The sequence below is a fragment of the Salegentibacter flavus genome (genome assembly GCF_900115145.1).
GTDB lineage: Bacteria > Bacteroidota > Bacteroidia > Flavobacteriales > Flavobacteriaceae > Salegentibacter > Salegentibacter flavus.
Genome location: NZ_FOVL01000012.1, coordinates 57,672 through 115,342 on the forward strand (window position 1 = coordinate 57,672; position 57,671 = coordinate 115,342).

54 protein-coding genes and 1 tRNA gene (1 of these 55 only partly in view) are annotated in these 57,671 nt (G+C 40.3%); 29 read left to right on the forward strand and 26 right to left on the reverse strand.

The features are described from left to right. From BM266_RS10435 to BM266_RS17525, 6 genes are all read left to right on the forward strand, one after another. Positions 1-2,083, forward strand: partial view of an efflux RND transporter permease subunit gene (locus tag BM266_RS10435; protein WP_093409259.1) — the 3' portion only. 1,076 nt of this gene lie to the left of the window's left edge; 2,083 of the gene's 3,159 nt are visible here — the last part of the coding sequence; its start codon lies off the left edge, out of view; its stop codon occupies positions 2,081-2,083. Then, on the forward strand, positions 2,083-3,489 hold the full coding sequence (locus BM266_RS10440) for an efflux transporter outer membrane subunit (protein WP_093409262.1): 1,407 nt from the start codon (positions 2,083-2,085) through the stop codon (positions 3,487-3,489). Before BM266_RS10435 ends, BM266_RS10440 begins: the two co-directional genes overlap by 1 nt. 126 nt (positions 3,490-3,615) lie before the next feature. Further along, on the forward strand, positions 3,616-3,915 hold the full coding sequence (gene trxA, locus BM266_RS10445) for a thioredoxin (RefSeq protein WP_093409264.1): 300 nt from the start codon (positions 3,616-3,618) through the stop codon (positions 3,913-3,915). A 232-nt stretch (positions 3,916-4,147) separates the two neighbouring features. Beyond that, positions 4,148-5,275 (forward strand): adenylate/guanylate cyclase domain-containing protein, encoded by a 1,128-nt coding sequence (locus BM266_RS10450; RefSeq protein WP_093409267.1) that lies wholly within the window; start codon positions 4,148-4,150, stop codon positions 5,273-5,275. A gap of 14 nt (positions 5,276-5,289) precedes the next feature. Next, positions 5,290-6,147 carry a phosphatase PAP2 family protein gene (locus BM266_RS10455; RefSeq protein ID WP_245760423.1) on the forward strand — a complete coding sequence of 286 codons (858 nt, stop codon included), beginning with the start codon at positions 5,290-5,292 and terminating at the stop codon, positions 6,145-6,147. Positions 6,148-6,166: 19 nt separating this feature from the next. Next, complete coding sequence (locus BM266_RS17525; protein WP_175494790.1) at positions 6,167-6,382, forward strand: hypothetical protein; 216 nt, start codon at positions 6,167-6,169, stop codon at positions 6,380-6,382. 278 nt (positions 6,383-6,660) lie between these two features. Here BM266_RS17525 and BM266_RS10465 read toward each other — a convergent pair whose 3' ends face one another. After that, positions 6,661-7,128, reverse strand: coding sequence for a CYTH domain-containing protein (locus BM266_RS10465; RefSeq protein WP_093409269.1), 468 nt, complete (start codon positions 7,126-7,128; stop codon positions 6,661-6,663). Continuing rightward, positions 7,121-7,786 (reverse strand): NAD-dependent epimerase/dehydratase family protein, encoded by a 666-nt coding sequence (locus tag BM266_RS10470; protein WP_093409272.1) that lies wholly within the window; start codon positions 7,784-7,786, stop codon positions 7,121-7,123. Before BM266_RS10470 ends, BM266_RS10465 begins: the two co-directional genes overlap by 8 nt. Before the next feature lie 275 nt (positions 7,787-8,061). Here BM266_RS10470 and dinB point away from each other — a divergent pair, with 275 nt between their 5' ends. Beyond that, positions 8,062-9,150 carry a DNA polymerase IV gene (dinB, locus tag BM266_RS10475; RefSeq protein ID WP_093409274.1) on the forward strand — a complete coding sequence of 363 codons (1,089 nt, stop codon included), beginning with the start codon at positions 8,062-8,064 and terminating at the stop codon, positions 9,148-9,150. A 63-nt stretch (positions 9,151-9,213) separates the two neighbouring features. Here dinB and pyk read toward each other — a convergent pair whose 3' ends face one another. From pyk to BM266_RS10500, 5 genes are all read right to left on the reverse strand, one after another. Further along, complete coding sequence (gene pyk, locus BM266_RS10480; protein ID WP_093409277.1) at positions 9,214-10,644, reverse strand: pyruvate kinase; 1,431 nt, start codon at positions 10,642-10,644, stop codon at positions 9,214-9,216. Then, positions 10,644-11,132, reverse strand: a complete 489-nt coding sequence (locus BM266_RS10485) for an IPExxxVDY family protein (protein ID WP_093409279.1) — start codon at positions 11,130-11,132, stop codon at positions 10,644-10,646. The genes pyk and BM266_RS10485 overlap by 1 nt, the downstream gene beginning before the upstream one ends. Positions 11,133-11,247: 115 nt before the next feature. Next, positions 11,248-11,979 (reverse strand): ribonuclease III, encoded by a 732-nt coding sequence (gene rnc / locus BM266_RS10490; protein ID WP_093409283.1) that lies wholly within the window; start codon positions 11,977-11,979, stop codon positions 11,248-11,250. 11 nt (positions 11,980-11,990) lie between these two features. Next, positions 11,991-13,244, reverse strand: a complete 1,254-nt coding sequence (fabF, locus tag BM266_RS10495) for a beta-ketoacyl-ACP synthase II (protein ID WP_093409286.1) — start codon at positions 13,242-13,244, stop codon at positions 11,991-11,993. A gap of 13 nt (positions 13,245-13,257) precedes the next feature. Further along, complete coding sequence (locus BM266_RS10500) at positions 13,258-13,494, reverse strand: acyl carrier protein (protein WP_013069791.1); 237 nt, start codon at positions 13,492-13,494, stop codon at positions 13,258-13,260. 143 nt (positions 13,495-13,637) lie between these two features. On the opposite strand from BM266_RS10500, the gene purN reads away from it, so the two are divergent. The 4 genes from purN to BM266_RS10520 all read left to right on the forward strand — a co-directional run bounded on the left by purN (position 13,638) and on the right by BM266_RS10520 (position 17,680). Next, a complete protein-coding gene (gene purN, locus BM266_RS10505) occupies positions 13,638-14,240 on the forward strand; it encodes a phosphoribosylglycinamide formyltransferase (RefSeq protein ID WP_394333124.1) in 603 nt (200 codons plus the stop codon). Further along, positions 14,240-14,701 carry a ribonuclease HI gene (rnhA, locus tag BM266_RS10510; RefSeq protein WP_093409291.1) on the forward strand — a complete coding sequence of 154 codons (462 nt, stop codon included), beginning with the start codon at positions 14,240-14,242 and terminating at the stop codon, positions 14,699-14,701. Before purN ends, rnhA begins: the two co-directional genes overlap by 1 nt. A gap of 86 nt (positions 14,702-14,787) precedes the next feature. Further along, positions 14,788-15,711, forward strand: a complete 924-nt coding sequence (locus BM266_RS10515; RefSeq protein WP_093409293.1) for a PfkB family carbohydrate kinase — start codon at positions 14,788-14,790, stop codon at positions 15,709-15,711. Positions 15,712-15,781: 70 nt separating this feature from the next. Next, positions 15,782-17,680 (forward strand): amidophosphoribosyltransferase, encoded by a 1,899-nt coding sequence (locus BM266_RS10520; RefSeq protein WP_093409296.1) that lies wholly within the window; start codon positions 15,782-15,784, stop codon positions 17,678-17,680. A 443-nt stretch (positions 17,681-18,123) separates the two neighbouring features. Here BM266_RS10520 and BM266_RS10525 read toward each other — a convergent pair whose 3' ends face one another. Beyond that, positions 18,124-18,732: a superoxide dismutase gene (locus tag BM266_RS10525; protein WP_093409298.1), complete on the reverse strand. Its 609-nt coding sequence runs from the start codon at positions 18,730-18,732 to the stop codon at positions 18,124-18,126. A gap of 178 nt (positions 18,733-18,910) precedes the next feature. On the opposite strand from BM266_RS10525, the gene BM266_RS10530 reads away from it, so the two are divergent. The 5 genes from BM266_RS10530 to BM266_RS10550 all read left to right on the forward strand — a co-directional run bounded on the left by BM266_RS10530 (position 18,911) and on the right by BM266_RS10550 (position 28,571). After that, a complete protein-coding gene (locus BM266_RS10530; protein ID WP_093409301.1) occupies positions 18,911-22,039 on the forward strand; it encodes a UvrD-helicase domain-containing protein in 3,129 nt (1,042 codons plus the stop codon). A gap of 34 nt (positions 22,040-22,073) precedes the next feature. Further along, complete coding sequence (gene kbl, locus BM266_RS10535; protein WP_093409304.1) at positions 22,074-23,267, forward strand: glycine C-acetyltransferase; 1,194 nt, start codon at positions 22,074-22,076, stop codon at positions 23,265-23,267. Positions 23,268-23,448: 181 nt separating this feature from the next. After that, a complete protein-coding gene (locus BM266_RS10540) occupies positions 23,449-24,861 on the forward strand; it encodes an OmpA family protein (protein WP_093409307.1) in 1,413 nt (470 codons plus the stop codon). Between the two features lie 67 nt (positions 24,862-24,928). Continuing rightward, positions 24,929-27,685 carry a PD-(D/E)XK nuclease family protein gene (locus tag BM266_RS10545; protein WP_093409309.1) on the forward strand — a complete coding sequence of 919 codons (2,757 nt, stop codon included), beginning with the start codon at positions 24,929-24,931 and terminating at the stop codon, positions 27,683-27,685. After that, on the forward strand, positions 27,672-28,571 hold the full coding sequence (locus tag BM266_RS10550; RefSeq protein ID WP_093409312.1) for an alpha/beta hydrolase family protein: 900 nt from the start codon (positions 27,672-27,674) through the stop codon (positions 28,569-28,571). The genes BM266_RS10545 and BM266_RS10550 overlap by 14 nt, the downstream gene beginning before the upstream one ends. Before the next feature lie 109 nt (positions 28,572-28,680). On the opposite strand, the gene BM266_RS10555 is transcribed toward BM266_RS10550, so the two are convergent. Beyond that, positions 28,681-28,757 (reverse strand) — tRNA-Ala (locus BM266_RS10555). 74 nt (positions 28,758-28,831) lie between these two features. On the opposite strand from BM266_RS10555, the gene BM266_RS10560 reads away from it, so the two are divergent. After that, on the forward strand, positions 28,832-29,332 hold the full coding sequence (locus BM266_RS10560) for a GNAT family N-acetyltransferase (protein ID WP_093409315.1): 501 nt from the start codon (positions 28,832-28,834) through the stop codon (positions 29,330-29,332). A gap of 57 nt (positions 29,333-29,389) precedes the next feature. Here the strand turns inward: BM266_RS10560 and BM266_RS10565 are convergent, their stop codons facing one another. Beyond that, on the reverse strand, positions 29,390-31,129 hold the full coding sequence (locus BM266_RS10565; RefSeq protein WP_093409317.1) for a M14 family metallopeptidase: 1,740 nt from the start codon (positions 31,127-31,129) through the stop codon (positions 29,390-29,392). Positions 31,130-31,139: 10 nt separating this feature from the next. Beyond that, positions 31,140-32,783, reverse strand: coding sequence for a M14 family metallopeptidase (locus tag BM266_RS10570; RefSeq protein WP_093409320.1), 1,644 nt, complete (start codon positions 32,781-32,783; stop codon positions 31,140-31,142). Positions 32,784-32,917: 134 nt separating this feature from the next. Here BM266_RS10570 and BM266_RS10575 point away from each other — a divergent pair, with 134 nt between their 5' ends. From BM266_RS10575 to BM266_RS10585, 3 genes are all read left to right on the forward strand, one after another. Continuing rightward, positions 32,918-34,246 (forward strand): MATE family efflux transporter, encoded by a 1,329-nt coding sequence (locus BM266_RS10575; RefSeq protein WP_093409322.1) that lies wholly within the window; start codon positions 32,918-32,920, stop codon positions 34,244-34,246. Positions 34,247-34,531: 285 nt separating this feature from the next. Beyond that, positions 34,532-35,299 (forward strand): enoyl-CoA hydratase/isomerase family protein, encoded by a 768-nt coding sequence (locus tag BM266_RS10580; RefSeq protein WP_093409325.1) that lies wholly within the window; start codon positions 34,532-34,534, stop codon positions 35,297-35,299. Between the two features lie 46 nt (positions 35,300-35,345). Beyond that, positions 35,346-35,534: a hypothetical protein gene (locus BM266_RS10585; RefSeq protein WP_093409327.1), complete on the forward strand. Its 189-nt coding sequence runs from the start codon at positions 35,346-35,348 to the stop codon at positions 35,532-35,534. Positions 35,535-35,645: 111 nt separating this feature from the next. On the opposite strand, the gene BM266_RS10590 is transcribed toward BM266_RS10585, so the two are convergent. Continuing rightward, a complete protein-coding gene (locus tag BM266_RS10590; RefSeq protein WP_093409331.1) occupies positions 35,646-36,299 on the reverse strand; it encodes a 2OG-Fe(II) oxygenase in 654 nt (217 codons plus the stop codon). Positions 36,300-36,397: 98 nt separating this feature from the next. On the opposite strand from BM266_RS10590, the gene BM266_RS10595 reads away from it, so the two are divergent. Both BM266_RS10595 and BM266_RS10600 read left to right on the forward strand, forming a co-directional pair. Beyond that, complete coding sequence (locus BM266_RS10595; RefSeq protein WP_093409335.1) at positions 36,398-36,856, forward strand: 6-pyruvoyl trahydropterin synthase family protein; 459 nt, start codon at positions 36,398-36,400, stop codon at positions 36,854-36,856. 108 nt (positions 36,857-36,964) lie between these two features. Then, a complete protein-coding gene (locus tag BM266_RS10600; RefSeq protein ID WP_093409337.1) occupies positions 36,965-37,723 on the forward strand; it encodes a UDP-2,3-diacylglucosamine diphosphatase in 759 nt (252 codons plus the stop codon). Here the strand turns inward: BM266_RS10600 and recJ are convergent. From recJ to BM266_RS10615, 3 genes are all read right to left on the reverse strand, one after another. After that, complete coding sequence (recJ, locus tag BM266_RS10605) at positions 37,720-39,417, reverse strand: single-stranded-DNA-specific exonuclease RecJ (protein ID WP_093409340.1); 1,698 nt, start codon at positions 39,415-39,417, stop codon at positions 37,720-37,722. The two genes, BM266_RS10600 and recJ, sit on opposite strands and share 4 nt — an antisense overlap. 120 nt (positions 39,418-39,537) lie before the next feature. Then, complete coding sequence (gene rsmI / locus BM266_RS10610) at positions 39,538-40,209, reverse strand: 16S rRNA (cytidine(1402)-2'-O)-methyltransferase (protein ID WP_093409342.1); 672 nt, start codon at positions 40,207-40,209, stop codon at positions 39,538-39,540. Positions 40,210-40,224: 15 nt separating this feature from the next. Continuing rightward, positions 40,225-41,031 carry a hypothetical protein gene (locus BM266_RS10615; protein ID WP_093409419.1) on the reverse strand — a complete coding sequence of 269 codons (807 nt, stop codon included), beginning with the start codon at positions 41,029-41,031 and terminating at the stop codon, positions 40,225-40,227. Positions 41,032-41,222: 191 nt separating this feature from the next. Here BM266_RS10615 and BM266_RS10620 point away from each other — a divergent pair, with 191 nt between their 5' ends. The 6 genes from BM266_RS10620 to BM266_RS10645 all read left to right on the forward strand — a co-directional run bounded on the left by BM266_RS10620 (position 41,223) and on the right by BM266_RS10645 (position 48,299). Beyond that, positions 41,223-41,870, forward strand: coding sequence for a thymidine kinase (locus BM266_RS10620; protein ID WP_093409345.1), 648 nt, complete (start codon positions 41,223-41,225; stop codon positions 41,868-41,870). Continuing rightward, positions 41,863-42,969, forward strand: a complete 1,107-nt coding sequence (gene alr / locus BM266_RS10625; RefSeq protein WP_093409347.1) for an alanine racemase — start codon at positions 41,863-41,865, stop codon at positions 42,967-42,969. The genes BM266_RS10620 and alr overlap by 8 nt, the downstream gene beginning before the upstream one ends. Positions 42,970-43,038: 69 nt before the next feature. Continuing rightward, complete coding sequence (mscL, locus tag BM266_RS10630; protein ID WP_093409350.1) at positions 43,039-43,473, forward strand: large conductance mechanosensitive channel protein MscL; 435 nt, start codon at positions 43,039-43,041, stop codon at positions 43,471-43,473. 343 nt (positions 43,474-43,816) lie between these two features. Then, positions 43,817-44,806, forward strand: a complete 990-nt coding sequence (locus tag BM266_RS10635) for an aspartate-semialdehyde dehydrogenase (RefSeq protein ID WP_093409352.1) — start codon at positions 43,817-43,819, stop codon at positions 44,804-44,806. A 92-nt stretch (positions 44,807-44,898) separates the two neighbouring features. Further along, positions 44,899-47,052 carry a prolyl oligopeptidase family serine peptidase gene (locus BM266_RS10640; protein WP_093409355.1) on the forward strand — a complete coding sequence of 718 codons (2,154 nt, stop codon included), beginning with the start codon at positions 44,899-44,901 and terminating at the stop codon, positions 47,050-47,052. A 281-nt stretch (positions 47,053-47,333) separates the two neighbouring features. Continuing rightward, a complete protein-coding gene (locus BM266_RS10645) occupies positions 47,334-48,299 on the forward strand; it encodes an ABC transporter ATP-binding protein (protein ID WP_093409357.1) in 966 nt (321 codons plus the stop codon). On the opposite strand, the gene BM266_RS10650 is transcribed toward BM266_RS10645, so the two are convergent. The 9 genes from BM266_RS10650 to pdxA all read right to left on the reverse strand — a co-directional run bounded on the left by BM266_RS10650 (position 48,300) and on the right by pdxA (position 55,642). Continuing rightward, the gene (locus BM266_RS10650; RefSeq protein WP_245760424.1) at positions 48,300-48,749 is read right to left on the reverse strand and encodes a transcription elongation factor; all 450 of its coding nucleotides are present in this window, start codon (positions 48,747-48,749) and stop codon (positions 48,300-48,302) included. Beyond that, positions 48,746-49,429 carry a monofunctional biosynthetic peptidoglycan transglycosylase gene (gene mtgA / locus BM266_RS10655; RefSeq protein WP_093409360.1) on the reverse strand — a complete coding sequence of 228 codons (684 nt, stop codon included), beginning with the start codon at positions 49,427-49,429 and terminating at the stop codon, positions 48,746-48,748. The genes BM266_RS10650 and mtgA overlap by 4 nt, the downstream gene beginning before the upstream one ends. Next, positions 49,426-50,541, reverse strand: a complete 1,116-nt coding sequence (locus tag BM266_RS10660) for an NAD(P)/FAD-dependent oxidoreductase (RefSeq protein ID WP_093409362.1) — start codon at positions 50,539-50,541, stop codon at positions 49,426-49,428. Before BM266_RS10660 ends, mtgA begins: the two co-directional genes overlap by 4 nt. Before the next feature lie 107 nt (positions 50,542-50,648). After that, positions 50,649-52,004, reverse strand: coding sequence for an acetyl-CoA carboxylase biotin carboxylase subunit (accC, locus tag BM266_RS10665; RefSeq protein ID WP_093409365.1), 1,356 nt, complete (start codon positions 52,002-52,004; stop codon positions 50,649-50,651). A 54-nt stretch (positions 52,005-52,058) separates the two neighbouring features. Continuing rightward, complete coding sequence (accB, locus tag BM266_RS10670) at positions 52,059-52,565, reverse strand: acetyl-CoA carboxylase biotin carboxyl carrier protein (protein ID WP_093409367.1); 507 nt, start codon at positions 52,563-52,565, stop codon at positions 52,059-52,061. Between the two features lie 21 nt (positions 52,566-52,586). Beyond that, the gene (locus BM266_RS10675; RefSeq protein WP_093409424.1) at positions 52,587-53,582 is read right to left on the reverse strand and encodes a beta-ketoacyl-ACP synthase III; all 996 of its coding nucleotides are present in this window, start codon (positions 53,580-53,582) and stop codon (positions 52,587-52,589) included. 175 nt (positions 53,583-53,757) lie between these two features. Continuing rightward, positions 53,758-53,955 (reverse strand): 50S ribosomal protein L32, encoded by a 198-nt coding sequence (gene rpmF / locus BM266_RS10680; protein WP_093409370.1) that lies wholly within the window; start codon positions 53,953-53,955, stop codon positions 53,758-53,760. A 9-nt stretch (positions 53,956-53,964) separates the two neighbouring features. After that, positions 53,965-54,498 carry a YceD family protein gene (locus BM266_RS10685; protein ID WP_093409372.1) on the reverse strand — a complete coding sequence of 178 codons (534 nt, stop codon included), beginning with the start codon at positions 54,496-54,498 and terminating at the stop codon, positions 53,965-53,967. Between the two features lie 97 nt (positions 54,499-54,595). Next, a complete protein-coding gene (pdxA, locus tag BM266_RS10690) occupies positions 54,596-55,642 on the reverse strand; it encodes a 4-hydroxythreonine-4-phosphate dehydrogenase PdxA (RefSeq protein WP_093409375.1) in 1,047 nt (348 codons plus the stop codon). Between the two features lie 59 nt (positions 55,643-55,701). Between pdxA and BM266_RS10695 the strand changes: the two genes are divergently transcribed. Continuing rightward, positions 55,702-56,295 carry a riboflavin synthase gene (locus tag BM266_RS10695; protein ID WP_093409377.1) on the forward strand — a complete coding sequence of 198 codons (594 nt, stop codon included), beginning with the start codon at positions 55,702-55,704 and terminating at the stop codon, positions 56,293-56,295. On the opposite strand, the gene BM266_RS10700 is transcribed toward BM266_RS10695, so the two are convergent. Both BM266_RS10700 and BM266_RS10705 read right to left on the reverse strand, forming a co-directional pair. After that, entirely contained in the window at positions 56,273-56,560 is a 288-nt protein-coding gene (locus BM266_RS10700; RefSeq protein WP_093409380.1) for a hypothetical protein, read from the reverse strand. The genes BM266_RS10695 and BM266_RS10700 overlap by 23 nt on opposite strands. A 563-nt stretch (positions 56,561-57,123) precedes the next feature. Further along, positions 57,124-57,396: a DUF2971 domain-containing protein gene (locus BM266_RS10705; protein ID WP_093409381.1), complete on the reverse strand. Its 273-nt coding sequence runs from the start codon at positions 57,394-57,396 to the stop codon at positions 57,124-57,126. Positions 57,397-57,671: the final 275 nt, after the last annotated feature.

A 57,671-nucleotide genomic window follows, 5' to 3' on the forward strand; every position in this document is an offset into this window, starting at 1 on the left:
TTTCCGGTCTACCCTTATTCCTGCTATCGCCGTACCGGTTTCTATAATCGGAACTTTCTTTTTTCTCGGCTTATTTGGTTATTCCATCAACCTTCTTACCCTGTTTGCCCTGGTACTCGCAATTGGTATTGTGGTAGATGATGCTATTGTGGTGGTGGAAGCAGTTCATGCGAAACTGGAGGAAGGAGCGAAAAATGCAAAACAGGCAACCTATAAAGCAATGGATGAGATTGCCGGGGCGATTATTTCCATTACTCTGGTTATGGGTGCCGTTTTTATTCCGGTGACCTTTATTACAGGACCCACAGGGGTTTTCTATGAGCAGTTTGGTGTTACTCTTATGGTGGCCATCGCAATTTCAGCGATTAATGCATTGACTTTAAGTCCGGCTCTTTGCGCAATCTTCTTAAAACCTGAACACGAAAAAGGAAAGAAAAGAGGATTTTTAAATCGCTTTTTCACCGCTTTTAATACTGGTTTTGAATTAACCACAAAACGATATGTAAGATCGCTAAGGTTTCTTTTTAAGCATAAATGGATTACTGCAGCGATCCTGGTATTTTCAATTATAGGGATTTTCCTTGCATCCTCTGCTACTCCCACCGGTTTTGTACCTGATGAAGACCGAGGTATTGTATTTACTAATATTGAACTCCCTCCTGGCGCTTCTCTTGACAGAACTGTAGAGGTAACTCAGGAGCTAAGAGAGCTTGCTAAAGATATACCAGGGGTAAGTGAAATCACCATGGTAAATGGATTTAGCTTGATTGGTGGTTCCGGAAGTAATTTTGGGCTCGGGTTTATAAAACTTGATCCATGGGATGAACGACAAGATGATGATCAATCTATAGAAGCCATTACGGCTCAGCTTTTTCAGCGTGCGGCGGCAATAAGTGATGCTAACATACTTTTCTTTGCACCACCAAGTATTCCAGGATTCGGAGCTTCCTCTGGATTTGAATTGCAGGTTTTAGACCGCTCAGGTGGTTCCTTCACCGAACTGGATGAAGCCACTAAAAATTATCTGATGGAGCTCAGCGAGCGACCTGAAATCCTGTATGCGAATTCGTCTTTCAACACGAATTATCCGCAGTATGAAATTGAGTTGAATGTTCCCAAAGCCAAGGAAGCCGGAGTGAACATCAGCAGTATATTTTCAACACTACAAGGCTATATTGGTAGTGTTTATGCAGCCGATTTCTCCCGCTACGGAAAACAATATCGGGTTTATGTTCAGGCCCTGCCGGAGGACCGGGCAAACGCCTCAGATCTAAATTCATTATTCGTTAGAAATGATCAGGGACAGATGGCGCCGATAACCGAATTCGTAAATCTTAAAAGAGTATACGGTCCACAATCGGTTACGAGATTTAACCTCTTCAATTCGGCCAGTGTTAATGGAGCTGCCGCACCTGGATATTCGTCTGGGGATGCAATTGCCGCCGTTCAGGAAGTAGGAAATGGAGCCCTTCCGGCTAATTTTGATATAGGTTTTTCCGGTTTAACCCGTGAAGAAATTTCGGCAGGAAATCAAACAACTTTTATATTCCTCCTAAGTATATTATTTGTGTACTTTATTCTTGCAGCTCAATACGAAAGCTATCTATTACCGCTTTCAGTGCTTTTCTCATTGCCTGTTGGAGTTATGGGCGCATATGTTTCAACATACTTTACTGGCCTGGAAAATAATATCTATTTCCAGATCGCCCTTATTATGCTTCTGGGCTTATTAGCTAAGAATGCAATCCTTATTGTAGAGTTTGCAATTCAACGCCGAAGAGCAGGCGTGCCGATTGCTGAAGCTGCCTTTGATGCAGCTAAGGTAAGGCTTAGGCCAATTCTTATGACCTCCTTTGCCTTCATTATAGGATTATTACCGCTGGTTTTTGCCGGAGGCATCGGTGCTGCAGGTAACCGATCTATCGGTACAGGCGCCGTAGGTGGATTGCTCATAGGAACTGTTTTGGGTGTATTTGTTATCCCAATCCTCTTTATTCTGTTCCAGTGGCTTCAGGAAAAGGTCACAGGAGAACCCCAGATAGTTGAAGAAAATAAAAATAACTCTTTGCAAAAAGATCAATAATGAGAAGACTTAGAATATATAGCCTTTTAATAGCGGGGGTCACACCATTTCTTTTAATGTCCTGCTTTGCAGCTAAAGATTATGAACGCCCTGAAATCCAAGAGGTCGATGAAAATCTTTACAGAACAGATGCCATTTCCCAGGACAGTCTCAATATGGCAGATATCGCCTGGAATGATGTTTTCTCTGATCCAATTCTGAAGAAATACATTGCCGATGGCCTTGAAAACAATATTGACATCAGGCGTGCCATCCAACAAATGCTTATGGCTGAAGCATATGTAAAACAAGGGAAAGCAGGATATTTCCCAACTTTATATGTGGGCGCAAACGTAAACCACCAGATCCTTTCAAAGAACAGTCAGTTTGGTAGCTTTTTCGATGGTAGTATAACCCAGTACGATGTAACCGGAAATCTATCATGGGAAGCAGATATTTGGGGCAAAATAAGGAGTAATGAAAGAGCATTTCAGGCCTCTTATCTTCAGAGTGCAGCTGCCCATAAAGCCGTTCAAACAAGATTAATTTCCAATATTGCTTCTACCTACTATCAGCTACTAAGCCTTGATGCACAAAAAGAGATTACGGAGGAAACCATCGCCAATAGGGAACGTAGTTTGGAGACCACCAAGGCCCTGAAAGATGCTGGAAATTTCACGGAGGTTGGCGTAAAACAAACCGAAGCACAACTGTATACAGCACAGGCTCTCCTTATCGATATCAATAACCGGATAAGATTACTGGAAAACAGCCTTTCAATTTTATTGGGGGAAGGCCCACAATCTATTGAGCGAAATCGACTTGAAGAGCAGGAAATCAATACGTCATTAAACACAGGAGTACCGGCGCAACTTCTTAGAAACCGACCTGATGTTATTGCGGCGGAATATAATTTGGTGAATGCCTTTGAGCTCACTAACGTCGCGAGGAGTAATTTTTATCCCTCCCTGAGTCTTTCGGCGGGGGGTGGTTTTCAAAGTCTGGAGCTAGACGAATTATTCAATGCAAACTCCCTTTTCGCAAACCTGGCCGGCTCTTTAATGCAACCGGTTTTAAACGGAAGAAAGATAAGGACACAGTTTGAGGTAGCCGAAGCTCAGCAAGAAGATGCTCTGTTAAACTTTAAATATACTATCCTTAATGCAGGAAAAGAAGTTTCAGATGCTTTATACAATTATGAGGCAAGTACCGAAAAAATAGATATTCTTAACAAGGAATATAATGCCTATGCTGATGCATCAGAATATTCCGAAGAGCTTCTTAACAATGGTTTTGCTAATTATTTGGAAGTCTTAACGGCAAGAGAAAATGCACTGAATTCCCAGTTAAACCTTATCAATGCTGAATTCAGCAAATTACAGGCTATGGTAGATCTCTACCGTGCCCTGGGTGGCGGATGGCAATAATTGGTTTTGTTAGTTGTTGGTTAACCAGTCTGGGGAAACCCGGACTGGTTTTTTTAACAGAAGTTATGTTTCAGCATCGAATCCGACTAAGCTAAAAATTTTTTAAATTTATAGGAAAACAGAACTATGAAAAGCAATTTCAACGATATTATAAATGGCGACAAACCCGTATTGGTAGATTTTTTTGCTGACTGGTGTGGCCCTTGCAAAATGTTGGGACCGATTCTAAAAGACGTAAAATCCGAACTGGGAGATCAGGTGAAGATTGTAAAAATAGATGTAGATCGCAACCAGGAACTTTCAGCTAAATATCAGGTTAGAGGTGTACCCACGATGATACTCTTTAAAAATGGGAAACAACTCTGGCGCCAATCGGGAGTATTACAAAAACATCAACTTACCGAAGTGATTAAATCACATTCCTAAAAATTCTCCTCGGGTTATAAGATCCGGGGGATTTTTTAAAGCATAAATTCTTAAGCCTCAATCATAAATATAATTGACTTATTTCTCCTTTAGGTTTTTCGCGTAACAAAGGTTACTGATAAAAGCTCCCTTCAGGAGTAATTTTGCTGCACGAAAAGTTTTTAAAGACACGAGACAATTATATTGATTTTTTACTCTGTATATCAGATAAATACACTAAACTAATGAAAGTATGACGATAAATTACCCTATATCCTTTAGCATTAACAAGGAACAGCTCTTAAAAAAGACGCTAAGGCAACTTGCGTTTTGGGGAGTAGCATACTCCCTTTTATTTTTCACTATACATCTACATACCATATCAGTTTTCGAAATCTTTTTAGCGGATCTGGAAACCTCAGCAGCGACTTTACCTCTTATTGTTCTGGTTTCTGTTTTACTTTTTAGTCCTTTTTTAGGTTTCATTGATATTTTTCTAGAAGAAGATAAATTCAAAAATTATTCTCTTGGCCTTAATGTGCTAACCGCCGGCGCCCTATACACTGTATTGTTAATGGGAGCAATTAGCCTGGTAAGGTTATATTTATTGAGCTCCGGAAAAAATATTTTTCTAAATGAAATGAGCTTAAACCTTCTTACTCAACATTGGAGTTACTATTTTATGATTTTAAGCGTCCATACTGGGTTTATGAGTCTCATTATTGGATTTGTAAACCAGCTAAGCAAGAGGTTTGGGCCGGGAATGCTTCTTCCGTTTTTTTCAGGAAAATACAAGTATCCAAGAGAAGAAGAACGAATATTTATGTTTTTGGACCTTAGTTGTTCTACCAAACTTGCGGAGCAACTTGGACATATTAAATACTCTGCACTAATTAAAGACAGTTTTCTGGATATTGATAAAATGGTTAAAAAATACAATGCTGAAATCTACCAATATGTTGGTGATGAAGTTGTACTTAGCTGGCCAGTGGAAAAAGCGAAAAACCTGGAATACATTGATTTCTTTTTTGGGGTGGAGCAGCTTTTTAGGGAAAAAGAAGACTACTATAAAAATAATTATAGCATAGCCCCAATATTTAAAGCCGGAGTACACCTCGGTAAAGTTACAGCCGTGGAGGTGGGTGACCTTAAAAAAGATATCGCCTACCATGGAGACACCCTTAATGTAGCAGCCAGATTAGAAGGTTTATGCAAAATTTATTCTCAACCTCTCTTAATCTCTGAAGCCGTTTATAATCTGGACAATATTGAAAAAAGATATTATTCTACTTCTTTAGGAACTCAGTATTTAAAAGGGAGAAGTAACCCCGTAGAGGTATATAGCATCGCAAAAACATTAAGGAAGGTAGTCGCTGCTTAACCAATAATTACACGATGATTTTAGGAATAAGAAAATTATTACCTCTTATAGTTTTGCTTTTTGTTTCCATAAATTCCATTGGGCAGGAAGCCGATGCAAATAACGGGAAGGACAGCCTACCCAGCACCTGGGAACTTCTTAAATATGACGGAGCTAGTGCATTTGGAGGAATGAAATATACCTATTCCAGGCCGTTACAATGGAAAAAAGACGATTTTATCACAGCCGGAGCAATTGTTGCGGGAACAGCTGCCCTGTATATTTTTGATGAGGAAACCAGCGAATATTTTATTGAGCAGGATAATAAAATGCCACAATTAATAAAAGATATAGGCTGGTATTATGGAAGCCCTCAAAACAACTACGCTATAAACGGCGCGGTGTATCTCTATGGACTTTTAACTAAAAATGAAAAGGTAAGAAAAACAGGAGTATTGCTTATCTCGGCTGCTTCTACTGCAGGGTTAATCCAAACAATTACCAAGACTGCCATTGGACGTGCAAGACCGACAACCGGCGAAGGCAAAGCTAGTTTTGATCCATTCAGAGGAATTGGAGCCTATCACTCATTTCCATCAGGACATACTATCCTGTCCTTTACAACGGCTTATGCAATCGGAAAACAATTTGACAATCCTTTTGTTAAAGCAGGAATTTATAGTTTGGGAATGATCGCTCCGGTGTCCAGACTTTGGGCTGGTGCACACTGGCTCACAGATGTAGGACTGAGCCTGGCTATAAGCGTTTTGGTGGTGGACAGCATTGATAATTACTTAAATGAAGAACGCCTCTATGGTCCAGAGGAAAAAAACAGGATTAGCTGGAAATTTAATGTTGGTTTGGGTAGAGTTGGACTAACCGGGACTTTTTGATTAGTTGAGCTTCCCTCCTTTGGCCGTCCACCAGGGATGGACTTCCACTTTTAATCTCCCCGATTTAACCATCGGGTCAAGCCTGGCAAGACTATCGGCTTCCTTTTCTGTTGCTGTGTTGTATACTGCAATCCCTCGAATTTCTCCATCGCTGCCAAAAGGTCCAATGAGAGACTGGCATAACCTTCTTCAGCCATTCGGGAAAGATGTGCCAAATGCTGTTTTTGCAATTTAGCCGCTTCAGTAGAATCCTGACTTCGGTTTTCACCTTTCTTAAGAAAAAACCATATAATACTGCTGCATCAAATAGTTGGTATCTCCCGCTTCATACCTGAAAGCTTGGTAGCCTTTATCCTTAAGTTCTTTTTCTATAGAATCTATACTAGATTCAGGCTTTTTGACCGCGACTTTTTCAGGACCAGGAATACCTCGCTCCTACTTTGGTATATCTTTACAGGAAATCAACAGGAACGGAAAAGCAAGTGCATAAATTAAATTTCTCATCTTAAAAATTTACCAATTTTTATAAGGGTGTTCACTTAATTGTGAATTATAATACTTAATGTCTCCCGTTATTTCCTCACCTAACCAAATGGGTTTTTGAAAGCTATCCTTTTCATTATTAAGTTCAATTTCTGCTACTACCAGACCCTGGTTTTCTCCATAAAACTCATCCACTTCATAGGTAAAGTCCCCAATTTTAACAAGATATCTTGTTTTATCTATAATCCCTGGTTTGCAAAGCTTAAAGAGTTCTTCAGCTTCATTTTTATCTATTTCTTTTTCCCATTCAAACCTGCTTAATCCATTTTCCTTGGATTTTCCTTTTATTGTTAGAAAGGCGGTTTCATTGGTGATTCTAAGTCTAACCGTCCGCTCGGGATCTGTGCTTAGGAACCCCTGTTTAATTCTTATTTTCTCATAAGCCTCTTTTTTATATTCTCCTGATTTTACCAGGAATTTCCTTTCAATTTCAAGCATCGTCATGGACTATTTTCTTTATCTCATCAGATTCTATCCTTATCTCTTCGTAACCATCCTCTGCGACTTTCTGCATAGCTTTGGCTATTGTATCGGGATGAATGCTCTGATATTTTTTAAGCGGACCGAACATAACAAAATTAGCAGCTTTCATCAATTGTTTTGAGATAAATTCTAAGGGGCGTTTCTCCTTTCGTTCTCCTCCTATTAGGGAAGGCTGAAAAATATAGGCACTTCTTATATCATTTTGAAGTACAGCGTTTTCCATCTCGCCTTTCGTGCGGTTATAGAAAAATCTACTTTTAGAATCTGCACCCAGTGCAGAGATCACCAGAAAATTTTCGATTTTATTTTCTACACAGAGTTTCGCGGCGGTTACCGGGATCCCGTAGTCTACTTTACGGTAGATTTCTTTATTCGGAGTCTTGTTCTGTGTGGTTCCTACACAGCAAAAAACAACATCGGCCTTAAACTTATCACGATGCCTGCCCAGTTCAAACATATCTATGAGATGCTCCTCAATCTTTGAGCTTTTTATAGGTGTGGCACTTCTGGAGAAAAGAATGATCTTATCATATCTTTTGTCGGGAATCAGTCTTTTTAGTAGAAAACTGCCGGTAAGTCCCGTAGCGCCTAAAATAATTGCAGTCTTTGACATTTACTGGATTTTAAGGTCTTTTAAAGATACAGATTAAATTATTCTGTTAAAAAGAAAAAACCTTGACCGTGAATTGAACTAATTCAACTAAACTCTTTGCCTGCGTCTATGGCTTGATTTCGGATTTTATTGAGGTTACAATTATGGTACAAGTTAATTTCTCCCATTTAAACGATCCCGGCCTACGCCGGGATAAGTGAAACTAATCAATTTCCCGGCACTATTGGTGCGGGAAATTCAAGTTTCACTAAATTCACATCGTGGAAAAGGAGTTAATGCAAAGAAAGATAATCCATATTGATATGGATGCGTTTTATGCCTCTGTGGAACAATTGGACAACCCAGATTTAAACGGAAAAGCCATAGCTGTTGGAGGCAGTTCTCAACGTGGGGTTGTTGCAGCTGCAAGTTATGAAGCCCGGAAATATGGCGTAAAAAGCGCCATGAGCAGCGTAATGGCTAAACGCAATTGTCCGCATCTTATTTTTGTCAAACCTCGTTTTGAGCGTTACAAGGAGATCTCCCAGCTCATAAGAGAAATTTTCCTGGAGTATACAGATTTAGTAGAACCGCTTTCCCTGGACGAAGCCTACCTGGATGTTACTGAAAACAAAAAAGGAAATCCAAGTGCAACGCTTATTGCCCGTGAAATTCGGGAGAAGATCAAGGAGAAAACCGGGTTGAATGCTTCCGCAGGAATATCTATCAACAAATTCATCGCAAAGATCGCCAGCGATTTTAATAAGCCTAACGGCCAAAAAACCGTAAACCCTGAAGAGGTTGAAGAATTTCTGGAAGCATTGGACATTCGTAAATTTCACGGCGTTGGAAAAGTGACCGCTGAAAAAATGTATCTGTTGGGCATTTTTACAGGCAGGGATTTAAAAACCAAAAGCCTCGAATACTTAACTGAAAAATTCAGGAAAAGCGGGGCCCATTATTTTAATGTAGTTCGTGGCATCCACCTTAGTGAAGTTAAACCAAACCGGATAAGAAAATCCCTTGGCGCCGAACGCACTTTTAATGAAAATATTTCTTCGGAAATTTTCATGCTGGAAAGGCTGGAAAACATCGCTGAAGAAATAGAACGCCGACTTACCAAAAGCAAAGTCGCCGGCAAAACAGTGACCCTGAAGATAAAATACAGCGATTTCACCTTGCAAACCCGGAGCAAAACCATTTCCTACTATATCTCGAATAAAGAACTGATTTTAGAAATCGCCAAAGAACTTTTGTATCAGGAGAAAATGAAAAATTCGGTGCGACTTTTGGGCATTTCTCTTTCCAATTTAAACACCGATAAGGCCGGTGAAATTTCCGAAGTAAAAAAAGAAGTTGAGGTACAACTGAAGTTTGAGTTTTAAAAGGAAAAGAAAAAGCCACAAATCATAGAAATCAGTGGCCCTTTCAGAATATGTTATCTTTGATTATTCTATTTCAGAAACCCTAAGTGTATTTACCATCCCTTTATCTGAGATTGGCATCGCGGCCAGGTTAATGGTGAAATCGCCATGCTGTACAAAACCGTTTTCCTTGGCAATTCTATTTATGTCTTCAATGGTCTCATCGGTACTTACAAATTTGTCATAACTAAATGCCTTTACCCCCCATAATAAGCTTAACTGAGCTAGAATTCTGGTATTGGAAGTAAACACCAGAATATGTGATTCCGGTCTCCAGGAAGAAATCTGGAATGCGGTGTACCCACTATTAGTTAAGGTACAAATAGCCTTAGCCTTAATCTCGTTAGCCATATGCGCGGCGTGGTAACAAACAGATTTAGTGATATATCGCTTAGTTCGAATATGCGGTGGATCGTGAGGAACTTTAATTAAAGGTGAATTTTCTACACTCTCCAGAATTTGTGTCATTTTTTCAATAACCTGCACCGGATATTGCCCTACTGAAGTTTCCCCACTAAGCATTACTGCATCGGCTCCATCCATTACAGAGTTTGCCACATCGTTCACCTCTGCCCGGGTTGGGGTAAGACTTGTGATCATGGTTTCCATCATCTGAGTTGCGATAATTACCGGGATTCTTGCTTTTTTTGCTGTTAACACCAATTTTTTCTGAATAAGCGGAACCTCATGGGCAGGAATTTCTACTCCCAGATCTCCCCGTGCCACCATCAATCCGTCGCAATAGGCAACAATCTTTTCGATATTCGCAACACCTTCAGGTTTCTCGATCTTCGCAATGATTGGGATCTTATATTCGCTATGCTCTTTAATCAATTTCTGAAGCTCCATCAAATCTTCGGCGTGGCGCACAAAGGAAAGGGCCATCCAATCTACCTGCATTTCACAGGCGAATTTAGCATCCTTAATATCCTTTTCAGTTAAAGCCGGAAGAGAAATATTGGTGTTTGGAAGATTCACACCTTTCTTAGATCTTAAAGGTCCTCCCTGGATAACTTTTGTTACTACTTCATCTTTTTTGTTGGTTGAAACCACTTCGAAGATAAGTTTTCCATCATCAAGAAGTATACGTTCCCCTGCCTGTACATCACGGGGAAAGGTTTCATAATTCATATAAACCCGCTGTGCCGTTCCTTTAAATTCCTTCCCGGTAGCAAAAGTGATTTCGTCACCATCAGAAACTACTACCTCATCTTTCATAACGCCCACCCTAAGTTTTGGACCTTGTAAATCGCCCAGAATAGCGGCATTGTAACCTTTTTCTTTATTAAGTTCTCTTATCATTGCGATGCGTTCTCTTACATCATTGTAATCGGCGTGGGAAAAGTTGATTCTGAATACGTTTACTCCTGCCTGGAGCATTTTATTTAGGATTTCTTTAGAACTTGTTGCCGGCCCTAAGGTGGCAACGATCTTTGTTTTCTTATTTGTTGGCATTACTCAAAAATTAAATTTTGTTTAGATTTTAATTGCTCCACATCAATTTTATGCACCGCAATCACCTGGGGAATCTGGCTGATTATGTTAACCAGTTTATTAAAATGTTGATCGGGCATATCTTCTTCTATTTTTAGAAAAAAATTCACCTTTTTGTATTCAGGAATAAGGTTTAGTTCCAGCGGCCTTACTTCATCTTCTGCAAATAAAGAGCCTGTATTAAGGACTTTTGAAGCCTGGCCTTTAAATTTATTGGCAACCAAATTATAGCTGTGAAAGTTTGTAGGGTCTTTAAAAGTAAATCTTGCATAGTAGGCCTGAACACTTTGATGTATGAAATCTACATCTTCCCTTTCTCTCCTTAAACCCAGTTTTAAATACTTATTCAGCAAAAAGGCCATTCTAAAATCCTCAACGGAACAATAAATAGCAAGGAGCTTAAAGAGGTCTTCTTCTACCTCATCCAACAACATTTTATGCGCCTGCATAAGTCTTCTACTTTATGGATAAAGATAAAATAAGAATAAGAAAAATGAAGCTTACCGTTGGAAAAATTTCACAATTTTCTACGAAAACGTTATAGCTTAAAACGATTCTCCAAAATTATGAGATAATATTTTGAAGTGCATAATACGCCCTTTTAGAAGCTTTCTCCTCAGCTTTCTTCTTTGATGTTGCCCTGGCTTTTGCTACCACCCTGTCATCAATGCGGAGTTTTACAGCAAAGTGTTTAATCTCATCGTTACCCGTATCCTCGTAAATTTCGTAATTGAACTCCTTCTTCTCCTTCTGGCACCATTCGATCAATAGACTTTTATAACTAATCACTCTTCCTTCCAATTGCTCGATATCTACATAAGGATCTATAACCCGTTCGTAAATAAACCGCTTGCAGTATTTATATCCCCTATCAAGATAGATAGCTCCTATTAATGCTTCAAACAGATTTCCGTGGATATTAACTCCGAATTGATCTATTGGAATATTGGTTTTAACGTGATTGATAAGGTCCAGGTCTCTTCCTAATTCATTAAGATGCTTCCGGCTAACTACTTTAGAACGCATCTTGGTGAGATAACCTTCGTTTCCACCGGGAACGGCTTTAAAAAGATGGGAGGCTATAACTGCGCCAAGTATTGCGTCACCGAGAAATTCCAATCTTTCAAAACTAATCGTATTCCCTTTATCATCTTTAATATTGAGGGAGCGGTGTGTAAAAGCTTTACGGTAATGCGCCAGGTTCTTTGGTTTAAAGCCAAGTATCTGGGTTAAGCTCATAAAAAAATTCCCGTCTTTAGAAGATCGGGAATTTAATATGTTTCGGATAACGCTCATTTTAGAAAATGTTATTCATCCAGTTTTTTAAAAATCACACAGGCATTATGACCACCAAAACCAAAGGTATTGCTCATTACCACCTTAACATCGCGTTTTTGAGCTTTATTAAGGGTCAGGTTCAATTGAGAATCAATATTTTCATCAGCGTGTTCATGGTTAATTGTTGGAGGCACAATTCCGTATTTCATAGATAAGATTGCTGATATAGCTTCTACGGCTCCGGCGGCTCCTAACAAATGCCCCGTCATTGATTTTGTTGAATTAATATTGATGTTTTTCGCATGTTCGCCAAAAACTTTTCCGATGGCTTTTAGCTCGGCCACATCCCCAAGGGGAGTTGAAGTACCATGGGTGTTTATAGCATCTATGTCTTCAGGTTTAAGTTCGGCGTTTCTCAGGCAGTTTTTCATTACCGCCACTACCCCGTTTCCTTCGGGGTGAGGAGCCGTCATATGATAAGCATCTGAAGAAAGACCGCCGCCTATAACTTCGGCATAGATTTTCGCACCACGTGCTTTGGCATGTTCATATTCCTCCAGGATCAAGGCTCCAGATCCTTCTCCAAGCACGAAACCGTCCCTGGTTGCATCAAATGGTCGTGAAGCTGTTTCCGGGCTCTCATTACGGGTAGAAAGGGCATGCATAGCATTAAACCCTCCCATTCCTGCAATAGTAACCGCAGCTTCTGAACCTCCTGAAACGATTACATCACTATATCCAAGACGGATATTGTTCAACGCATCGATCATGGCATTGGCTGCAGAAGCACAGGCAGAAACCGTAGTATAATTCGCTCCCATAAATCCATGACGAATAGAGATATTACCCGGGGCAATATCTGCGATCATCTTAGGAATAAAGAACGGATTGAACCTTGGAGAACCATCTCCCTGGGCGTAATTTATCATTTCGTTCTGAAAAGTTTCCAATCCGCCAATTCCGGCCCCCCATATCACACCAACCCGATACTTATCTACGGTATTCAGGTCGATACCGGAATCTTTAATAGCTTCATCTGAGGCTACAATGGCATATTGGGCAAACCTATCCAGCCTTCTCACTTCTTTTCTGTCGAAGTAATCCAACGGATTAAAGTTTTTGAGTTCACAAGCGAATTTGGTTTTGAATTTTTCGGTATCGAAATAGGTAATGGGAGCACTCCCGCTTTTTCCGTTCACCAAGCCATCCCAATATTCTTCAATATTGTTACCAATGGGGGTTAGGGCTCCAAGGCCCGTGACTACAACTCGCTTTAACTCCATATAGTCTGTTGGTTTATTTTTTTGCGTCTTCAATATAAGAAATTGCCTGACCTACTGTGGCAATGTTCTCAGCCTGGTCATCAGGGATCTGGATATCGAATTCCTTCTCAAATTCCATGATCAATTCCACAGTGTCCAATGAATCAGCACCCAAGTCGTTGGTGAAGCTGGCTTCGTTTACAACTTCGTTCTCGTCAACACCTAACTTGTCAACGATAATCGCTTTTACTCTTGATGCAATGTCTGACATAATATTTTATTTTAATTTTGTTTAGGTGGCAAAAATAAAAAACTTTATTTTAAAACCGATTTTTACTTTAAAAATGTGAATCTAATTTACATATTTTTCCCGAAAGCCCTTAATTTTACATTTTATTAATTGTTAACAACATCATTTTGACCCTACACCCAAACAACTCCTTAAAGAAAATTGTGATTTTTGCTTCCGGGACAGGAACTAATGCCGAAAATATTATCAAATATTTTAAAAATTCCTCCTTAGCAAGGGTGGTTGCTGTATTTTCTAACCGAAAATCGGCTAAAGTTCTCAGAAAAGCACACGACTTAGATGTTAAGGCCCTATATTTTGACCGGGAAGCTTTGTATAAAACCAATGAGGTTTTACACGTCCTGCAGGACATTAAACCCGATCTTATCGTCCTTGCCGGCTTTCTTTGGGTTTTTCCAGATAATATCTTAAGGGCATTTCCTCAAAAAGTGATCAATATCCATCCCGCGCTTTTACCCAATTATGGCGGAAAAGGTATGTATGGAGCAAAAGTTCACGAGTCTGTAATCAATAATAAAGATGAAGAAAGTGGAATCAGCATCCATTATGTAAATGAAAAATATGATGAAGGCGAAATCATTTTTCAGACAAAAACACAAATCGATAAAAAAGATACTCCCGATAGCCTTGCCGGAAAAATACATCAATTAGAATACAAACACTTTCCGGAAGTGATTGAACAACTTCTTAAAAAAAACCAAGAATAGTGCATCAACCCCAGGTTTACATTTACACAGATGGTGCTGCAAGAGGAAATCCAGGCCCCGGCGGATACGGAATTGTCATGGAATGGGTAGGCAAAGCTTACCGAAAAGAATTTTCAAAAGGTTATAAGCACACCACTAATAACCGAATGGAACTTCTGGCCGTTATTGAGGCTCTTAAAAAATTAAAGCAACCCGGTCTCGAGGTGGTTGTTTTCACAGATTCAAAATATGTAGCCGATGCGGTGGAGAAAGGTTGGGTTTTCAATTGGGAAAAGAAAGCTTTTAAAGACCGTAAAAACGCTGATCTCTGGATAGAATTCCTGAAAGAATACCGAAAACACAAGGTAAAGTTCAAATGGATAAGAGGGCATAACTCCCATCCACAAAATGAACGTTGTGACAGCCTCGCCGTAGCCGCTTCTAAAGAGAAAAAACTACTTATAGATCAGGGTTTTGAATAGAACTAAAGCTTTCCAAAGGCATTCTTAATTTAGGTTTATCCCTTGAAAAACAAACTGTATATTTGCAGCATATTTTAAAACCCGTTATGAGTAAATTACTGATTGTAGGCACGGTAGCCTTTGATGCGATTGAAACCCCCTTTGGAAAAACCGATAAGATCCTTGGAGGTGCCGGTACTTATATAGGCCTTTCAGCTTCCCAATTTAATGTAGATAGTGCAGTGGTTTCTGTGGTAGGAGATGATTTCCCGCAGAAATACCTGGATTTACTTATCAAGAATAATATTAATATAGAAGGAATCGAAATTGTTGAAGGCGGAAAAACCTTTTTTTGGAGTGGTCGTTATCACAACGATCTGAATACAAGAGACACCCTGGATACTCAACTAAATGTTCTTGCCGATTTCAACCCGGTAGTACCTTCAACTTATAAAGATGCCGATATTGTAATGCTTGGTAATTTGCACCCACTGGTTCAGCTAAGTGTTTTGGAACAAGTAGAAAACCCCAAACTGGTGGTTTTAGACACTATGAATTTCTGGATGGACAATACCTGGAACGATCTTTTAAAGGTTATTAAAAAGGTTGATGTCATCACCATAAACGATGAAGAAGCACGACAGCTATCAGGGGAACATTCTTTGGTAAAAGCCGCAAGAAAGATCAACGCACTGGGCCCTGATTACGTAGTGATCAAAAAAGGAGAACACGGCGCACTCCTGTTTCACGAAGAAGAGATATTTTTCGCTCCAGCGCTTCCGCTAGAGGAAGTATTTGATCCTACAGGAGCTGGAGATACCTTTGCCGGTGGCTTTGTGGGATATCTTGCCAAAACTGAAGATATCTCTTTTGAAAATATGAAAAATGCCATTATTTATGGTTCTAACCTTGCCTCCTTCTGCGTAGAAAAATTCGGCACCGAGAGGATGCAGGAATTATCAGCAGCTAATGTTCAGGAAAGGCTGGAAGAGTTTAAAAAACTCACACAATTCGAAATAGAAATAACTTAAAACATACGGCCCTGTAATTTCAGGGCTTTTTTTGTGACCAATTGAAAACCTTAATCCAGGAACAACTATTATGAGTGATGCCATAAAACACGAATGCGGAATTGCCCAGGTACGGCTTTTAAAGCCCCTTGAATACTACAAGGAAAAGTACGGGACGGCTTTCTACGGAATCAATAAGATGTATTTATTAATGGAAAAACAGCACAACCGCGGCCAGGACGGCGCCGGTTTTGCAAGCATTAAACTAAATACAAGTCCGGGAGACCGATATATAAGCAGGGTTCGCTCTAATGCCGCACAACCCATTCAGGATATTTTTGAGCAGATAAACGACCGGATTAATTTTGAAATCAAGGAAAATCCGGAATATGCCGACAATATTGCCCTTCAGAAAAAAAACATTCCATACATAGGGGAGGTCTACCTTGGGCATGTACGTTATGGAACTTTTGGAAAAAACAGTATTGAAAATGTTCATCCTTTCCTCAGGCAGAATAACTGGATGCACCGTAATCTTATTGTTGCCGGCAATTTTAATATGACCAATGTAAACCAGCTTTTCAATAACCTGATAGATCTTGGGCAACATCCAAAGGAAAGAGCCGATACCGTTACGGTAATGGAAAAGATTGGGCATTTTCTTGATTCTGAAGTTGAAAAACTGTACAAAAAATTAAAAAAACAAGGTTATTCAAAGGTAGAAGCCTCACCCATGATTGCTGAAAAACTCAATGTCACCAAGATCCTGAGGAAATCTTCAAAAAATTGGGATGGCGGTTATGCTATGGCGGGACTACTGGGTCATGGCGATTCTTTTGTACTTCGGGATCCCTCGGGAATAAGGCCGGCATATTACTATAAAGATGATGAAGTAGTGGTAGTAGCCTCAGAGCGGCCTGTAATTCAAACGGCTTTCAACGTAGATTATGACGAGGTGAAGGAACTCGATCCCGGTCACGCAATAATCACCAAAAAAGACGGCACAGTTTCCATCCAGCAAATCCTGGAACCTCTGGAGCGTAAAGCCTGTTCTTTTGAACGCATCTATTTTTCCCGTGGAAGCGATGCCGAGATCTATAAAGAACGTAAGATGCTTGGGCGTTTACTAATGCCAGAGGTGCTTAAGTCAATAAAGCACGATACCATAAATACTGTTTTTTCTTTTATTCCGAATACCGCTGAAACCTCTTTCTACGGAATGGTTGAAGCAGCTCAGGATGAATTAAACAAACAGAAAAACGAGGCTATCCTGGCTGAAAAAGAAAGCCTTACCGATGCCAGGCTTCAGGAAATACTTGCACACCGCCTGAGAACTGAAAAAATTGCCATTAAAGATGCCAAACTACGTACCTTTATTACTGAAGACAGCAGCAGGGACGATCTTGTGGCCCACGTTTATGATGTAACCTACGGAGTTGTAAAACCGGAAGACAGCCTTGTAATTATAGATGATAGTATTGTGAGGGGCACTACCCTTAAGAAAAGCATTATTAAAATGCTGGATCGCTTAAATCCTAAGCAAATCGTCATAGTCTCTTCTGCACCTCAAATTCGATATCCCGATTGCTACGGGATCGATATGGCCAGGATAGAAGATCTTGTAGCTTTCAGGGCAGCCTTAGAGTTATTAAAAGAGAGCAACAGATATCAAATTGTAAAAGATGTTTATGCAAAATGTAAAGATCAGGTAGATTTGGAGGATTATGAGGTAAAAAACTTCGTAAAGGAGATCTATGAGCCTTTCACCGATGAAGAAATATCAGATAAAATTGCTGAACTGATAAGTGAACCTACAGTGAAGGCAGAGTTAAAAGTAATCTATCAATCTGTAGACAATCTTCATAAGGCCTGCCCCAAAAATCTTGGAGATTGGTATTTTACAGGAGATTATCCCACCTTTGGCGGTAACAGAGTGGTAAACAGAGCTTTCATTAATTTTTTTGAAGGAAATAAGGACAGAGCATACTAACAACTTGTCTGTTTATCAAGTTTTTATGCCATTCGTCTAAAATATTTTTTTACCGGGATTTTCCTGCTTAATTTGGCACCACCATAACATAAGTAGGTTAAGTTCATGGTAGATTTGGGGCAAAAAAAGGTGGATGAATAATCCGCCTTTTTTTATGCCCAATTTTTTATGCCTTACAATTAAAAACAACCTTCTCTTACAATAATTTTCATAAATCGACCTGTCGACTAATTTGTGAGTAGTTCATCTAAAAGTATTTGCACTACCTGTTTTTCTTCTTATCTTAGTAAGACCATAACATAAGTAGGTTAAGTTCATGGTAGATTTGGGGCAAAGAAAGGTGGATCTTAAAACGACCCACCTTTTTTTATTACCATAATTTTACTTAAGACCATAAAAAAGGCCACCTAATAGGTAGCCTTTATAAAATTAGATACTATTTTCTATTTTTCTTTTGCATATCTACTTGCAACTTCTTTCCAGTTAATAACGTTAAAAAACGCATTAATATAATCTGGACGACGGTTCTGGTAATTTAAGTAATAAGCATGCTCCCAAACATCAATACCAAGGATTGGAGTTCCGCCACAACCTTTTTCAGGCATTAGAGGGTTGTCCTGGTTTGCAGTAGAGCAAATTTCTACTTTCCCACCGGGATGAACACATAACCAAGCCCACCCAGATCCAAACTGACCCGCGGCTGCCTTAGCGAATTCATCTTTGAAAGCTTCAAAAGAACCAAAAGCGGCATCTATAGCAGAAGCAAGTTCACCTTCCGGTTTTCCGCCTCCATCGGGAGACATAATCTCCCAGAACAAACTATGGTTGTAAAAACCACCACCATTGTTTCTAACGGCTTTATTAGACATATCCAGATTTTTAAGGATATTCTCTATAGTTTTCCCTTCAAGATCGGTGCCTTTTATAGCGTCGTTGAGTTTATTTGTGTAACCTGCATGGTGCTTACCGTGGTGAATTTCCATGGTCCTGGCATCTATATGAGGTTCTAATGCATCAAATGCATATTTTAGTTTCGGTAATTCGAAAGCCATAGTTTATATATTTTTTTGTGATTAGTATTAAATTCTCCCAAATTTAAGTATTAAGGGATGTACTAAAAATAATTTTCTGTTATAAAATACTTAAAAGCATAGGCGTATTGGCAAACAATTTTATTTTACCTTTAAGTTTCTGTCCAAAACTGAAATTTCATCTAAACTAAGCTGATTTTTGAAACATTCCTTCAATATCTATAATGCCTCTGCGGGTTCGGGAAAAACTTTTACGCTGGTAAAAGAATACCTGGTTCTCCTTATTAATTCTTCCCGCCCCGATGCATACAAAAATATCCTGGCCATCACTTTTACCAATAAAGCGGTGGAAGAGATGAAAACCAGAATAATCTCAAGCCTTCATAATTTTTCAAAAACGCAGGTACCATCAGATTCAATTGCACTATTTAATGCCGTAAAGAAGTCTACGGGTTTACCGGAAGAAGAAATTCAGCAGAAATCAGCGAGGATACTTAAAAATATCATTCATAATTATTCGGCTTTTGAGATCTCCACTATAGATGGTTTTACTCAGCGTATCCTGCGCAGTTTTGCCAAGGATCTTGGTCTATCGGTTAATTTTGAGGTTTCTCTGAACACTGACCAAATTCTTCTGGAAGCCGTGGAAGCTCTAATTGCCCAGGCCGGAAAAGATAAAGCCATAACAAAAATCCTGAAAGAATTTGCATTGAGCAAAACCGACGATGAAAAAAGTTGGGACATAACTGCCGATCTTTTTGAAATTTCCAGGCTGCTTACCAACGAGAATAATCAATTACCACTTAGCAGATTAAAAGGCAAAAGCCTGGACGATTTCGAAAATTATTCAAAAAATTTGAGGGCTGAAAAGGAGAAAACAAGAGCCCTTATAAAAAGCACTGCTGAAATTTTCTTCGGAATAATGCAGGACCATAACCTGGAATTTACAGATTTCAGCAGAAAATCCCTACCCACTTATTTTCAAAAATTAGAGAAGGAAGAGTTTCCTTCAAAATTCGATTTGCAATGGATGCAGAATTTAGAGACCACAGCGCTTTACAATAAAAATCAGAAAGAGGAAAAAAAATCACTTTTAGACAGCCTCCAGCCACAATTTTGTGAACTTTTCAGGGCTTCAGAAAAAGCCATCTATCATTTTGAATTTCTCGCCGAAATAGAAAAGAAACTGGTTCAGCTTTCGCTTTTAAATGCCATAAACCAACAAGTTGAAGTTATTAAGAAAGAAAGAAACCTGCTCCTTATTTCAGAATTCAACCCAATGATCAGCGCCCAGGTTAAAGATCAACCGGCGCCCTTTATTTATGAAAAGCTCGGCGAAAGATATCAGAATTATTTTATAGATGAATTCCAGGATACATCCCGGATGCAATGGGAAAATCTACAACCCCTGGTGGAGCACAGCCTCTCCGGAGAACCAAAAGTGGGCGAGCTGGCAGGCCTTATGCTGGTTGGCGACGCCAAACAGAGTATTTACCGCTGGCGCGGTGGAAAGGCTGAACAATTTATAGAACTCTATAACATTGAGAAAAAACCTTTCAGCATTAAACAAAAAGTTGAAGATCTTCCCGACAATTATCGCAGTGGTAGTGAAATTGTAAACTTCAACAATAATCTTTTTCAATTTGCTTCAGCCTCCCTAAGGCATCCCAGTTACAGCGAACTTTTCGTGAACAGCAGACAAAATCCCAAAAAAGAGAATTTTGGATATGCAAATGTATCCTTTATAGAAGCCAATACCAGCGCAGAGGAATTTGAGATTTATCCTGAAAAAGTACTGGAGATCATTCAAAACCTCGATGAAAAAGCTTTTTCAAGAAGTGATATTTGTATTCTAACCCGAAGAAGAAAAGAAGGAATAGCTATAGCAAGTTACCTTAGTGAACACGGTATTCCCGTAGTTTCTTCGGAAACACTTTTGATAGCCAATTCTCCTGCCGTAAATTTTATGGTGAATCTTCTGGCATATTCAATTAACCAGAAAGACGATAATTTAAAGCTCGAAATATTTAATTTCCTGCAAGAAAAACTTGACCTAAAAGAACCGCATCAAATCATCAGCGAAAATCTGAGATATAATGAGGATGCCTTTTTTCATTGGCTTAAGGAATATGAGATCGAATTTAGTCTGGAGGCTCTAAAAAATCTCTCTTTATATGAATCTGCCGAATACATCATTAGAAGTTTTTCACTTGTAGAAACCTCCGATGCTTATGTTCAGTTCTTCCTGGATTATATTTTTGAAACCACTCAGTCGGTTACCGGGATAGCAGATTTTCTGGAGCTTTGGGAACAGAATAGAGAAAAACTAAGTATTGCGGTTCCCGAAGAGGAGAATGCAGTCAAAATTATGACCATTCATTCCTCCAAAGGCCTGGAGTTTCCCATAGTAATCTATCCTTTTGCTAATTCTGATTTCCAGGATACCCGAATGGATTCCTTGTGGTTGGATCTGCCCGAGGCTCTTGGTGAAATTCCGATAAGTTATATGAGTGCTTCAAAAAAAATGCTCAATTGGGGAGAAAATGCTTCAGAAGTTTACCAGGAACTTCTTGATCAAAAGGAACTCGATACCTTAAACGTTTTATATGTAGCCTGCACAAGGGCTTCAGAACAACTCTATATTTTATCAAAATTAGAGCTTGACAAAAAAGAAAATGAAAATCCAGCGAAGATTTCAGGTCTGTTGATAGGATTTTTAAAACAATCAGGGAAGTGGGCCGATGGGCACCTAAATTATGATTTCGGAAAGCTTCCGCCACCAAAGCAAAGAGAAAAAGGTTCTGCCAGCCAAGCCCAGGAACACTTTTATTCTACGCCAACTCAAAACCAGGCAGTGCATATAGTCACCAGATCGGGTTCTTTATGGGATACAAAACAGGAAGAGGCCATAGAAAAAGGAGAGATTATTCATGATATTCTGTCCAACATCAACACCCTTGAAGATGCAGCCCTTGCCCTGGAGCAAGCCGTATTAGACGGTACAATTACTTCTAAAGCCCAGCCACAAATTGCTAAGGTGGTAGAAGCTATAATAACCCACCCGGAATTATCTGAGTTTTTCGCGCCAGGTTCTTCCAATTTAAATGAAAGAGATATTCTGGTAGATGGAGGAAAAAAGCTACGGCCAGATAGACTTAATTTTAAGGAAAAAGAAGTGAGCATCCTGGATTATAAAACCGGGAGTTACAAAGAATCCCACGCCTTACAGATAAACAGGTATGCAGAAACTCTGGAAAACATGGGCTTTAAACCAGGCAAAAAGATCCTGGTATATATTAACAAAGAGTTAAGCCTTGAATATGTATAAAAAAGATGTGTAATTTTGTGAAAAATAGAATAAAATGTACGGAAAAATCAAAGATCACCTTGAAAAGGAACTTCAGGAAATAAAAGATAACGGATTATTTAAAAAAGAAAGGATTATCACCAGCCCTCAGGATGCGGTGATTAAAATTTCAACCGGGCAGGAAGTTATTAACTTTTGCGCGAATAATTACCTCGGCTTGTCTGCGCACCCTGAGGTGATCCAGGCTGCAAAAGAAACTTTAGACTCCCATGGGTTTGGGATGTCCAGCGTGAGATTTATTTGTGGCACCCAGGATATCCATAAGGAACTGGAGAAAAAGATCGCCGATTTCTATGGAACTGAAGACACCCTATTATACGCTGCAGCTTTTGATGCCAATGGAGGTATTTTCGAACCGCTATTTACTGCTGAAGACGCGATAATTTCAGATTCTCTTAATCACGCTTCTATTATTGATGGGGTTAGATTGTGTAAAGCCGCGCGCTACCGCTACCAAAATGGGGATATGGAAGACCTGGAAAAACAACTTATCGCCGCCAATGAAAAAGAAGCCCGCTTCAAGATTATCGTTACCGATGGAGTGTTCTCTATGGATGGATTGGTAGCTCCGCTGGATAAGATTTGCGATCTAGCCGATAAATATGACGCTCTTGTAATGATAGACGAATGTCACGCTACGGGCTTCATAGGGGAAAACGGAATTGGTACCCTGGAAGAAAAAAATGTAATGGACCGGGTAGATATCATCACCGGAACTCTGGGTAAAGCTCTGGGTGGAGCTATGGGTGGATATACTACTGCTAAAAAGGAAATTATTGAAATGCTTAGGCAGCGCTCCCGTCCATATCTCTTTTCAAACTCTTTGGCACCGGCGATTGTAGGAGCGTCCATCAAGGTTTTTGATATGATAAAAACCGACTCTTCTCTTCGGAAGAAACTAAAAGAAAATACCAAATACTTTAAAAAAGGAATAAAGGAAGCCGGTTTCGATATTATAGATGGAGATGCCGCCATAGTACCGGTAATGCTCTACGATGCCCAATTATCTCAAACAATGGCCGATAAACTTCTGGAGGAAGGAATTTATGTAATAGGCTTTTTCTTCCCTGTGGTACCAAAAGGTAAAGCACGTATTCGTGTACAGCTTTCGGCGGCACACAAAAAAGAACATTTGGATAAGGCCATTCAAGCTTTCATTAAAGTAGGGAAAGAATTGGGAGTAATCTAATTACCTCCATATTCTTATGTTAATAAGTTGCCAAAATCGTTCGATATTCCATAGAAAAAAACTCTGAAAAACGCCACTAGACAAGGGTTTATTAAGAAAACTTTATTATTATACGCTTTGTTAATAGGCAATTTGCGTCTACTTTTGTTAACAGTTAACACTTAAAACTAAACAATTGAATATGAAACATCTTAGCAAATTTTTAATGGCTGCTTTGTTGGTATTTGGATTTACTTCGGTAAATGCCCAGGACGCCAACAATCCTTGGTCCATTGGTCTTCAGACTAATGCAGTAGACTTCTATCCTACTGGTGAAGATGCTCCACTTGGAGGGACTTTCGACGATTATTTTAATGTAGGAGACCACTGGAATATTATTCCCGCCGTCTCAAGAATTTCTGTAGGACGCTACATCGGTAGCGGGTTTGTTTTTGACCTTGCAGGTTCTATCAATCAAATTGATAATTACGGAGACATGGGAGTTAGTAATCTTTCTTATTACTCCCTAGACGGATCCTTCAACTACAGCCTTCGAGCAATGTTAAACGATGGCTGGTTTGATCCGGTTATTGGTATTGGAGGTGGTTACACCCGTATTGGAGATTCAGGAGATATTCCAATCTCAGATATGAGCGCTGCTACTTTAAATGGTAAATTAGGAATTAACTTCTGGTTTAGCGATAACGTAGCTCTAACTGTTGAGTCAAATTACAAGCACGTATTTGACCCAGATTTGGCTACACACTTCCAACATGCGGCAGGTGTGAAGTTTATGTTTGGAGGTACTGACTCTGATGGCGATGGCATTTACGACAAAGACGACGAATGTCCTGAAACTCCAGGTCTTCTAGAATTCAACGGATGTCCAGATACTGATGGTGACGGCATTGAAGATAGAAGAGATGCTTGTCCTGATGTAGCTGGTCTTCCGGAATTTGACGGATGTCCTGATACCGATGGTGACGGAATCCCAGATCCTGAAGATGACTGTCCTGAAGTAGCAGGCCTTGCCGATCTTAACGGTTGTCCTGATGCCGATGGTGATGGCGTGCCAGATCATGAAGATGATTGTCCGGAAGAAGCTGGTCCAGCTGAAAATAATGGATGCCCTTATGAAGATCGTGATGGGGACGGAGTACTTGATAAAGACGATGAATGTCCAGATACTCCCGGAACCGTAGAAAACAACGGATGTCCAGAGCCGGATGTTGAAGTTATTTCTGAATTGAATGAGTACTCTAAAACTGTACTTTTCGATCTGAATAAAGCTTCTATCCGTTCTGACTCTGAAGAAGCACTTGAATCTATTGCCGACATCATGGAAGAGTATCCAAATACAATTTTCCACGTTGAAGGTCATACAGACAGTACCGGAAGTGATCAATATAACCTGCAACTCTCTAAAGAACGTGCAGCTTCAGTTAAAGAATGGTTACAAGAAGCCGGAATTCCAGCCAACAGATTAACTTCTGAAGGTTATGGCGAATCAAGACCAATCGCTACTAACAATACTGCTGCCGGAAGACAGGATAACAGACGTGTTGAAATCTCTTTAGACAAAGACAAAGAGATGAAAGATAAAGAGAATGAGTAGTATGTAAATTTGAAAATTCTTTTAGAAAAACGCCCCGATTAGTCGGGGCGTTTTTTATTTTTATAAAATGATTTCTTTTATATCGCAGATCCTTCAAAAGCTCTTAAAATCAGAAGAGAACATTTCAGAAACTATTTTTATTCTCCCCTCAAAAAGAGCCGGGAGTTTTTTGCTGAATGAACTTTCCAAATTAAATCAAAATCACCTTTTCGCTCCAAAGGTATACAGCATTGAGGAATTTGCTCAAATTATTTCAGGACTCCAGCCAATAGACAATACCATAAGTCTGTTTGAGTTCTATGAGGTTTACAGAAAGTTAACCCCTGAAGAACATCGTGAGGATTTTGAAACCTTCGCTACCTGGGCCCAAACCCTCATTCATGATTTTAACGAGCTCGACCGATACCTGATAGATCATAATAGCTTTTTTAATTACCTCTCAGGGATTCAGGATATAAACCATTGGTATCTTCAGAAGAAAAAAACTGAACTAATTAAAAATTACCTTAAGTTCTGGCAACAACTCCCTGGATATTATGAGCATCTAAAAGAAAGTCTGCTTAACAGAAAATTGGGCTATCAGGGTTTGATTTATAGAGAAGCCGCAGCCAACATAGTGGCTTATGCATCCTCGGTTTCCAAAAAACATGTTTTTATCGGTTTTAATGCGCTAAATAACGCCGAGCAAGATATCATTCAATATCTGTTGGAGAAAAAGAAAGCAGAGATTCACTGGGACCTGGATGAAAGCTTTCTGAAAGACAAAGAGCATTCGGCTTCCATCTTTATCAATCAATATCTCAAAGAATGGCGGGTTTATAAGGATCAGGATTTTACCCCGGGAGTAGATGAGTATTGCAAAGAGAAGCAAATCGAATTAATTGGGGTGCCTAAAAATATCGGGCAGGCAAAATACCTGGGAGAACTCCTTTCAGGGTTTGAAGAAAGTCAGCTGGAAAATACCGCAGTAGTACTGGGCGAGGAAGATCTTCTCCTGCCTGTTTTAAACAGTTTGCCACCAAACATCCAGGATCTGAATATTACTATGGGATTTCCCCTTAAAAATGCGGCATTGAGTTCCCTGTTCGACAATATTTTTCACATCCATCTTAATGCCACATCGGGATTCTATTACAAAGATGTGATCTCTATTATCAATCATCCTGCCCTGCATAGTCTTCTGAAACCTGCCGCCGATGATTTTTCGATCAGGATCAAAAAAGAGAACTCAGTCTATATCGCTTCAGAAGAAATCATTAAAAACTTCCCTGAAGTTAACCAGCCGATAATCAAAGCTTGTTTTGAAGAAGTAAATAATATACCAGAAAAACTCATTGCCAATTTTCATATCCTCACCCAGGAGATCAAGGATTTCTACAGAAAACAGGAAAACAGGCTCGGACTCGAATTTCTGTATCAATTCCACGTTCTTTTTAACAAGCTTGAAAACCTCAACACCACTTATCCGCACATTAAAAGTTTAAAATCTCTTCAGGGTTTTTACAAGGAAATAATGACTACGCAGAGCCTGGATTTCCAGGGTAAACCCTTTAAAGGTCTTCAACTTATGGGAATGCTGGAATCCCGTGCCCTCGATTTCGAAACCGTGATCATTACCTCGGTGAATGAGGGGATTTTGCCTTCGGGAAAATCGAATAATTCCTTTTTACCTTTTGACCTGAAAAAGGCGTATAATTTACCTACTTACAGTGAAAAGAATGCAGTTTACACCTATCACTTCTACCGACTTCTCCAAAGAGCAAAAAAGGTTTATTTACTCTACAATACAGAACCAGACGGAATGAATACCGGTGAGAAAAGTCGGTTTATCACACAATTGGAAGTAGAAAAACGTCCTAAGCATAAACTGATAAAAAAACTCATAAGTCCAAAAGTACCCGCTCTTACTTCGGGTCTGAAGGAGGTTAAAAAAACTCCCGAAGTAATTGAAAAACTTAGGGAGTTAGCTGCCTCCGGGTTTTCACCTTCGGCGCTTACCACCTACATCAGGAATCCTATAGATTTTTATTACCGCTATGTGCTTGGGGTTAAAGACAGCGACAATGTAGAAGAAACCGTAGCTTATAATACGCTTGGTACGGTTATTCATGATAGCCTGGAAACATTATATAAGCCCCTGGAAGGAAAAAATCTAACCCAAAATGATATCCTGCAGTTTAAAAAACGAATTCCGGAGGAGATCAGCCTTCAGTTTAAAAAAACTTACACCTCGGCTCCTATGAACCGTGGAAAGAACCTTCTTATCTTTGAAGTGGCAAAACGCTACTTGCAAAATTTCCTTCAGCAGGAATTAAACCGAATAAAAAACGGTGATGAAGTTAGAATCCTGATGATCGAGAAAAACCTCAAAACTCAAATTAAGATCGAGGCATTAGATTTTCCGGTTTATATTAGAGGAAAAGTAGACCGACTCGAGAATACTAACGGTATTACCAGAATTATTGACTATAAAACCGGCAAGGTTCAACAGGCTCAACTTAAAATTGTAGATTGGGACCTACTGGCCTCAGATTATGATAAGTACAGTAAAAGTTTTCAGGTGCTTACCTATGCCAGCCTTATTAAAAACAGCCTTGATTTAAGTCCACCCGTGGAGGCAGGAGTAATCTCCTTTAAGAATCTGCAGAACGGATTTTTAAAATTTACCAAGAATGAAAAGGCGAATCAAAGAGGCGGAGGAAAAACCGAACTGGATTCTGAAATAATGGAAGCATTTCAGACCGAATTAAAGAAATTAATTGCCGAAATTTGTGACCCAAATAAGGCATTTATCGAAAAAGAAATCAAAAATGGAAATTACTAAAGAAACCAACCTTCAGATAGAAGGAAAACACAATAAACCCATACTCGCAGACATTTATTTTAACACTGAAGATAAGCCAAAACCTGTCATCATATTTTGCCACGGTTACAAAGGCTTTAAAGACTGGGGTGCCTGGGATAAAATGGCCGAATTCTATGCCGAAAAAGGCTATTTCTTCGTGAAATTCAATTTTAGTCATAACGGGACCTCTCCCGAAAATCTAACTGAATTCCCTAACATTGAAGCCTTTGGTGATAATAATTATACCAAAGAACTGGATGATCTGCAATCGGTTATAGACTGGCTTCTATTACCAAATTTTCCACACCTTGCCCAGGTAGATCCTTCCGATATGAGTCTTATTGGCCATTCCAGGGGCGGAGGGATTACGATTATCAAGGCTGCTGAAGAAAAAAGGATTACTAAGCTAATTACTCTGGCTGCCGTAAGCGATTTTGCGTCGAGATTCCCTAAAGGGAAAGAACTGGAAGCCTGGGAGAAAAAAGGAGTGCAGTATATCACAAATACCCGTACCAAACAACAATTACCTCATCACTACCAGTTTTACCGGAATTTCAGGGAGAATAAGGAAAGACTTAATATTCAGAAAACGGCCAAAAAGCTTGAAATTCCACATTTTATTGCTCACGGGAGTAACGATACTACCGTTTCCATTGCTGACGCTGGAAATCTATTTGAATGGAGTCCCGCTTCAAAATTACTGCTGGTAGAAGGCGCCAATCACACCTTTGGTATCTCACATCCATGGAAGAAAGATGAATTAACCCGGGAATTTCAGCACGTTCTGAATGAAAGCCTGGATTTCCTTCATGCCGATGCCCAGGAGCTATTCGATGAATACCTGGAACTTGACGAAAATGACTAATCTCTTCGGAAGTAAATAAATTCCAGACCACCCTAAAATCGGGTGGTTTTTTATTATTTTGAGATAAGAAAAGTCTTAAAGCAAAAAAACCACCGCGAACGGTGGTTTTTGGTGGAGAATATCGGAGTCGAACCGATGACCTCCTGCGTGCAAGGCAGGCGCTCTAGCCAGCTGAGCTAATCCCCCAATTTGGAAAGGCAAATGTAATAATTTTCTGTAAATTCCAACAAAGAACTTTTAATTAATATTTCTGAAGAAAAATGATTAGGAAAGCTAGCCTGAAGGACCTCAACGAAATCAAAAAACTCACCGAAGCCTGTGCTGAAGCCCTTCAGCAACAAAATATTTATCAATGGAACGAAAATTATCCCAGCCGTGAAAAGCTTGAAAATGATATAAAACGGGAAGAATTATTTGTTTATAAGCATAAAAACAGGATAATCGCCATTATAGTCCTCACACCAAAAATGGATAAAGTTTACCGAAATATTAATTGGCTTACTGAAACGGGGAATAATTTATATGTTCATCGCCTGGCCACACATCCAGATTTCTGGGGCCAGAGATACGCCAGAAAAATGATGGATTTTGCAGAAGATTTCGCCAAAACAGGAAATTTCATTTCCATAAGGCTGGATACCTTCAGCCAAAACAAACGCAACCAAAAATTTTACGAAGCCCGGGCTTATCAAAAACTTGGCGATGTTTATTTTCCACATAAAAACGACCAGCCTTTTCATTGTTATGAGCTGGTTCTATAACACAAAAAGCCCTTCCTTTCCGAAGAAAAGAAGGGCTTTCAATAATTACTGAATAGTTTAACTTTCCCACTCAGCGATCCCGCCTTTTGCCGAATCTACTTTTATGGAATAATTTCTACCTCCAGAGATGATCCAGCGAACTTTCACTGTCTCCATCCCAGGAATATTTTTCACCTTTATGGTTTCAGGATTTACCTCCTGCTCTTCCACCTTATTAAAATCTTCATCATTTACCACCATCCCGGCAAGCACTTTCGCTACTGAAATACTTATATAGTCGGGGCGCTCGATTTTATACTTCAAATCCTGGCTTGAATGGGTAGGCATTAATCTTTCATTGTAAATTGTTGCGGTAACCTGCTTTAGACCACCTCCAAGGTTCTCCTCTTTAACATCAGAGATACTTAGTTTGGGGGTGTGGTAAGCATGGTAAATACTAAAAGCCATATTGCGGTGAGCATCCTGCTCCAGGAGAAATCCCGGATGCGCCCTGCCAAAGTTCTTTTTGAATCCGCCAATTTCAATTTTACCATATTGTGGATGGTCATATTCATCCCAATCTACAAACGCATCCCCGAAGGTAAGGTAACGGTCTACTTTCAATTCCTCATCCTGATTCCCACGTCCCTTGTTTTCGTGAAAATAAAGGTAGGAAACCATTAATTCATTAGAGTAAGTATAAACGCCTCTTCCACCGTAAAACCAGTCCAGTTCTCCTCCAAAAACGGAATAAAGATCCTTGTAAACCACCAGGTAACGATAACCCGGGATCATTTCCTCTCCTTTTTTAGCAATTTCATCATAGATCGCTACGTCCTCACTATTATAGGTTTCAGCATCTTCTTCGGCTCCGGGCCCGCGAAGGATCATTCCTCCATAGTTATGATAACTCTGAGCTCCTGCAATATTTGGATGCTTCATTACAAATTCCATTACCGCCCTGTTCTCCGGAAGGCTAAAGGGATATTTATAAGCCCCGCGTTGTATATAATCAGGCTGCCATTTCCAGCCCCAGTCACGGTTAGGGTCGTAATAGCCAATCCCGTCTTCATTCACTTCGCCGTCGCCATCTGTGTCAATCCCTTCATAACCCAGCATTTCATATTCCCCTTTTTCTTCTGCAGCTACTCTTATAAGCTTTCGATCATCCAATGGGTCTTTGATATACCTGCCGGTTGGAGATTTTCTAATCATCATCGTGATATGATTATCTTCATTAATATCATCGAACCCATCTTCTCCGGCCTTGCCGTCACCATCATTATCCAGAACGATCATCCCTGAGCGGGGAGAATGCGGAGTATTGGGTTGATTCATATAGTCATTCCGGGCATCTGGGTTGATACTGGGGTTTATATAAAACGTCTTGTCTTCCAAAAGTTCCTTTATGAAATCAAGTTCATCAAACATTTCGGTGAGGTACCAGGCCGTGTATAAGGAAAATTCGGTTCCCTGAATTTCATTGGAGTGAATATTTCCATCTATGTACATTGCCGGTTTTTTACTCGGGTCGCCGGTATTGAAATCTGAAATTGTGAGCACATAAATATCACGGCCTTCATAAGATTTTCCAATGCTTTCCATTTTAGCTAATTCAGGATAGGCTTTGGCTATTTTCTCCATTATATCAACCATCCCCTCGTAAGTATAATACCTGTTCCAGCTAACCTGCACCTCGGGTTGATGCGGTGTTCCTATTGCCCTGAAGAATTTTTCCTGGGCGTCGGCAGGAGCAATATTCAGCAGAAAACTTAAAATTGCCAGCAGGACTGTATTTTGTATATATTTTGAATTCATTTCTCTAAAATTAAAGTTTTACATTACTCTCCACAAACCCGGTATGAGGTGCGCCAATTCTTATGTTTGCCGTGCCGCTGCCTTTTACGATCCAGGATAGCGTTTTCTTTTCATAGGCTTCCAGCTTGTCTACCAGTTTAATAGTATTTCCTGCCAGAATATCCTTTTTATCCTTGCTCAATCTTATTTGTAGCTTCTGAAGCCAGCGGGATTTTCCACCGAGTTCAGAATGTGTAGGTAAAGGGGAGTTATTGAAAAGGTCTACGGTAACTCTTGTAAGTCTGCCCCCTAGCTTCTCGGTTCTAAGATTATGCAATTCCAGTTTTGGTTGTATTTCAGCCAGTTTAATGATAAAATCTGTATGACTGGAAGCGATACTATCGGTCATTTGGTAGGGCAGATTGGTCATCGCAAAAGGCTTTATTCCTCCAACTTCAACCTTTTGGTTGGGAAAGTCAGGATGTTCTACTTCAGTCCACGGAAGAAATACATTGTCTACTCCTTCTTTTTCTGCCCAGGCAAGGAAGTTTGTTTCCGCGGTTGGTTTAATATCACCATTGGAAACCGAATCGGTTTGTGAACCATTTTCTGTTTTCTCTTCTTTCATATCCGGCACCCACCAACCCGGAGTACTAAAACTAAGTCTTCCGAAGTGAAAATAAGCCCACTGGAAGAAATCCCCGTCTGTCCCCTGATTATCCTGCTTGTAGGCCTCATAAGGTATGGTTTCATTATACATTTCAGAGATCATTTCATTGAGCTTAACATCCTTTTCCAACATCGAGGTAACCACACGTTTTTCGGCTTCAGGTTTATTGAATTTTAAAGGGGCACTTAAATTATTCGCGGGTCCAAATGTCACAAAGGCAAAAATATTCCAGTGCTCAAATAAATAATCCAGAAGGGCACGGCTTTCTGGTTGAGAAACCGGAAAATCGCTGGCATAAGCTTCAAAATAGGGGAATTTATAAGTAAGACTTTTATTGAAGGCTATGCCCTCTTCGGGATCTTCATTGAATTTTTCGTCCTTATCATTATCAAGCCCTTCTGAGTACAGCATATAACGCTTTTCATTCCTTTTAGCCTTTTCGTCGGCTTTTACAAGCACACGACTATCGCTTTGATGCGGCACATAATCTCCCATTGGGCTTTCCACCCGAAGCTTTGAAATCCACCCGTCATTGTTCAGATCTTCATAAGGGTCTTCACTAACCTCTCCATCACGGTCCTGATCGATTTTTGCTGAATTTCCCCTGCGTTCATATCTCATATCGCTGAAATACTGCGCATAGGCATCGGGCGACATATTCGGAAAAACATAAAAAGTAGTTTGGTCTAAAATTTCTGAATGCTCCTGAAGTATTTTTTCTGAAATCTGTAATGCGAGTTCCACGCTTAACAGGTGAAAGCCTTCCACACCCCCGGTGATCGCAATGGCAGGTTTATTTTCCATATCTCCTTTTCCCAATTGAAGAGCCCAAATATCCTGGCCTCCTTCGGTTTTGGTAAGCGAAATAAGTTTTGCATTTGCAGAGTTTGCCATTTGTTTCAGGCGTTGTTCCACCTGGCGATTAGTAGGGTAATCTTGCTGGGCATAGCTGCTAAAAGACAAAAATATACTTAACAGCAACAAGCAGGGTAATTTTAAATTCATAAGCTTTTATTGATTTTATAAAATAATTCTCTCAAAAATAGGACTATAATTATGCGAAGTGGTTTAATTTTAAAATTTTTATTCCTGAAAATCCCGCAAACAAGGCTGGATCTTATTTTTATATTTGCGTTCTCTTGGAAGCATCAATAAGTTTTAAAAATATAAATCGCATAGCAATTCCGGCTATCATCGCGGGAATTGCAGAACCGCTCATTTCCTTAACCGATATCGCGATAATAGGGAATGTAGAGGAAAATCCTGTAGAGGCATTAGCTGCTGCCGGGATAGTAGGATCCTTTCTTTCGGCGATCATTTGGATAGTCGCCCAAACCAAAACCGCAATTTCAGCCATCGTTTCTCAACATCTGGGCGCAAACCGGTTACACGCGGTAAAAACGCTTATTCCGCAGGCTATTTATTTCAATTTCGCCTTTAGCCTGGTGATTTATTTCACCACTGCCTTTTTTGCCGAAGCCATCTTTAGCGCTTATAATGCCGAAGGACTTATCCTCAGTTATTCTGAAGAATATTATAAGATAAGAGCATTAGGTTATCCGCTCACCCTGGTAACTTTTGCTATTTTCGGAGTTTTTCGAGGTCTTCAAAATACTTTATGGGCAATGAAATGCAGCCTTGCGGGGGCTGCAGTTAATGTAGGACTCGATTTTCTCCTGGTTTACGGCATAGACGGCCTTATTCCTGCCATGCATCTAAAAGGTGCAGCATACGCCAGCCTTGCTGCTCAGGCTACAATGCTGATTATGGCTTTATGGTTTTTCTTTAAGAAAACACCTTTTCATCTAAAGCTGAGTTTTAACATCAATCCCCGACTAAAAGGTCTGCTTCTAATGGCGGCCAACCTTTTTGTTCGTACCGCTGCACTTAATTTCGCGATCTACCTGGCCAATGCGTACGCTACTGACTACGGAAAAAATTATATCGCCGCACAAAGTATCCTGATGAATATCTGGTTGTTCTTCAGCTTCTTTATTGATGGTTATGCCAATGCCGGAAACGCCATAGGCGGAAAACTTCTGGGAGCCCGCGATTATAAAAGCCTGTGGGAACTCAGTAAAAAGATCAGTAAATACTCCATTTTCATCGCTTTAATCCTGATGGCGATCTGTGCCTTATTTTATACAGAAATAGGATTGATATTCAACAAAGAAGCTGCCGTTCTGGCCCTGTTCTCTTCGGTATTCTGGATCGTATTATTGATGCAACCGGTGAATGCCATCGCTTTTATGTTTGATGGGATCTTTAAAGGTCTTGGGGAAGCCAAATATCTTCGGAATCTACTACTCGTGGCAACTTTTCTGGGCTTCACACCTACTCTCTTGATTTCAGACTACTTCGGGTTGCAACTTTACGGTATATGGATCGCGTTTTTTGTATGGATGCTCATAAGAAGCAGCGCCCTGGTGATCAAATTCCGAAGAAAATACCTGCATAAAGAAGTATGACGCATCAGTGGGTAGGTGCAGTTTGCAGCCCCTATTAATTAATGCTGGAATGAAATTAATTTTCTGAGCCACTAATTCACGAATATAGACTCTGCGGGCTTTGCGCTAGGACTTTGCGAACTTAGCGTGAAACAGGAACCACGATGGTTTTTTGGCCCTTGCACAAATCTGCCATTAACTATGACTTTCCCTCTGCTTCCATTGGAATTATAAAATTTGCCCAAAGCTTACTGTTTCAGTTTTAAACTTTCTAAATTTGAATATTACCCAACCAAAAAGTAAATTATGTCCACCACACCCGAAAACGGAAGTTTATATACTAAAATCGAAAACGGAATTGCTCACCTCGAATTCGGGCATCCGGCAAGTAACTCTTTCCCTTCAGTGCTTTTAGAAAGACTGGAAAAGGAAATTGAGAAACTATCTGATGACGAAAATGTGAATGTTATCCTTTTAAAATCGGAAGGAGAAAAAGCCTTTTGCGCAGGGGCCTCTTTTGATGAACTAGTCGCCATAGAAACAATGCAGGCCGGGAAGTTGTTTTTCTCCGGATTCGCCAATGTCATCAATGCAATGCGAAAATGCAAAAAACTTATAGTTGGGCGCGTTCAGGGCAAGACCGTAGGAGGTGGCGTTGGACTCGTGGCAGCTTGCGACTACGCTATGGCTACTGATGCGGCCGCAATTAAACTTTCTGAATTGAGCATAGGGATTGGTCCCTTCGTGATCGCTCCGGCGGTAGAACGAAAAATGGGAGTAGATGCGCTAGCCGAACTCAGCCTTGCGGCCCACGAATGGAAAAACGCTTATTGGGCCAAAGAAAAAGGCCTTTATGCCCGGGTTTTTGAATCGATAAAAGACCTTGATAAGGAGATTGAAATTTTCACCGAAAAACTTGCCTCATATAATCCCGAGGCTTTGTTTGAGATGAAACAGATCCTATGGAAAGACACTTCTCACTGGGAAGAATTATTATTCGAAAGGGCGGCAATTTCCGGGGAATTGGTGTTATCTGATTTTACTAAAAACGCCTTGTCAAAATTTAAAAAATGACCGGTTTTCCCTTAATTTTTCTGTATCTTAATAAAAATTGAAGATTATGAGCCTATTTCAGGAACATCTGCCAAAAGACCGACCGGCAAGCCGCGAAGAAGAATGGGGTTTTACCCTCTGGGAATTTATTGCCGATAACTGGCTTTATTTAATTATTATCCTGCTAATCCTCGGGATTTTTCTATATGCCCGTATAAGCTGGAGAAAACGCCAGAATAGAAACAAACAAAACTAATGAGCGAAGATACCTGGGAAATATTCAGTTTTCTAAGCGGAATGGGTTTCTGGCTGATTCTTGCTGTAGTTTTAATTGTTGTAGTGATTTACAGCAGATATAAAAAATAAGTTAGCGCGTTTTTAACCAACCTGTAATACTGAGCCTGGTAGTATTCACCGGCTTCACCTCATGTTCCAGTACCTGACTCTCAAAGATCACCACCCTGCCCGGCAATGGATAGATACTTTTTGCAATTTCCTTTCCGTCCTCTTCTGTATAAATTACCAGTTCTCCACCATTTTCCGGTTTCCAGTCTTCATCGTTCAGATAACAAACCAATGAAAGTTTTCGCCTAGCGTCGTTTTGAAAGGTATCCAGGTGGCGTTTATAGAAAGTACCTTTTGGATACAGCGCATAATGAAATTCTTTAGTCAGAATTCCGAGAAAGCAGGTTTTATTGAGATAAGCTACAAGAGAATTGATCTTATCAAAAAAATATTTCTCAGCCGGGCCTGCTTCGGCTTCGTTAAGCCAGAGGATAAAATCTCCCCGCACCGATTTAGCGATCACTTCATTAACTTTATTCCCAATGGCGGCCTTTTTAAATTCATCCTCCTTGTATTTTTGCTTCAGGGAATCGCGCAGAGCGGCCACCTCTTCAGCATTAAAAAAGTTATCGGCGATGCAATATTGCTTCTCTACCAGTTCAGTAATTATTTCTTCGTAGTAAGGATTTTCTTTGAATTCTAATTGTTCAAAGAGTTCATTATTGGCCTTTTCCATAGTGACAAAAATTTTGCAAATATACTTCGGAAACAGAATTATTTCAGGAAAAAATTCAGACGTTAAAAATCCTGTATCTTTGCCTAAAATTTACTTTTATGAGTAAGATACGTATTACAAAGCAATTCAATTTTGAAACCGGTCACGCCCTATATGGATACGATGGAAAATGCCGGAACGTGCACGGTCACAGCTATAAACTCAATGTTACTGTTATTGGAGAGCCAATTTCTGATAAAAATGATGTGAAATTCGGAATGGTGATAGATTTTGGTGATCTAAAGAAGATCGTAAAATCTGAAATTGTAGATAAATTCGATCACGCAACGGTATTCAATAAAAATACCCCTCATATTGAACTGGCACAGGAACTCATGAACCGTGATCATCACGTTATCCTGGTAGAATATCAACCCACCAGCGAAAATATGGTAATAGATTTTGCTGAAAAGATCAAGAAACACCTTCCAGGGCATATTCAGCTACATTCTTTAAAACTACAGGAAACCGAATCCAGTTTTGCCGAGTGGTATGCAAGCGATCAGGACTCCCATTAAACACACACTACCTTCTGAAAGGAGTTCTAAACTTACGAAGTCAATTGAGACGGAAGGATTAAGGTCTTCTGCTAAAATATTTATATTTACAGCTTAGAATAATAACCTATGACCATCCCGCAGGGCAAAAAGATCTATTTTTCAAGCGATAACCACTTAGGTGCCCCCACTGCTTCTGAAAGCAGACCACGGGAAGTACGATTTGTAAAATGGTTGGATGAAATAAAAGATGATGCGGCCGCAATCTTTCTATTAGGCGATCTTTTTGATTTTTGGTTCGAATACAAACACGCGGTTCCGAAAGGATTTGTAAGGGTTTTAGGGAAATTGGCAGAAATAAAGGACAGCGGAATTCCAGTGTATTTCTTTGTTGGAAACCACGATTTGTGGATGAAAGATTATTTTGAAGAAGAATTGAATATTCCTGTTTACCACAAACCCAAAGAATTTGAATTCAATAATAAAACATTCCTTATTGGCCATGGCGATGGCCTTGGGCCAGGCGATCACGGTTATAAACGAATGAAAAAGGTATTTACCAATCCGTTTTCAAAGTGGCTTTACCGTTGGCTTCATCCCGATTTAGGCATTCCTCTGGCACAGTATTTTTCAGTTAAAAACAAAGCGATATCAGGGGTAGAAGACCAGGAATTTTTGGGTGAAGAAGGAGAGTGGCTTATCCAGTATTGCCGCAGAAAGCTTGAGGAGAAACATTATGATTTTTTCCTGTTCGGGCACCGGCATTTGCCCCTCGATATTCAGCTTAATGAAAATTCCCGATACATCAACACCGGCGACTGGATCTCGCATTATACCTATGCCGAATTTGATGGAAACACTGTCAACCTGAAGAAACTGGATTCTTAATCTTCGGCGATATCACGCAGCTTTAATTGAAGCGACACATTCCCGTTCCATTCATTTTCATCCAGGCTATACACCGCTTTAAATTTCTTTCGGTCTCTTATCAGCTCAATTTTTCCCCCCAGGTTAAAGCCAATCACATCAAAAGTTGGTCCTGCTGGCAATTGAGTTACCGTGCATTTTAAATGTGCATCTTCGGCCCCAACACATTTCCCGTAACCGGTATCGATAAGGTCTCTGCTCATAAACACAGGACTCATATTCCCCGGCCCGAACGGAGCGAATTGTTTCAGGATCCGGTAAAATTTAGGAGTGATATCGCTAAATTGCAATTCGGCATCTATGCTAATTTCTGGAGTTAGCAGATGTTCTTCTATACTATCGGAAACCACCTCTTCAAATTTCCGTTTAAAGTTTTCATATTCTGAAGTTTCCAGGGTAAGGCCCGCTGCATATTTATGTCCTCCAAACTGTTCAATATGATCCTGGCAGGCTTCCAGGGCATTATAAACATCAAATCCTTTCACCGAACGCGCCGATGCTGCCAGTTTCCCACCGCTTTTGGTGAAAACCAGCGTGGGACGGTAATAGGTTTCTGTTAAACGGGAAGCTACAATTCCTATCACGCCTTTATGCCAGTTCTCATCATACACCACGGTGGTATAGCGTTCCTGCTCTTTTAATTCTTCAATCTGGACAAGCGCCTCTACGGTAATCGATTTGTCTGCATCCTTCCTATCGGAGTTAAATTTTTCTATTTCTGCCGCGAATTCAAGGGCGATAGCTTCATCTTCTTCGGTAAGCAGGTTCACAGCGTGTAATCCGTGTTTCATTCTTCCGGCGGCATTAATCCGCGGGGCAAGGATAAAAACTACATCGCTAATACTGATCTTTTTCTTTTTTACCTGATCCAATATTGATTTGAAACCGATTCTGGGCGCAATATTTATCACCCTTAGCCCGTGGTAAGCCAGCACCCGGTTTTCTCCGGTAATAGGAACAATATCTGCCCCAATGGCGGTGGCAACCAGATCGAGATATGGCAATAAAACATCTATAGGATCTCCCCGTTCTGAAGACAATGCCTGAATTAATTTAAATCCCACGCCGCAACCGCATAATTCTTTATAGGGATATTCACAATCTTCTCTCTTAGGGTCTAAAACAGCAACAGCTTTTGGTATTTCAACGCCGGGACGGTGATGATCACAGATGATGAATTCGACACCTTTTTCGGTTGCATATGCGACTTTCTCAATAGCTTTGATTCCGCAATCCAGAGCGATGATCAGGGAAATATCGTTATCGGCCGCGAAATCTATCCCCTGGTAAGAAATTCCATAGCCCTCGCCATACCTGTCTGGAATATAATTGGCGACATTGGGCGTGAGGGTTTTGAGATATGAAGACATCAACGCGACACTGGTGGTACCATCCACATCGTAATCGCCGTAAACCATAATATTTTCGCCGGCTGCAATGGCTTTTTCAATACGGTTTACAGCAAGATCCATATCTTTCATTAAATAGGGATCGTGCAAATCGTCCAGGCTGGGCCGAAAAAACTTTTTAGCAGCTTCAAATGTATCAATACCCCTTTGCACCAGGAGAGATGCTATTGGTTTATCCACCCCCAATTGCAGGGAAAGCAGAGAAACGGTTTCAGAATCGGGTTTAGGTTTAAGCGTCCAGCGCATATGCTTGAAAATTTATGCAAAAATAACAATGTGAGCCTAAGTTTTGGGAAAGGACCTGATTACTTCAGGAATAAACCAATTTAAAATATTTTGTCTTAATTCCTTTCAGAATAAAGATTTTTATGGTTTTCCCCCAACCACGATCACTATTTCACCTTTGGGCGGCTTTTGCGTATAATGCTGAATCACTTCTGAAGCTGTCCCGCGAATTGTCTCTTCGTGAAGCTTGGTAATCTCTCTGGAAACCGAGACAGGCCGTTCTGGGCCAAAATATTCTACAAAATGCTGAAGGGTTTTCAGCAGTTTATGCGGAGATTCATAAAAAATCATCGTTCTGGATTCTTCGGCGAGAAATTTCAGCCTTGTTTGCCTGCCTTTTTTCACCGGAAGAAAACCTTCGAAGATGAATTTATCGTTGGGAAAACCGCTGTTCACCAATGCCGGAACAAAGGCTGTAGCTCCTGGCAAGCAGTCTACCTCAACACCGGCTTCCACACAGGCACGGGTTAACAAAAAACCCGGATCTGAAATAGCCGGAGTGCCCGCGTCACTAATTAACGCAATAGTGTCACCATTTTTAATGCGTTGCACAATTCCCTCAACCGTCTTATGCTCATTATGCATATGATGGCTCTGCATGTGTGTTTTGATCTCAAAATGTTTCAGGAGTTTCCCGCTGTTTCGGGTGTCTTCGGCAAGAATAAGATCTACTTCTTTCAAAATACGAACAGCCCTGAAGGTGATATCCTCCAGGTTACCTATTGGAGTAGGCACCAAATAAAGTTTTCCCATAAATTACGCCGGCTACTATCTGTATTTATTTTCGATCTTTTCCATGAACCGCTGCTCATAAACTTCTTTACCTTCCCAATGATTGTAATCGGGTTTTACGATCTTCTCTATGAATTTTTTTGCTTCATTGGGATCGTCAATGGTATTCAACTGGGAGAGTACACGATTATAATCGGCGGTGTTGCCGTCAAATAAATGTTTAATAAAAGAGAGTCTTTCGTTAAGACCAATATTAATTCCCTTCTTCAACCTGTCGTTAACAGATTTAGGGCGGTTCTCTTTTTGCCGGTTGTTAAGAGGTTCAAAATTTGGAAGGTTATCATAATCAACTCCTATATCGCGGAAATCCTTTTTTGGCTCAGGGATTTGTTTTTTAGCAGGTGGTGCACTTCTCTGCTCAGGTTGCTTTGGTGGTTCTGCCTGTTTTGTCTCAGAAGCTTGCTGAGACCTCCCCATCTGGCCAAAAAGTTCATCTACCTTTTCAGTCTCTGGCGGCATTTGAGCCACGATATCTTTAATTTTTTCGGTATTAGGTTCGGTAATGGCATCAGCATCTTCACGGTATTCGGTCCCATCGGGAGCGTAATCATCACGATCAGATTTTGCCGGTTCTTTTTTCTTTTTCGGTTTTTCTATACTGAGGGTTTCAGTGGCTTCGGGAGCCTCAAATGCGTGAAGATTCTGCTCGGTAAAGTTCAGTATAGAAAGTTGCTCATAAAGAGTCGCAGCTTTTAGCTTAAGCGCTTTCGTATCCAGATTTTCTTTTTCAGAAATTATTTCTTCAGCGAGTTTCACCAACTCTTTCTTAAGTCTGTTTTTCATTTTCATACAATTTTTATGAACCCCATATTTTTAAGCCTAAAAAGATTTTAACCTTTTTCCTGCAAAAAAGATGCCCATCCCGGCATTAATAACTTTAGAAATTAGCATCGGGCAATGGCTTGTATTTTTAATAAATTTGTTCCACCTTTATCGAAAAGGGCTAATTCCTGTTTCGATTTGAAAATTACAAAATGTTTCTCGAAAATACAGTAAATCACGAAGAGCAATTTGGCTGGATTGAGGTTATTTGCGGTAGCATGTTCTCGGGCAAGACCGAAGAACTCATCCGAAGACTCAAGCGGGCACAGTTTGCCCGTCAAAAAGTAGAGATCTTTAAACCCGCCATAGATAGACGTTACGACGAGGAGATGGTGGTCTCTCACGATGCCAACGAAATTCGCTCCACTCCGGTGCCTTCAGCATCCAATATCCCTATCCTTGCCGATGGCTGCGATGTTATTGGTATAGACGAAGCCCAGTTTTTTGACGATGAGATTGTGAGTGTTTGTAATGATCTTGCCAACCGTGGAATTCGGGTTATTGTCGCCGGTCTGGATATGGATTTTAAAGGAAATCCTTTCGGGCCAATGCCTTTTTTAATGGCTACGGCAGAATATGTTACCAAAGTGCACGCCGTGTGTACCCGCACGGGAAATCTTGCCCAGTTTAGTTACCGGAAAGCGATTAACGACGAGCTTGTCTTCCTTGGAGAAACCGAAGAATATGAGCCTTTAAGCCGGGCCGCATATTACAAGGCTATGCTCAAGGAACGCGTGAAAAAGCTGGATGTAAAAGAAGCAGAAGAACTGGATCCCAACCTAAAAGAAAAGAATGCCTGAAGCCCGCGAGACGCAACTTGAAATAGATCTTGGGGCTTTAGCCCATAACTACAAATTCATAAGGTCTAAAATTTCTCCGGAAGTTAAATTTATGTCAGTGATCAAGGCATACGCCTACGGAAATGATTCTGTTGAGATCGCCAGGAAACTGGAAGAACTCGGTACCGATTATTTTGCGGTAGCTTATACCGATGAAGGCATCAGATTGCGAAAAGCGGGAATTAGCAAACCTATCTTAATCCTGCACCCACAACCGGTAAATTATCCTGAAATCATAGAACATTGCCTGGAACCTAATTTGTACAGTGCAAGAACGCTTCAGCTTTTTACAGACCTTGCCGAGAAGATGAATCAGGAAAACTATCCTGTCCATATTAAGTTCAATACAGGAATGAATCGTCTGGGTTTTACAGAGAAGAATTTCGAAGAAATTCCTAAAAAGCTAAAAACAACCGGGGCGGTGAAAGTAGCTTCGGCTTTTTCTCATCTCGCGGCGAGTGAAGACTGGCAGGAAAGGGATTTTACTTTACACCAAATTCATCGCTTTCAGAAATTAGCCGAAAATCTATTAGACCACCTGGATTATCGTCCAATCTTCCATATCTGTAATACCTCTGCGATCTTTAATTATCCCGAAGCCGGTTTCGATATGGTTCGGAGCGGGCTGGGATTATATGGTTTTTCGAACGATGCTAACCTGGACAAAAACCTAAAGCCAGTTGGCACCCTTAAAACGGTGATTTCTCAAATTCAGGATTTGGAGGAAGGAGATACTGTTGGTTATAGTCGTGCTTTTAAGGCTGAAAAAGCGACCAGAACGGCAACGCTTCCTATTGGCCACGCCGACGGAATTAATCGCATTTACGGCCATGAAAAAGCCGGTGTTTTCGTTAATGGTGAATATGCGCCAATTGTGGGAAATGTATGTATGGATATCATTATGATAGACGTCACTAATATTAACTGCAAGGAAGGTGACGAGGTCATTATTTTTGGCGGCCCCCAACACGTAACACAACTTGCCGGAGCTGGCGGAACCATTTCTTACGAACTTATTACCGGAATTTCCCAACGGGTAAAACGTGTAATTATTCAGTAATTTTATATTCAGAATAAATTATTTTTAAATTTTGTGTAAATTGGATTAGTTATAACTAATCCAATCAAAATGAGTTTTCTTAAAGATTTCAAGGCTTTTATGCTGAAAGGCGATATTATAGCCCTGGCGACCGCTGTAGTAATCGGTGCCGCCTTTAACAAAATTGTAGCTTCTGTTGTTGCAGATGTGATTATGCCAATTATTGGTTTATTAACCGGAGGCACAGATTTCACTCAAAAATTTATCTCGCTGGACGGTCAGAAATATGAAAGCCTGGAAGCCGCATTAGAAGCTGAAGCGGCAATTTTAACCTATGGGAATCTTATCGATGCCATTATCCACTTTGTAATAGTTGCTTTTTTTATATTTTTGTTGCTACGGGCTTATGAAAAGACCAAAAAAGAAAAAGAGGCACCAAAATTAGTGGAACCAAAAGGTCCAAGTCAGGAAGATTTGCTTACTCAAATTAGAGATGAGCTAAAAAAACAAAATAAAACTCCATAGTGAGTTAAAAATACGAGCACCGCTTATACTGCTCATTTTATGTAAATCGTAATTTAACTAAACCCCACAGGAAACTGTGGGGTCTTTTTTTAACCAAAAAGGCGAATTGGTTCAAAAACCATAATTCTTTCCAATTTTAAGCCCTGAGACTGGGTAAGTTAAACCCGGTACAATAAATTTGCGGCTGGTTTTTTAGAACGGTAAATGGATTTCCGCCTTCGCGGAAATGACTAAAATAAATAAAGTTTTCCGCCGAAGTTTATGCTGAGCGTAGTCGGAGTACGGAAATAACTAAATAATAAAAAGTTTCCCGCCTCCGCGGGAAAGACTAAATTTTTAGATTATGAGAATAGCAGTGGTAGGCGCTACCGGGATGGTAGGCCAGGTAATGTTACAGGTTTTGGCAGAAAGAAATTTTCCGGTAACCGAATTATACCCGGTGGCTTCAGAAAGGTCAGTTGGGAAAAAGATCAATTTCCAGGGAAAAGACTATAAAGTTATCGGGCTTCAGGAAGCCGTAGATATTAAACCCGATATAGCTTTGTTTTCTGCCGGTGGGGATACTTCTCTGGAGTGGGCCCCAAAATTTGCAGAAAATGGTACTACAGTAGTAGATAATTCTTCGGCCTGGAGAATGGATGAAACCAAAAAACTAATCATTCCCGAAATAAACGCTTCAGAATTAACCAAAGAAGACAAGATCATCGCCAACCCTAACTGTTCTACCATACAGTTGTTAATGGCGTTAAAACCGCTACACGATGCTTTTAAAATCAAACGGGTAATCGTTTCTACCTACCAGTCAATTACCGGAACCGGCATAAAAGCCGTGGAACAACTGGAAAATGAATACAAAGGCGAAAAAGGAGAAATGGCCTATCCTTATCCTATCCATAAAAATGCGTTGCCGCATTGCGATGTGTTTGAGGAAAATGGATACACCAAAGAAGAGATGAAACTCACCAAAGAAACCAAAAAGATCCTTGCCGACAATTCGGTTTTGGTAAGCGCTACCACAATTAGGATTCCGGTGGTTGGGGGACATTCAGAATCTGTAAATGTTGAATTTGAAAACGAGTTTGATGAAGCTGAAGTTAGAAAAATTCTTAGCCAGTTTCCCGGGGTAACTGTGCAGGACAACCCTGATACTAACACTTATCCAATGCCTATTTACGCTGAAGGAAAAGACGATGTTTTTGTAGGAAGAATTCGCAGAGACTATTCCCAGCCTAGAAGTTTAAATATGTGGGTGGTAGCCGATAACCTTAGAAAAGGTGCAGCCACAAATACGATACAAATCGCTGAATATCTTATGGCGAACAAGCTGGTTTAAGCACAGTATTAGTTTCAACATAAAAATGCCTGTAAAAATGTGACTTACAGGCATTTTTTATATTATTTTTAGGCAACCTAAATTTTTATTTTATGAAAAGAACATTCTCCGGAATTTTTGCCCTCGCCATTCTGGCCTCCTGTAACGATTCCGAAACCGAAAAAGAAATCAGTTTGAATTATCCTGAAACCAAAAAAGTAGATACAGTAACCAATTATTTTGGAACCGAAGTAAAAGATCCCTACCGCTGGCTGGAAGACGACCGGAGTGAGGAAACCGAAGAATGGGTGGAAGCCCAAAATGAAGTAACATTCGGTTATCTTGAAAAAATTCCATTTCGAAAAGACCTGGAAGAAAGGCTTACTGAAATCTGGAATTATGAGAAAATAAGCGCTCCCAGAAAAGAAGGAGATTACATCTATTTTTCTAAAAATGACGGACTTCAAAACCAGTATGTAGTCTATAGAAAAAAGGGCGAAGATGGTGAAACCGAAGTTTTCCTGGATCCCAATAAATTCAGTGAAGACGGTACGACATCTCTGGCCGGACTAAGTTTTTCTGACAACGGAAAAAAAGCGGCCTATGCCATTTCTGAAGGCGGGAGCGACTGGAGAAAAATTATCGTGATAGATGCTGAAACCAAAGAGATTGTAGAAGACACCATTCAGGATGTGAAATTCAGCGGAATCTCCTGGAAAGAAAACGATGGGTTCTATTATTCCAGTTACGAGAAGCCTGAAGGCAGTGAGCTTTCAGCAAAAACTGATCAGCATAGGTTATTTTATCATAAACTTGGTACTACTCAGGGCGAAGATGAAGTGATTTTTGGGGATACAGAAAAACAAAAGCACCGCTATGTAGGTGGAAGCGTTTCGGAAGACAACCGTTTTCTCTTCATTTCAGCCAGGAATTCAACTTCCGGAGGGAAACTTTATATGATGGATCTTCAGAAAGAAAATCCTGAACTGGTTACTATCTTAGACCATGAAGATACCGACACTAACGTGATGGACAACGATGGCAGCAAGTTGATTATCGTGACTAATATGGACGCTCCTAATAATCGCATTGTGACCGTGGATGCTTCCAATCCTTCACCGGAAAACTGGAAAGACATTATTCCCGAAACCGAAAACGTGCTTAGTCCCTCCACAGCAGGTGGCTATATCTTTGCCGAATATATGGTTGATGCCATTTCACAGGTAAAACAATATGATTACAACGGCGAGCTGGTAAGAGAGATCGAACTTCCTGGAATAGGCTCAGCCGGAGGATTTGGTGCCAAAAAGGAAGAGGATGAGCTTTATTATTCCTTTACCAATTATGTAACTCCGGGGACCATCTATAAATTAGATATTGAGCAGGGCACTTCTGAGGTGTATAACAAGCCTGCGATTAAGTTTAATCCTGAAAATTTTGAAAGCAAGCAGGTATTCTATAACTCTAAAGACGGCACCAAAGTGCCTATGATCATTACCCACAAGAAAGGGCTTGAGCTTGATGGTAAGAACCCAACCATGCTTTATGGCTATGGAGGTTTCAATATTAGTTTGACCCCTTCTTTTAGTACAGCGAATGCGGTTTGGCTGGAACAGGGCGGCGTTTATGCCGTTCCAAACCTTAGAGGAGGTGGCGAATACGGAAAAGAATGGCACGATGCAGGTATTAAACTGAAGAAGCAAAACGTTTTTGATGATTTTATCGCTGCCGCGGAATACCTAATCGAGCAAAATTATACTTCCAGCGATTACCTGGCCATTCGTGGAGCATCAAACGGTGGACTTTTAGTTGGCGCTACAATGACCCAACGTCCTGAATTGATGAAAGTGGCATTGCCTGCCGTAGGTGTTATGGATATGCTGCGTTACCACACCTTTACCGCTGGTGCAGGTTGGGCCTATGATTACGGTACTTCTGAAGATAATGAAGAAATGTTTAAATACCTGCATGGTTATTCACCGGTTCATAATATTAAAGAAGGTATTGAATATCCGGCTACTTTAGTTACTACAGGTGATCACGATGATCGCGTGGTGCCCGCACATTCCTTTAAATTCGCCGCCGAATTACAGGAGAAGCAAGCCGGGAACAATCCTGTTTTGATTAGAATCGAGACCAAAGCCGGTCACGGTGCCGGAAAACCCACGAAAATGATTATAGAGGAATATGCCGATGTTTTTGGATTTACCCTTTATAATATGGGTTATGAAGCTTTGCCCAACGAAATTGATGAGATTAAAGGCTAATCAAAAGACTATATTTTTTACAACCGTCGGCACTAACCCTGCCGGCGGTTTTTATTTACTACCAGATCCAGATTTCCATCTTTTAGCAGAAAACCTTTTCAGACTGGTAGAGAATAGTCTCATCATCTGAAAAACCTTTGCAATTACCGATTATTCCAATATTTTTTTTCCTATTTTCTCTGCTCTTAAAGGTTAATTAGCTTTAAGCCCGGAAAAAGATGGTGAGATTCATTGCCTGACTGATCTTAATCATCATTTTCTAAACAAGAATTTAAGATGTTATGCTGAAATTAAAAAACGTTTCCTTCGCTTATCAAGATAAGCCAATCCTGAAGAACATCAGTTTCAGTTTGAAGAGAGGAGAGAATCTTTCTGTTATTGGCGAAAGCGGTTGCGGAAAAAGCACTCTTTTGAAACTCATTTACGGCCTGCTGCACACCGATGGTAAAATTTTTTGGAACGACCAGGAATTACAGGGCCCTCAATTCAATATTGTTCCGGGAGAACCTTTTATAAAATATTTAGCCCAGGATTTTGACCTGATGCCTCCGCTAAGTGTTGCTGAAAATATAGGTAAACATCTCAGCAATATGTATCCGCGAAAGAAAACAAACCGGGTCAAAGAACTTATGGAGGTAGTAGAAATGACCGACCTAGCCGATGAGAAAGCAAAACATTTAAGCGGCGGCCAGCAACAACGCGTCGCCCTTGCCAGGGCCCTGGCAAATGAACCGGAATTGTTATTGCTGGATGAACCATTTAGCCATATCGATCATTTTAGAAAAAATAACCTGAGACGTCAAGTATTTTCTTATTTGGCAGAAAAAAATATCACCTGCATAGTGGCTACCCACGACAGCACAGATGCGCTTTCTTTTGCAAATAAAACCATAGTGCTGAAGAATGCGAAAATTCACGCTGAAGGTACCCCGGAACAACTTTACCAGAATCCGCCTAATAAATATGTGGCTTCCCTTTTTGGAGAAATAAACGAGATTATGCTAAAGAATCTTGTTGTATCAGAAACCAGCAGAAAAAAAATTCTGGTATATCCTCACGAGATAAGTTTATCTACAAAATCTGAAATAAAAATAGAAATAATGGAAAACTTTTTCCGGGGGCAGCATTATTTGATAAAAGCCAAGCTCAATGGACAGGAAATCTTCATCGAAAATCCATTAGCCTTAAAAGAAGGTGAAATGCTAGGAATAAAGATCTCCCCCAGGTTAATTGAAGCCCGAAAATAGCTATTCTACGCTAAGGATTCTATGGGTTTGCCCGTTAAGCGTAAAATCTTCACCGGCTTTTTTATCTTTCATTGCCAGAGCCACGGGAGAATTGGTTCCCACGGCATAGAATCTTTCAGAATCAAGCTTTAATTCCCCCGCCGGGATAGCGATGAAATAATTGGCAGCACTGGTCTTTACAAGGGTTCCGAAGCCAGCTTTTTCATGTAAAACAGGTGGAATAGCATTCAGCGTTTTTTTGAGCTTCAGGTATTGTTCCAGCTGGCCCGACAATTTTTCAAATTCAAGGTGCAGCATTGCCCGGCCGGTTTCATATTTATCGCCCATAGAACATTTAGTCTCCAGTTTAAGCGCAGCCTGCAGATCATCTATGGCCGTATGGATTCGTTTTAAGCGTTCCTCTACATACGAACCGGCTTCCACTATCAACTTCTTTTTCAACTCGCTCATTCTTCTCTTTTTTCAAAATTGAATTTACCATAATTCTTCATTTGTCTAACTATCCAGTCCTTGCGGCTTTCAATATAGCTGCTGGAAGGATTGGCTTTATATCGCCGGGGATTAGGTAAAATAGCCGCTATGGCTGCAGCCTCATAAGGCGTCAATTGTGAGGCAGGTTTGTTAAACCAATGTTGCGCTGCAGCCTCTGCACCATAAATACCAGGCCCCATTTCAATACTGTTGAGATAAACTTCCAGAATGCGTTCCTTACTCCAAAATGTCTCGATTAAAAAAGTAAAATATACCTCCAGGCCTTTTCTTATCCAGTTTCTTCCCGACCAGAGAAATACATTTTTTGCGGTTTGCTGGGAAATGGTGCTGGCACCCCGCATGCGTTTTCCTTCCTGATTTTCTTCAATAGCCTTCTCAATAGCTTCAAAATCGAAACCATTGTGATTGATGAAATTCTGGTCTTCACTGGCGACTACCGCAAGCTGAAGGTGCAAGGAAATATCCTTCCTGGGCACCCAGTTATGCTGTATTTTTTCATCGGGATTTTCCAGGTACCGAATTCCCATAAGCGGAGTACATGGTACAGACAGCCAGTTAAGAAGTACCACGATAAGCACCGAAAACAGGATGAGCCCCGCAAAGAGTTTCCAAATAAATCTGAAGATTTTTTGTATCATTTTATAAGCGATGAAAGTTCTTTTCCTACCAGACTGCCAATCGCAACACCCATTCCCCCAAGACGAACACCGCAATAAATATTTTCTGAAAGTTGTTTCACTATCGGTTTTTTCTGATTTCCAACTCCCATTATTCCGCTCCAACTGTGGTCAATTTCAAATCGGGTTTCAGGCAAAATGGTGGTTTTTAGCAATTCTTCAAGGCGATCCTGAATTAGTTTGGTTTGGGCGATCTCGGTGGTTTCTTCAGCTTTAAAATCGAGATTTCTTCCTCCACCCAGTAATATTCTGTCATCAATATTTCTGAAGTAGTAAAAACCTTTATCGAGATGAAAAGTACCTTTAATCTCCAGGTCTTTAATGGGTTTGGTGATTAGCACCTGTGCACGTGCCGGTTTCACTTCCTCAATCCCGAGTTTTGATGCAAAACCATTTGTAGCTACAAGAAGTTTTTTTGCCGATAACTCAAGCCTGTCGGTCTTTATTTTTACTGAATTACCTGCTTCTGAAAATTCTTCAACATTTATATTATTCAGGATTTTAATACCAGCTGATTGTACCTTATATAAAAGGGCTTCCATCATTTTACCGGTATTCAGCTGTCCCTCAAACTGGTTATAAATAAGTTTCTTCTGAATATTCCTGAAGCCAAAGACATCCTTTTCTTTGCTAAAAACCTTTTCACCAAAAACCGGTTTCAGCATTAAATTAATACGGGGCATTTCTGAAACGCAGTCTTCATACAGAGCTTCGTCTTCTTTAGTAAAAAGCTCGTAGCCTCCATATTCCTTATAGCCTATTTTAGGGTCTCCAAGATTTTGCCTTAGGAGTTTAAGTCCTTTTACGCGTTTTTTAACCAATTCCACCACTTCTTCTTCAGAATGGGTTTTTAGGTCGTCCAGAATCTCAGAGATACTCCCAAAACAGGCAAAACCCGCGTTTTTCGTGCTCGCCCCATTGGGTAGAAGTCCTCGTTCCAAGACAAGGATCCTGGCTTTTGGAAAGCGTTTTTTGAGATCCAAAGCACAATTAAGACCGGTTATTCCGCTTCCAATTATGCAAAAGTCAATATCTGAAAACCAGGTTTTGGTTTCCCAGTAAGAAAAATTCATCAGCCGATTAATTTTCTCTGAAAATACAGAAAGTTTTGGATAAAAGACACAAAAAAACCCTACAGATCAAAACTGCAGGGTTCTTTAAAATTTTCAGAAAAGTATTACTACTCCTCCGCTACCATAGGTTTCATTTTGAAATCTTCCATGAACTTGGTGGTGTAATTTCCTTCAATATAATCGGGATGATCCATTAGTTGCCTGTGAAAAGGAATAGTGGTTTTTATTCCCTCAATCACAAATTCATCAAGTGCTCTCTTCATCTTGCTTATCGCTTCTTCCCTGGTTTGGGCAGTAGTAATGAGCTTAGCGATCATAGAATCGTAATTCGGCGGAATCACATATCCGCTATATACGTGCGTATCAATTCGCACTCCGTGACCACCCGGCGCGTGAAGATTGGTGATCTTCCCCGGTGAAGGCCTGAAGCCGTTATAAGGATCTTCAGCATTGATACGGCATTCTATAGAGTGCAACTGCGGGAAATAATTTTTCCCTGAGATCGGCACTCCCGAAGCCACCAGGATCTGTTCCCTGATAAGATCGTAATCTATCACCTGTTCGGTAATAGGGTGTTCCACCTGGATACGGGTGTTCATTTCCATAAAATAGAAATTACGGTGTTTATCCACCAAAAATTCTATGGTTCCCGCTCCTTCGTATTTTATATATTCAGCAGCTTTTACTGCAGCTTCTCCCATTTTCTTCCGAAGGCTATCGGTCATAAAAGGGGAAGGGGTTTCTTCGGTTAATTTCTGGTGACGGCGCTGTACCGAGCAATCTCTTTCAGAAAGGTGACAGGCTTTTCCGCTGCTGTCTCCCACGATCTGGATCTCGATATGGCGTGGCTCTTCAATAAGTTTTTCCATATACATCCCATCGTTTCCAAAGGCCGCTCCTGCTTCCTGACGTGCAGAATCCCAGGCGTTTTGCAGTTCTTCTTCTTTCCAGACAGCCCGCATTCCTTTTCCACCACCACCGGCAGTAGCCTTCAGCATAACAGGAAATCCAATTTCTTTTGCCGTTTTTAAACAGTCTTCATAGTCGTCCAAAATACCTTCAGATCCGGGAACGCAAGGAACACCGGCAGCTTTCATAGTAGCTTTAGCCGTAGCCTTATCTCCCATTTTGGCGATCATTTCGGCTGAGGCTCCGATGAACTTTATGTCGTGCTCTTCACAAATTTTGGAGAACTTAGCATTTTCAGATAAAAACCCGTAACCCGGATGAATCGCGTCTGCATTGGTGATTTCTGCAGCGGCAATAATATTAGAGATTTTCAGATAAGATAGGTTACTTGGTGGAGGGCCAATACATACGGCCTCGTCGGCAAATCTTACGTGAAGGCTTTCGGCATCTGCGGTAGAATAAACCGCCACGGTGCTAATTCCCATTTCTTTACAGGTACGAATAATGCGCAGTGCAATTTCGCCCCTGTTGGCAATTAATATTTTTTTAAACATACCTATTGTTTTTTTGACCCAGGGATAACTCCCTTAAGCTAAATGGGCAGTAATTTATGATGGATCTACTAAAAATAACGGCTGATCGAACTCTACCGGAGAAGCATCGTCTACAAGCACCTTCACTATTTTCCCTGAAACTTCACTCTCAATTTCATTGAATAGTTTCATGGCTTCAATAACGCAAAGTACGTCACCTTCCTTAATCGAGTCTCCAACTTCTACGAAGGTTGGTTTATCGGGCGAAGGTTTGCGGTAGAAAGTTCCAATAATTGGAGACTTAATAGTCACATAGTTTGAGTTGTCCTCATCTGAAGTCTTTTTGTCTTCGGCTGCAGGGGCAGGAGCATTCTCTTGTGCAGGCTGCGGTGTCTGTTGTTGTTGAACCGGCATTTGTTGCGGCATTTGACCGCCCATTGGCATTTGCTGAACAATGGTTGTCTCCTTTTCGTCTGAACCTGTTTTGATGGTGATTTTCACATCGCCCGTTTCCAGCTTTACTTCGCTAGCGCCAGACTTGGCTACAAACTTGATTAAATTCTGAATTTCTTTTAAATCCATAATGATAGGGTGTTGGTTTTTTTAAGAATTATAAGCCCATTTCAGGTAAGTGGCTCCCCAGGTGAAACCTCCTCCAAATGAAGCGAAAATAATATTATCTCCTTTTTTAAAATTTTTCTCGTAGTCGCTAAGCAACAATGGCAAAGTAGCCGAAGTTGTATTTCCATAGCGTTCTATATTCATAAGAACCTTTTCATCTTCCAGGTTCATACGGCTGGCAGTTGCTCCAACAATACGTTTATTAGCCTGATGGGCCACCAACCAATCAATATCATCATTGGTGAGATGATTGCGCTTCATGATTTCTTCACTTACCCCTGCCATATTGGAAACCGCAAATTTAAAAACGGTTTTTCCATCCTGTCTCACAAAATGGAGTTTTCTGGCAACGGTTTGCTCATTCGGGGGCATTATAGATCCGCCGGCTTCAACATTCAGGGATAAGCGACCAATAGAATCACTTCTAAGAATCTCATCCTGAAGTCCGAAACCTTCGTCATTCGGTTCCATCAATACCGCTCCTGCTCCATCACCAAAGATAATACAGGTAGTCCTGTCAGTATAATCGATTATAGAAGACATTTTATCGCCTCCTATTACCAGTACTTTTTTGTATCTGCCGGATTCGATATAAGCTGATGCGGTAGACATTGCGTATAAAAATCCTGAACAGGCTGCCTGCAGATCGTATCCAAATGCGTTAACTGCCCCAATTTGAGTTGCGACGTGCACCGCAGATGCAGCCACCGGCATATCGGGAGTTGCTGTAGCGAGTATCACCACATCTATTTCAGCAGGATCCAGACTGGATTTTTCAATTAGATTTTTAGCAGCCTCTATGGCAAGGTAAGAAGTCCCTTTATCGGGATCTTTGAGGATGCGGCGCTCTTTGATACCTGTTCTGGAGAATATCCACTCATCATTGGTATCAACCATTTCCTCCAACATTTTGTTGGTCAAAATATCTTCGGGCACATAGGCGCCCACAGCGGTAATAGCAGCTGTGATTTTATTCATAAACATCGAAATTAAACACCTTTCCTCCCTATTTTAGGGCAAAAGCCGCTAAAGAAATGTACTAAAAATCACTTTAACGGGGGGTGCAAAATAAGGCCTTTTTAGGACTTATTCAACTTAAAATAAAAAACTCCCACAAGGTGAGAGTTTCTATAATTAAGGAAGCTCTAAATAATTAAGCTTCAACTTCTTCAGTGTTGTCAATCAAAATCTGACCGCGGTAGTAAAGTTTACCTTCGTGCCAGTGTGCTCTGTGGTACAAATGTGCTTCGCCTGTAGTAGGATCGGTAGCTATTTTAGGTACCGAAGCTTTATAATGTGTCCTTCTTTTATCTCTTCTGGTTTTAGAGATTTTTCTCTTTGGATGTGCCATGGCTTGCTATTATTTATCGTTTAATAAGTTTTTTAATTTATCCCATCGAGGATCTGTTTGTTCCTCTTCTTTATTCTTTTCTTTTAAGCTGAACTCGTCCAGTTTATCAAGTACTTCAGATTTCAACGTACCGTCTTCAACGCCCGGATGAACTTTCTTTAAAGGCACAGAGAGCACGACAAGCTCATAAATATACTGCTGTATATTCACCTCATATTCTCCGTGAGGCAAAATAAGCAGGTCTTCATTATCATCGTTATACTCGTCGCCGAATTTAATCACCAAAAACAACTCCCCGTCTATAGGTTGGTCATATGGCTCGTTGGTGAGGTCGCAATTTACATTCACAGTTCCACTCACGGCAAATGTTAGCTCTAACATTGTTGTTTTCTTCTCAAACAACAGGTCCAGTTTAAGCCTGGCATCATTAAATTCTTCGTACCCAAAATGTTCAAAGAACGCATTATCTATCTCGTACTCAAACCGGTGTTTCCCCAGCTTTAATCCCACATAAGGGATTGTATACTTCGCTAGTTTCCTCATTTCATCATCAGTTTCGAGCGCCTATTCCCTCAGGATAAGGCGGGTGCAAAGATATAAAAATTAATAAATTAACGATGATTTATAAACAAATTTTTGTTTATATCTTTTTGCGTTGTTTTTTAAGCGGATTCCTGGTGAGCTCGGCATATTCCTTACGACAATTATAGATCTCAATTCCTTTAAAAACAGCCTCTTTAAATGAATTGATATCAGCTTCACCTTTACCAGCAATTTCAAAAGCGGTACCATGATCGGGTGAGGTTCGCACCTTGCTTAAACCGGCGGTATAATTAACCCCATTTCCGAAGGAAAGTGTTTTAAAAGGTATAAGCCCCTGGTCGTGATAAGAGGCAATAACCGCGTCAAAATTCTTGTAGTTTTTAGATCCGAAGAAACTATCGGCCGAATAAGGGCCGTAAACAAGCTCTCCTTTTTCCCGCAATTTTTCCAGTGTAGGCTTCATTATTTCTTCATCTTCTTTGCCAATTACTCCCTGGTCTCCGCTGTGGGGATTTATTCCCAGCACCGCAACCTTTGGTTTTGATATTCTGAAATCCTGTATCAGGCTGTTCTGTATTAATCTTATTTTTTTCTCAATAAGTTCAGGAGTGATCACATTGGCAATATCCCTTAGGGCCACATGATCTGTAAAAAGTCCTACCCGAAGCTCATCACTTATCATAAACATAAGGCTTTCGCCTTTAAGCTCCTGCGCCAAATAATCGGTATGGCCAGGGAAATTAAATTTTTCGCTTTGGATAGAATGCTTATTGATGGGCGCCGTAACCAATACATCTATATCATTTGCCTTTAGCGCGGCCGTAGCGGCTTCCAGCGACTTGAAGGCATACTCTCCCACCTTAGGATCTTCCTGGCCAAAATTTATATTCACATTTTCCTTCCAGACATTAAACACGTTAATCTTTCCGTCTATGGCCTTAGAAGGTTCATCTATCCCCTGGAAATTAAGGGAGAGCCTGAGGTGTTTTTTTATAAAATTCAGGGTTTTGGTATTAGCAAAAATCACCGGAGTGCAAAAATCAAGCATCCGGGAGTCATCAAAGGTTTTAAGGACTATCTCACCACCAATTCCATTAAGGTCTCCTATGCTAATTCCTAATTTTACCTTTTCAGCGTGTTTCATATACTTCCCGGCTTTTTATTTCTATTTTTACATCACAAATGTAACTAATATTCTACAACATGTTTACCGGAATCATTGAAGAAACAGGTGAGATCACCGCGCTAACGCGAGAGAATGGCAACCTGCATATAAAAGTGAAGGCTCAAATTACTTCAGAATTAAAAGTAGATCAAAGTGTGGCCCATAATGGGGTTTGTCTTACCGTAGTAAATATAGAAGGCAAAGAATACACGGTAACCGCAATCCAGGAAACCCTGGAAAAATCCAGTTTGGGCGATCTTAAAGTTGGTGATTTCGTCAACCTGGAAAGAGGCATGAAACTCGGTGCCCGCCTGGACGGTCATATCGTGCAGGGTCATGTAGACCAGACGGCTGTATGTAAAAATGTGCTTGAAAAAGCAGGTAGCTGGGAATTCACTTTTGAGTATGACCCCAAACAACAGAATATCACCATTGAAAAAGGTTCTATCACGATTAACGGGGTGAGTTTAACGGTGGTGAATTCCAAAATGCATGAATTCAGCGTAGCCATTATCCCTTATACCTATGAGCATACCACCTTTAAATATTTAAAAAAAGGTGACAAAGTGAACCTGGAATTCGATGTTATTGGGAAATACGTGAAACGCCTTAACGAACTTCGCCAGGCTTAGCTACTTTTTTGGTAGTATAGATAAGACCAATAAGCATTCCCCCTACTAGCAAGTAGGGAATATAATCGTCAATGGGAAGACAAAGCCCCGGTGGGGGTGGGTTAGGAAAACCTCCACTACCATCACCTTTAGGTGCACAGGGTGGACCCTGCCCCTTCCCCTGGCTCATTTGCGGTTCCGGGGGGCCGGTTTGTGTGAACACCTCAAGGGAAAAGAACAGCAGGAAGGCTGAAATTATTATTCCGTATTTATAATTTACCCTCATAGACGTGCGTAATGTAATACATTCCTTGAAATCACAAAAAAATTAAAGGGGTAATGCTTTTATATAACCGGGGACTTGGGGATCCCAATAACAAAATTAAAGTAAAAAATAGTAGAATAAACCAGCTCACCTTTATATACAAACGTTAAAGTTTCTCTTTCGGCTACGCCCAAACTCAACAAGAGTAAACTTACAGCATAAGTGGCTGATAATCAAAAAAAGTCGGTGAAATTTTTATATAAGTCGGTGAAAGGTGTCCGAGTTGGTCTCGTAAGGGATTTGGACTCTGACAAGCTGGTGTTAAATCCTCATCAGTTAATTTCGTCTTAATCCAACTTTACCCAAGAGCAACCTCCAGTCCCAATTTTAGGAATTCACAATTTTAATATTTTCAGCAACTATTCTAGTGGGTTTCTCAGTTATAAACATTTCATACTTCTCTGTACTAAGATTAGCATAATAGATTTTAATTATATCATCTCGCTTTTTGTTAGCTTTATCCACTACCTCTAGAATCCTCTTCTCATATTCAATTGCTGCACGAAAACCTAAGATAATTCCTTTTAAGCTACTTCTTCTAATTTTTTTTCTTTTCCAGCATTTAAGGTAATCCTATACTCTTTCTCATAAGCCCAATTTAAAGATTTAGTAAAAACCACTCTATTTAATTCCCGTTTAAAATTAGTTTCAGTAGATAGGTGATCTTTATAAATAGAAGGAAAGTGATTTGAATAAGTAACATCATTAAAAGAAGAACATAACCCATACATCACTAATTCTAATTCATCAAAGATATAGCACACCCCGTGATGCTTATCAGCGTAATGACTCCACATAAGTGGTTCATTTGGAGTTCTGCTAAAACAACTTATCTCGATATTTTGAAGATATTCTCTCTTTTTTTTATAGGTTTCTCCAGATACTGAACTAAGGAATTTATGTGCAATTTCAAAAGGATCATTGAATCTACTAGGTTTACTAAATCCGATGCTATTATGAATAAGTGTATCTTCTAAATGATCGAGGTGCCATATTTAAAAATCAGATTATTATCGAAGGTTATACCATTTTCCATAGTGAGGTTGTCAATTTCATCATTAAATATAATCTT

What these genes read in the sequence shown, in the direction of transcription:
- BM266_RS10570 (WP_093409320.1), bottom strand. Translation starts at nt 32,783, where the DNA reads ATGAATTTAAAATTACCCTGCTTGTTGCTGTTAAGTATATTTTTGTCT.
- mscL (WP_093409350.1), top strand. Translation starts at nt 43,039, where the DNA reads ATGAGTTTTCTTAAAGATTTCAAGGCTTTTATGCTGAAAGGCGATATT.
- kbl (WP_093409304.1), top strand. Translation starts at nt 22,074, where the DNA reads ATGTACGGAAAAATCAAAGATCACCTTGAAAAGGAACTTCAGGAAATA.
- accB (WP_093409367.1), bottom strand. Translation starts at nt 52,565, where the DNA reads ATGGATTTAAAAGAAATTCAGAATTTAATCAAGTTTGTAGCCAAGTCT.
- alr (WP_093409347.1), top strand. Translation starts at nt 41,863, where the DNA reads ATGCCTGAAGCCCGCGAGACGCAACTTGAAATAGATCTTGGGGCTTTA.
- BM266_RS10550 (WP_093409312.1), top strand. Translation starts at nt 27,672, where the DNA reads ATGGAAATTACTAAAGAAACCAACCTTCAGATAGAAGGAAAACACAAT.
- accC (WP_093409365.1), bottom strand. Translation starts at nt 52,004, where the DNA reads ATGTTTAAAAAAATATTAATTGCCAACAGGGGCGAAATTGCACTGCGC.
- BM266_RS10620 (WP_093409345.1), top strand. Translation starts at nt 41,223, where the DNA reads ATGTTTCTCGAAAATACAGTAAATCACGAAGAGCAATTTGGCTGGATT.
- BM266_RS10700 (WP_093409380.1), bottom strand. Translation starts at nt 56,560, where the DNA reads ATGAGGGTAAATTATAAATACGGAATAATAATTTCAGCCTTCCTGCTG.
- BM266_RS10485 (WP_093409279.1), bottom strand. Translation starts at nt 11,132, where the DNA reads ATGCAGGCGCATAAAATGTTGTTGGATGAGGTAGAAGAAGACCTCTTT.
- BM266_RS10525 (WP_093409298.1), bottom strand. Translation starts at nt 18,732, where the DNA reads ATGGCTTTCGAATTACCGAAACTAAAATATGCATTTGATGCATTAGAA.
- BM266_RS10615 (WP_093409419.1), bottom strand. Translation starts at nt 41,031, where the DNA reads ATGAAAAACAGACTTAAGAAAGAGTTGGTGAAACTCGCTGAAGAAATA.
- BM266_RS10580 (WP_093409325.1), top strand. Translation starts at nt 34,532, where the DNA reads ATGTCCACCACACCCGAAAACGGAAGTTTATATACTAAAATCGAAAAC.
- BM266_RS10645 (WP_093409357.1), top strand. Translation starts at nt 47,334, where the DNA reads ATGCTGAAATTAAAAAACGTTTCCTTCGCTTATCAAGATAAGCCAATC.
- BM266_RS10565 (WP_093409317.1), bottom strand. Translation starts at nt 31,129, where the DNA reads ATGAATTCAAAATATATACAAAATACAGTCCTGCTGGCAATTTTAAGT.
- BM266_RS10590 (WP_093409331.1), bottom strand. Translation starts at nt 36,299, where the DNA reads ATGGAAAAGGCCAATAATGAACTCTTTGAACAATTAGAATTCAAAGAA.
- dinB (WP_093409274.1), top strand. Translation starts at nt 8,062, where the DNA reads ATGCAAAGAAAGATAATCCATATTGATATGGATGCGTTTTATGCCTCT.
- rsmI (WP_093409342.1), bottom strand. Translation starts at nt 40,209, where the DNA reads ATGGGAAAACTTTATTTGGTGCCTACTCCAATAGGTAACCTGGAGGAT.
- BM266_RS10600 (WP_093409337.1), top strand. Translation starts at nt 36,965, where the DNA reads ATGACCATCCCGCAGGGCAAAAAGATCTATTTTTCAAGCGATAACCAC.
- BM266_RS10675 (WP_093409424.1), bottom strand. Translation starts at nt 53,582, where the DNA reads ATGAATAAAATCACAGCTGCTATTACCGCTGTGGGCGCCTATGTGCCC.
- BM266_RS10465 (WP_093409269.1), bottom strand. Translation starts at nt 7,128, where the DNA reads ATGCTTGAAATTGAAAGGAAATTCCTGGTAAAATCAGGAGAATATAAA.
- rnc (WP_093409283.1), bottom strand. Translation starts at nt 11,979, where the DNA reads ATGAGCGTTATCCGAAACATATTAAATTCCCGATCTTCTAAAGACGGG.
- BM266_RS10455 (WP_245760423.1), top strand. Translation starts at nt 5,290, where the DNA reads ATGATTTTAGGAATAAGAAAATTATTACCTCTTATAGTTTTGCTTTTT.
- BM266_RS10545 (WP_093409309.1), top strand. Translation starts at nt 24,929, where the DNA reads ATGATTTCTTTTATATCGCAGATCCTTCAAAAGCTCTTAAAATCAGAA.
- pyk (WP_093409277.1), bottom strand. Translation starts at nt 10,644, where the DNA reads ATGCCAACAAATAAGAAAACAAAGATCGTTGCCACCTTAGGGCCGGCA.
- BM266_RS10500 (WP_013069791.1), bottom strand. Translation starts at nt 13,494, where the DNA reads ATGTCAGACATTGCATCAAGAGTAAAAGCGATTATCGTTGACAAGTTA.
- BM266_RS10705 (WP_093409381.1), bottom strand. Translation starts at nt 57,396, where the DNA reads ATGTGGAGTCATTACGCTGATAAGCATCACGGGGTGTGCTATATCTTT.
- BM266_RS10520 (WP_093409296.1), top strand. Translation starts at nt 15,782, where the DNA reads ATGAGTGATGCCATAAAACACGAATGCGGAATTGCCCAGGTACGGCTT.
- BM266_RS10595 (WP_093409335.1), top strand. Translation starts at nt 36,398, where the DNA reads ATGAGTAAGATACGTATTACAAAGCAATTCAATTTTGAAACCGGTCAC.
- rpmF (WP_093409370.1), bottom strand. Translation starts at nt 53,955, where the DNA reads ATGGCACATCCAAAGAGAAAAATCTCTAAAACCAGAAGAGATAAAAGA.
- BM266_RS10635 (WP_093409352.1), top strand. Translation starts at nt 43,817, where the DNA reads ATGAGAATAGCAGTGGTAGGCGCTACCGGGATGGTAGGCCAGGTAATG.
- pdxA (WP_093409375.1), bottom strand. Translation starts at nt 55,642, where the DNA reads ATGAAACACGCTGAAAAGGTAAAATTAGGAATTAGCATAGGAGACCTT.
- BM266_RS10685 (WP_093409372.1), bottom strand. Translation starts at nt 54,498, where the DNA reads ATGAGGAAACTAGCGAAGTATACAATCCCTTATGTGGGATTAAAGCTG.
- fabF (WP_093409286.1), bottom strand. Translation starts at nt 13,244, where the DNA reads ATGGAGTTAAAGCGAGTTGTAGTCACGGGCCTTGGAGCCCTAACCCCC.
- recJ (WP_093409340.1), bottom strand. Translation starts at nt 39,417, where the DNA reads ATGCGCTGGACGCTTAAACCTAAACCCGATTCTGAAACCGTTTCTCTG.
- BM266_RS10515 (WP_093409293.1), top strand. Translation starts at nt 14,788, where the DNA reads ATGAGTAAATTACTGATTGTAGGCACGGTAGCCTTTGATGCGATTGAA.
- BM266_RS10440 (WP_093409262.1), top strand. Translation starts at nt 2,083, where the DNA reads ATGAGAAGACTTAGAATATATAGCCTTTTAATAGCGGGGGTCACACCA.
- trxA (WP_093409264.1), top strand. Translation starts at nt 3,616, where the DNA reads ATGAAAAGCAATTTCAACGATATTATAAATGGCGACAAACCCGTATTG.
- BM266_RS10640 (WP_093409355.1), top strand. Translation starts at nt 44,899, where the DNA reads ATGAAAAGAACATTCTCCGGAATTTTTGCCCTCGCCATTCTGGCCTCC.
- BM266_RS10660 (WP_093409362.1), bottom strand. Translation starts at nt 50,541, where the DNA reads ATGAATTTTTCTTACTGGGAAACCAAAACCTGGTTTTCAGATATTGAC.
- BM266_RS10470 (WP_093409272.1), bottom strand. Translation starts at nt 7,786, where the DNA reads ATGTCAAAGACTGCAATTATTTTAGGCGCTACGGGACTTACCGGCAGT.
- BM266_RS10695 (WP_093409377.1), top strand. Translation starts at nt 55,702, where the DNA reads ATGTTTACCGGAATCATTGAAGAAACAGGTGAGATCACCGCGCTAACG.
- BM266_RS10560 (WP_093409315.1), top strand. Translation starts at nt 28,832, where the DNA reads ATGATTAGGAAAGCTAGCCTGAAGGACCTCAACGAAATCAAAAAACTC.
- BM266_RS10650 (WP_245760424.1), bottom strand. Translation starts at nt 48,749, where the DNA reads ATGAGCGAGTTGAAAAAGAAGTTGATAGTGGAAGCCGGTTCGTATGTA.
- BM266_RS10540 (WP_093409307.1), top strand. Translation starts at nt 23,449, where the DNA reads ATGAAACATCTTAGCAAATTTTTAATGGCTGCTTTGTTGGTATTTGGA.
- BM266_RS10585 (WP_093409327.1), top strand. Translation starts at nt 35,346, where the DNA reads ATGAGCCTATTTCAGGAACATCTGCCAAAAGACCGACCGGCAAGCCGC.
- mtgA (WP_093409360.1), bottom strand. Translation starts at nt 49,429, where the DNA reads ATGATACAAAAAATCTTCAGATTTATTTGGAAACTCTTTGCGGGGCTC.
- BM266_RS10450 (WP_093409267.1), top strand. Translation starts at nt 4,148, where the DNA reads ATGACGATAAATTACCCTATATCCTTTAGCATTAACAAGGAACAGCTC.